The following is a 56,890-nucleotide window of genomic DNA, read 5'->3' as shown; positions in this document are numbered from 1 at the left end:
GCGGACGCCGGTGAGCTGCTCACCGGCGTCCGCGCAGCTTAAAAGCGGAGAGGGCAAAAACCTGAAAATTATCTCAAATCTGCCGGGGCAGCGGGCTCTCGCTAGCTAGGTCACATACACTTAAAAGTAGAGTGCGCTCACACGCGCCGCTCGGTTAAAGCATCACGTGATCTTCTGTATCCCCTCGTACAGATAAGCAGAAGAAACTGATCCACCATACTCAAGGAAGTGGCATGACCAACCTTTCACCCAACGTCACCAACCTGCCCCTGGCTGAGGTAGACCCCGAGGTCGCTGAAGCTATTCAGCACGAGCAGGAACGCCAGCAGAACACCCTCGAAATGATCGCTTCAGAGAACTTCGCCCCCCGCGCTGTACTTGAAGCTCAGGGCTCTGTTCTGACCAACAAGTACGCCGAAGGCTACCCCGGCCGCCGCTACTACGGCGGCTGTGAATTTGTTGACGTGGTGGAGCAGCTTGCTATCGACCGCGCCAAGGCCCTCTTCGGTGCTGACCACGCCAACGTGCAGCCCCACTCTGGCGCCCAGGCCAACAACGCCGTCATGCACGCCCTGCTGACTCCCGGTGACAAGATTATGGGCCTGTCCCTGGCCCACGGTGGTCACCTGACCCACGGTATGAAGCTCAACGTCTCGGGCAAGCTCTACGAGGTTGTTGCCTACGGCGTGGACGAAGAAACCGGCCGCGTGAACATGGACGAGGTCCGCGAACTGGCCCTGGCTGAGAAGCCCAAGGTCATTATTGCCGGCTGGTCGGCCTATACCCGTCAGCTGGATTTCGCAGCCTTCCGCGCTATCGCCGACGAAATCGGTGCCTACCTCTGGGTCGATATGGCCCACTTCGCCGGCCTGGTAGCAGCTGGCCTGCACCCCAACCCCGTCCCCCACGCCCACGTGGTGTCCTCCACCGTCCACAAGACCCTGGCAGGCCCCCGCTCCGGCTTCATCATGTGTGTTGAAGACCTGAAGAAGAAGATCGACTCGGCGGTCTTCCCCGGCCAGCAGGGCGGCCCCCTCATGCACGCTATCGCCGGTAAGGCCACCGCCTTCAAGATTGCTGCTTCCGACATGTTCAAGGACCGCCAGGCCCGCACCCTCGAAGGCGCCAAGATTCTGGCTGACCGTCTGAACCAGGCCGACATGGCAGAGGCCGGCGTTAAGGTCATCTCCGGTGGCACCGACGTTCACCTGGTCCTGGTCGACCTGCGCGACGCCGAAATCAACGGCCGCGAGGCAGAAGACCTGCTGCACGAAGCCGGTATCACCGTCAACCGTAACGCAGTGCCCAACGACCCCCGTCCGCCCATGGTTACCTCCGGCCTGCGCATCGGCACCCCCGCACTGGCAACCCGCGGCTTCGATGCTGAAGCCTTCACCGAGGTCGCCGATATCATCGCCGAAACCCTCAAGCCCGGCGTCGACGTCGCAGCCCAGCGTGAGCGCGTCACCGCCCTGTGCGAGAAGTTCCCCCTCTACTCCGGTATCGAGGAGTGGTAAACATGCCGCAGATTCTTGACGGCACCGCTACCGCCGCCCAGATTAAGAGCGAGCTCGCCGAGCGCGTAGCTACCCTGAAAGAAAAGGGCGTTACCCCCGGCCTGGCGACCGTGCTGGTGGGCGATGACCCCGCCTCCCGCTCCTACGTGGGCGGTAAGCACCGCGACTGCGCCGAGGTTGGCATTGCCTCCATCAAGGTGGAGCTGCCCGAGACCATCAGCCAGGAAGAGCTAGAAGCTGAGCTCGAAAAGCTGAACAACGACCCGGCCTGCACCGGCTACATCGTTCAGCTGCCCCTGCCCAAGCACATCGATACCAATCGAGTTCTTGAGAAGATTGCCCCCGAGAAGGACGCCGACGGCCTGCACCCCATGAACCTGGGTCGCCTCGTCCTCAACGTGGGTGAACCCCTGCACTCGCCCCTGCCTTGCACCCCTAACGGTGTGATTGAGCTGGTGGAACGCCACGGTATTTCGTGGAAGGGTAAGAAGGTCGCTGTGTTGGGCCGCGGTATTACCGTAGGCCGCCCCCTGGGCCTGCTGCTGACCCGCAAGGACGTCAACTCCACCGCCACCCTGGTGCACACCGGCACCGAGGACATCAGCGCAGCCCTGCGCGATGCCGATATCATCGTGGCCGCTGTGGGCGTTGCCCACGCCGTGAAGGCTGATCAGGTCAAGGACGGCGCTATCCTGCTCGATGTTGGTGTCTCCCGTATCGAGGACCCCGAGACCGGTAAGAAGAAGCTGACCGGCGATATCTCACCTGAGGCCGCCGCTAAGGCTAGCTGGTACTCACCCAACCCCGGTGGCGTGGGCCCCATGACCCGCGCTATGCTGCTGGTCAACGTGGTAGAAACCGCAGAACGCCAGGCTGCCTAAGTCTAAGTGTCCACGAGAATCGCCCAGTGCATACCCACAGCGTATGCACTCGGCGATTCTCGTATGCACTCACGGAAAAAGAACTACCTCTTGACCTCTAGCTCGAAGTCGTAGCGGTCGCCCCGGTAAAGGGTTTGGGTGCTTTCCACGGGCAGGCCGCGCACGGTGTAGCCCACTTTTTCAACGCGTAAGGCGGCTGCTCCGAGGGGAACCCCCAGCTGGGCTGCTTCTGCCTGGGTCAGGTTGGTCGCTACCACCCGCACGGTTGCGGTTTCCACCTGGAAGCCGGACGCCCGCATCTGGGCATCGAGCGAGGCAGACAGCTCGGGCTCCACATGGGAAAAGGCCTGGGGCAGGAAATGGGCGGTTTCAAGAGCGATAGGGGAGCCGTCTGCCTGCCGTAGCCGCTGAATCTGGATCACCTTGGCACCGGCGTCCAGATTCAAATCGCGCTGAACCGCCAGCGGCGCCTCGATGAGGTGGCAGGTGAGGGTGAGGGAGTGGGGGCGGTGGCCGCGCGCGGCCATGTCGTCTGTGAAAGAGCGCAAGGACGGCGCCCGCATCGGGTGCTTGCGCGGGGCAACGTAGGTGCCTGACCCCTGCACATGGTAGATAAGACCGGCGTCAGCTAGTTCCCGTAGGGCCCGGCGGACGGTGTCGCGTGAGACGGAGAAGATATCCTGCAGCTGCCGTTCTGTGGGCAGGGGCATGTTCTCATCGGCCGGGCAGATATAGCGCTCTTCGATGAGCCTGGCGACCTGCTGGTACTTCGTTTCACGTGATGAGGGCATCATGTACCCCACTTTACGCTTAAGTTGGGCCTGCGATTCAGCGCGGCCTGGCTTCCTTTGACATAATAGAGGTCATGCAGTCGAACGGTTCAGAAAAAACAGCGCAAGAGCAAAACACTAAGGTCGTCCTGATGGGGGCGGGCATCGGCATGGCAATTCTCGTTGCCCTGCTGGCCTGGGCTATCGTCCAGTCAGCCCGCGAAGAGTCGGTGCTGGGTTGGATTCTGGCCGGTATTATCGCAGCCTGGCTGGGTATCGCAGCCTACCTCCTGGTGAACGTCAACCGTACCCTGGTCGCCCAGCGCAAGGCCTACGAGGAGCACGCCGTGAAGCGCGCTGAGTACGAGTCTGATGTGCACACCGAGAAGCTCGCTCACTCTTTCCAGATTTGCCTGGTGCAGTCAAAGGTGATTGCCGAGCAGCTTGAGGTCAACGACGAAAACTCCCGCGACATGATTGATCGCGCTATCGACACCATTAACTTCACCGCTAAGAACGGTATGGAACTGGCCCGTGAAGGGGCCTAAACACAGCGAAGGACGCCCCGTGAGCAAGTCACAGCAGACCACCCCCGAAGAAAACATCAAGGCTAAGATTCCCAACGCGGCAACCGGTGCGCCGCGTGCTTTCTCGGGCGCCCAGCCGTCCGCGGATTCCATGCACCTGGGTAACTACATCGGTGCGGTCAATAACTGGGTTGACCTGCAGAAAGACCACGAGTGCCTCTACTTCATTCCCGATATGCACTCGATTACCGTGCCCCAGGACCCTGCGGTTCTGCTGGAGCGCACCCGCAAGACCGCGGCCCAGTACATTGCAGCCGGTATCGACCCCGAGAAGACCCCGCTCTTCGTGCAATCGCATGTTCCCGAGCATGCCCAGCTAGCCTGGGTACTCAACTGCATTACCGGCTACGGTGAAGCTGCCCGCATGACCCAGTTCAAGGACAAGGCCGCCAAGCAGGGCACCGATAACGCCTCGGTGGGGCTTTTCACCTACCCCGTCCTCATGGCCGCTGATATCCTGCTCTACCAGGCCGATGTGGTGCCGGTAGGTGAAGACCAGCGCCAGCACCTGGAGCTGACCCGCAACCTGGCCCAGCGCTTCAACTCCCGCTTTGGCGACACCTTTGTGGTGCCTGAGCCGGTCATTCTCAAAGAGACTGCCAAGATTTACGATCTGCAGACTCCGGACTCCAAGATGAGCAAGTCAGCGACCACCGATAAGGGCATTATCTGGCTGCTGGACGACCCCAAGAAGACTGCCAAGAAGATTAAGGGCGCAGTCACCGACGCCGGTAGCGAGATCACCTATGACCGTGAGAATAAGCCCGGTGTCTCCAACCTGCTCTCCATCTACTCGGCGGTGACAGGTAAGGCTATTGACGACATCGTCGCCGACTACGAGGGCAAGATGTACGGCCACCTCAAGGTAGACCTAGCTGAGATCGTGGTTGAGGAGCTGACCCCCATTCGGGAACGCGCCCTGGAACTCATGGATGACCCCGCTGAGCTGGACCGCCTGCTGGCTATCGGTGCCGGTAAGGCCCGTGAGATTGCCTCTGTGACCGTGAAGAACGTGTATGACGCGGTAGGCTTCCTGCCCGCCCTCTAAGAGTTAGACGCCCTCACCTGGTGGCTTCTTCACCGACCATAGACCCCGACCGCAGGTACCTCAGCATTGTTGCCGAGGTACCTGCGGTGGTGTCTGCGCGCCTGGTCAGCTGGCGGGCGAGCCAGGGCCTCGTAGGCCCCGTCGCAGAAAGCTGCCACATTACGATTTTGATTAGTGAGGACGCCGGCGGCGCCCCCCTGCGCTCCATTGAGCAGGTGGTGGCCGGCATCGGCCCCGTGCAGGTGGATCTGGGCCCGGCCGCAACCTTTGAGCCGGTTACCCCCGTAACCTATCTCCCCGTTGTCGCCGGGGCAGATAGGCTCACCCTGATTCATGTAGCCTGCCAGAAGGCGGTAGGGGAGTCGGTGTCACCTTTTCCCTACGAGCCGCACCTCACCCTAGCCAACCATGCTCCGGCCCCTGCCCTGGCAGCGTCCTTACGCGATTTTGCGACCCTACCACCCGCTCTTGCCCATTTCACCGTGAACCAGCTGACGGTCTACCGATTCAGCGCAGGCAGCTGGCAGCAGCTAGGAACAGTAAATCTATAGCAAAAGGCCCTGCTTCTTCGTGTCGTTGAACTAGCCTCCGATCCCACCACTGCGTCGAAGCATTTGCCCATGGGGAGGGAAGGGGTACCAAGTGCATACACCTCCCTTATGGTAGCGACAGTAAAAGAAAACGAACCCGGACGAGACCACCTCAGATTGTTCAACAATTGTTGCAGGTATGGCAGCGAACATACAAATGCATGAACTATCGTCTACCCCAGAACTGTACGAAAGTATATGTGGCAAGCTCTAACGCCTCACTAGAGTTTTTAGTGAAGGCGCAAGAGAAAGAAAAGCGAGGTGCGCAATGAACGGTCTCAAACTCCACGGGATTAGCCGCAGCTTCGGTGACCACAAGGTGCTGCAGGATGTAGATTTCGGCGTCCGTCGCGGTGAAATTGTTGGTTTCATCGGTGGTAACGGTGCAGGTAAAACCACCACCATGCGACTCATTCTAGGAATGCTTAACCCCACCGGCGGGCATATCACCTGGGACGGGAAGCCCATCTCAACCGAGAACCGCAGGTCAATCGGTTATATGCCGGAAGAGCGGGGCCTGTACCCCCAGATGAGTGTCAAAGATCAGATTGTTCACTTTGCTCTACTCGAAGGGAAAACCCTGGGGCAGGCGAAGGAAAAAGCTGACGAACTTATCGCTACACTGGGCCTATCGGGTCGAGAGAAAACCCTCGTCCAAGATTTGTCGCTAGGTAACCAGCAGCGAGTTCAGCTAGCTGTTTCCCTGGTTGGTAACCCAGAACTACTGGTACTTGATGAACCCTTCTCGGGGCTTGACCCCCTAGCTGTAGATACAATGGCTGGTCTTATCCAACAACAGGCAGCCCAGGGCGTGGGCATCCTGTTTTCATCGCATCAGTTGGAGCTTGTTGAGCGCCTATGCGACCGTGTCTGCGTACTTGATCGAGGCAGAGTGATGGCAGATGGTGCTGTCTCTGAGCTGCAAGATACTGATCAGACCCGGTGGGAACTAAAGTTTGATCGTCCGGCCGGAGAATTCGTTGCCGAACTATCGTTGGTCGCTTCCTTCCATATCGAATTCAAGATGAGCAACCAATCATCAGTTTTCATCACAGTTGATGGACGGGATGCAACCGTTCCCCAGGGCGTACTAGAAACTGCCACACGATTTGGAGGGCTGCGCAGTATTGAGCCTGTGCAACAGTCCTTGGGTGCACTCCTATCGCAGGATTATATTTCGTCGGGCCGCGGTATCACCCCTGCCCGTGAGGCAGAGCTTGAATCGGCAGGTCAGACACGATGAAAGCTAAAGGCATGACCCAGCAGACTACCCAGCATGAAGTAGGTGAAAAATCAGTGAGCACTGCTTACCGTGAAATGTTAATCGTCATTCGACGTGAGGTTCTTACCCGCACCAAGAATAAGACCATCCTGCTAGCCACCGGGCTGCTTGCCCTGACTGTGGGTATTGGAGCAGGTGTTGGCGGTTGGTTCTTGCGGGAGAAAATGGGGGATGCTAGCTTCCAGCTGGATACCCGCCTGCTCTTTGCTACAGCGATGGTGAGTGCTTTGCTCAGCTCTCTTGTGTACTCATCCCAGAGCCTGACCTCTGGTGTTGTTGAAGAGAAGTCATCGAGGGTTGTCGAAATCCTCCTCACCAAAATCGGTGTTGTACCTCTGTTGGCAGGAAAGATGATTGGTATCGGCGCGATAACGCTGGTTCAGCTACTTCTTATTGGCGGCACTGGTCTGCTGGGTTTCACCCTCGTGGACGGGTGGTCACTGCTGGAGCTTGAAGTAGGCGCAGCCCTCTTGTGGTTCCTTGTATGGTTCTTGCTGGGCTACATCATCTTCGCAACCATGAACACGATTCTGGCGTCAACGGTCTCCCGGCAGGAGGACCTGAGTGCCGCAGTGATGCCGCTGTCGGTTTTGCAGATGGTTCTGCTGGTGGTCACCCTGTACCTGACACCCACCTATCTTGAAGAGGCTTGGCTTAGGGGGCTGTCATTCGTCCCGCTTTTCTCTTCCTACCTGATGCCTATTCGCTTTGGTCTGGACGGCGTGCAGACCTGGGAAATGGTGACCGCTGCCAGTATCGCTGGGGTAACTATTCCGCTGCTGTTCTGGGTGGCAACCCGTGTATACAGCAACAACGCTTTACGAACCGGCTCTAAGGTTTCGCTGCAACAATCATTTGCCTCAGACAACGGGGCTTAAAGCCGGGCTTTTGTCCGATTCATCTTCTGGGATTACTTGCCCATCACCATTGAAAGGAAAAATAACATGACTGCTTACAAGAACGAGACTACCTACCCCACTACCTCAAAGGGTGCCTCAGCGGTTGGCCGCTGGACTCGTAGCCTGGCGCTGGCCTTGGTTGGCGGCGGCGTAGGCTATGCGGTAGTAACCCTCTTTTTCTAAGTCGATAGAACTTTACTTGTAGTGGAGAAAATAGCGAAAGCGGAGAGATATTAGAAGTTCTAGAGAACGTAGCAAGGGCAGTTATTAGTATCCCTGAAACTTATAGTAGGACCGAATTTGAGCAGGTTAAACAGTTTGCTCTCAGTAATCTCAGCCGACCGCGTCTGGCACCCGATAATTTAGCAAGGTTTTTGACGCAGTACAGCGTGACGGGTTGGGGCGTTGATGCTTTACTAGATACACACCGCATCGACAGCCTTAGCCTGGAAAATCTTGCTCCAGCTTTCGCTGAGTTGGCCTACCCGATTGGAGCTGTTCTAGGGATTGACCTTGTTAAAAATAGTAAGTTTATGGATTTACCAGGTTCTTAGGTTAATGAGGTTGTGCTCAATAGCCTTAACCAGAATCTGAACTCTGTCGCGAACCTGCATTTTTTCCATAATTTTCACAAAACGCGCTTTAATCGTTGATTCAGAAACAAAAAGTTCTGCAGCCATCTCTTTATTATTCAAACCGCGTGCGAGAAGCTCAATAACCTCTATCTCTTTAGCGGTAAGAACAGACATGAGTTCCTCATCGGGGGAAATCTCAGTAGGAACCGACTGTTCAAGCCCCTGTACCACATAACGGGTTACCTCAGGGGATAGCACGGAGTCACCGGCGTGAACGGTATGAATTGCGCTGGTGACCTCTTCAGGGAGGGAATCCTTCACCAGATAACCTGAAGCACCGGCTCGTAAGAGATCAACAACATAGCGATCAGTGGCAAAGGTGCTCAGCCCCAATATTTTTATGTCAGGAAAAGAATGGTGAATATACTGGGTTGCCTCAACACCGTCCATCAGAGGCATCTGCATATCCATCAAAATCACATCTGGTTGCAAAGCCCTTGCCTGTGAAATCGCCAACTTGCCATTTGAGGCTTCCCCCACTACTTCCAGGCTTTCATCAGAGGAAAGATAATCCTTCAAAATATTACGAATGAGGGATTCATCATCTACAATGAGAACTTTAACCATGAATGTACCTTCGCTACGTGCAACAAGCTAAAGCGTCAACTAAACCCTGGACATAGTTTTAGGCAGGGGGAGGCTCACCTGGATTCTCCACACGCCGCCATCATCTTGATAAGACAATGTTCCGCCCAAGTCATGAAACCTAGTCTTCATTGATTCTAACCCAGTCAAAGATGAAGCGACGGGTTCGTTATGAGAGATAACGTTCTCTGAGGATAGCATGACGTTACGCTGCCCCACCGTAAGGTCAATTTTTACAGGCCCATCAGAGGAGCCATGCTTGAGAATGTTTGTTCCAATCTCGCGAGCCGTACGTCTTAGTGCTTGGCGTGATGCCAAAGGAAGAAGGCTTACATCCCCAATAACGGTCAAGGTAACAGGAAAGCCTGCACTGTCTAGAGCATCAGATATTTTATGTAAATCGTGGGTGAGGGCCAGCGCAGAGGTGGTTTCCCCTGAAAGACGGGTGCTGCCCAGCAGTAGATTCTCTTCTGTCTGAGGAGCACTGGGCAGCTCGCCTTCAGGCGAGTCATTTTTCTCAGCTCTAAGGACAGTCACCAGCTTGCGAAGATCTTCGAGCGCTTGACTAGCAGAATCCCCAATTCCAGTCAGAATAGCGGCTGTGCTTTCTGGGTTCTTTGCGAACTGTGCGCGTCGTGCCTGCATAGCGATAATAGTGACTTCATGCGCAACAATATCGTGTAACTCGTAGGCAAGACGAGTGCGCTCATCATTCCGTGCCTGGAGCTGGGCTTCCTGAATAGAGATAATCTTTTGCTGGTCTTTTTCCCGCTGAAGCCGGAACCTTCTGAGTACTAGCCCTGTGATGTATGAAAAAACTGCTAATGACGTTGTTATGAACTGAGTATCCAATGTATTTGAACCCCAACCCGGATACACAACAAAAACACACAGGACAATACCGAATGCCACGACCTGACGTTTTGTAGCCAGGTAAGCGCAATACACAGGCACCAGAATTGACGCAGATGAGAACCCAGCCCAGACGAAACTGGAATCGTTATAAAGCACCGTGATGTTGGCAAGAGAAAAATACCAGCCATAAATTCCGGGCATGAGCCCAAAGCCCATCATAAAAACGGGTAGATAGGCAATCGCAACAGCCCATACACGATTCTGGGTATGTGTATTTTCGTAGACCCCCAAAGATAAATCGACCGCAATAAAGATACATACCAGGCAGATAAACAGTGCTCTCATGAACGGTCCAAGGGGAAACCACTTCTTGCTGGAAGCACTATGGGGGCTTGTCGTCATAGGTTTATGCTACCAAACCCTTTGTGATGCCCCGAAGCATATGAGTGTTAGTCACATATCCCTGTTCTGCAAAGCCAGCCGAAGAAGGTAGGGGATGCGCTAGCTGCTGAAGTAGATGAGATATGAGCATCAATATCCCACGGCAAAGAAGCAGCCCGCGCAGGTGAAAAACTGAGGGTGAGAGCAACGGCGATGGAGATAATTGCCAGTGCTTTGCTGATGTTCTTCATGGCTCGGAGTCCTTAGTGTTGTGAGTTGAGTTAGACTGTTGTCCTGCTATCTATTGTGGAGTATTAGGCTCACGTAAGGGTATATACAAAAGTTCAGAAGTGGATTACCTATTGTTGTACTTAAGTTCAAGGTCTAGAGATTTTGTCTTCTGAACTAGCCTCCGAAAATTGGGCTGAGTTAAATTCTAGACAACCAGGACCCCAAAGGCTTACTCCGATACCTCACCGGAGTCCAGGCCCTTCAGCCGCTCCTGAAAACGATTATTGTTACACCCAAAAAACATACTCATCAACAGCCGTGAAGAACTCCTCAACACTCGCAAAACGCCCCCCGTAATACATCTCAGCCTTCAAATGCCCAAAAAGTTCTCCATCACAGCATTGTCATAGCAATTACCCTTGCGTGACATGGACTGAACACCACCGACCGACTTAATCAGTTTCCGCCAGCTAGAATGCTGATACTGGAAACCCGATCAGTACGAACCACCAACCCCATACCAGGTTCATGCCACATCAAAGCCTCCTTCAACGAAGCAGATGTGAACTTTGTCGACGGCGAAGTCGATAACTCGTGCGCCAGAATACTACAATCATGCAAATCCATAAGGGGTGCCAATAAACCTTGGTACCGCAGACTCAAAACTCAGTGGCATCACTGACCCACACAGCATTAGGCTCCTTGGGAGTGAAGTTACGGTTCAAAAGATTTTCAGCGATACAACTAACCTGCCCCTGATAAGAGCTGTACTTTTTACCTGCCCTGACCTTGTACTTCAGCCCTATCTGGTCCATGAGATTGTAGACGAGCTTGTGATTGACTTTCCACCCTAGGTGGCATAGTTCGGCAAGGACACGGCGGTAACTATACCGCCGTTTCGTTTTCTTAAAGATAGCTATAATGGCTTTCTTCAGCTGAGTATGCACATCAGGATGATTTAGCCGTAACTGGTGGTAGAAGTATGTTGATCAGGCCAAACCTGCTGCTTGAAGTAAATTACTCAGGTGGTGTTCTGACTTGAGGACGGCGATGATTTTGGCCTTTAGCCTTGCCGTTGGTTCCTCAAGTCCCGCAATTTTTTAGGCAGATGTTTTCTGCCTCTAGTTGCTCAATCCTACGGCGTAGCTTCTCTTCCTCTGTGAGCGTCTTTGGTTTGTTTACTCCCTTGGGGCGTCCTTACGCTATTTTGCGACCCTACCACCCGCTCTTGCCCATTTCACCGTGAACCGGCTGACGGTCTACCGATTCAGCGCAGGCAGCTGGCAGCAGCTGGGGACAGTGCGCCTTTAAACAATAGAAGCTTATTCATAAAGGTCGGTGGAGCAGGCTCGCAGCGAAGCTGCTGGCTCGATGAAGTGAGCGGGTGCGAGCGCGCGAGCACGCAAGAGCGAACGGAATCCGCCGTTAGGCGGGGCGTGAGGGTCAGGCTTGCGCCTATTCCGCCCGCAGATTTATTTCCTCGCGCGCTCGGAATCTGCTGGGCTCCATCCAGCGCGAGCCTGCGGAACCGCTTATGAATAAGCTTTATCGATAAAACGCTAGTGGTCAGAGTCCACTTCGGTGGTGGTGACCAGTTCAGCGGTGCGGGAGATACCGTTAATCTCGTTGGGTACCTCGGGCAGGTCGATGCTGGCAAATACCTCGGCGGTGCCGTCCGCAATCTTCGCCAGAGAAACAACGTGCAGCTTCTTGGTGGCGGGGTCGGTGACGTAGGCGGTTTCACCGTCTACCCAGATGGCGGGGCGGGGGTCCTGCCAAACCTCGGACTCGGTCCAGGAATCCATGATGTCAACGGAGCCCAGCTCGGTGCCGTCCTCAGCCCAGAAGCGCAACTTACCGTCGGTTGTCAGCAGCAGGTGGGAGCCTTCGGGGCCGCGGGCCAGTGAACGGAAGGTGTAGGAGACGCCTTCGGGTAGGGCAATCTTAGCGCGTTCCTTGGTGATGGTGTTGATCAGGGCGAACTGTTCGGGGCGTTCGAGCTCGGCGTCCTGGTCGGTTTTGTAGTCGGCAAGCACGATAGCTGAATCAGCTGAGCCGGCCTGGTTGCCGGAACGGGAGTAGGGGTCTTCGGGGTTGGTGACCTTGGTGAAAGTGCCGTTTGCGTAGATGAGGGCGCCGTCCTGGCAGCCGACGGTGAAGGTGTCGTTAGCGGCGATCGCTTCGCCGTGGATGCCGGGGCAGTCGAGGTTTTCGGTGACAACCGAGCCGTCTGCGTTGATGACGGCTGCGCCGGTGCGGGCGTCCTCGGTGCCTACCGAAACCAGGTACTGGTTGTTCTCGAGGGGGATGGCCAGGCCGTGGTGGGCATCGGGCAGGGTAATGGTTTCAGTGCTGACGCTGGTGGCGGTGTACTGGTCAGCACCTGTCAGGTCGGCGGGGGAGTAGACCTCGATGGTGCCGGTGTTGTCGGCGAACATGGCTGAGCGGCCGTAGTCGGTGATGACGTGGCCGGTGCCGTCCGCTGCGAAGGACAGGGAGGTGAGGGTGGGGGTGGTGGTGTAGTAGTGGTCGTGGTCGCCGTGGGCCTGGGTCCAGGCGCCCATGTCGAGCATGGTATAGGAGGAGCCGTCGGCTACGACCAGGTGGCGGTTGTCGCCTGCGGGCTGCAGGCGTAGGAAGCCTTCTTTTTCAATGGTTTCGATGACTTCAAAGGTCTTGCCGTCCACAATCATGATTCCGCCGTCGTAGGTTAGGGCGATGCGGGCTGAGGGGGTGGAGGCTTCGGTGATGGCCGCGCGTTCTGCGGTTGCGGTGGCGCTGGCCTGGTCGCTGCTTGAGGTGGCGGAGGGGGCGGACGCTGCCCCGCAGCCTGCCAGGGTTAGGGCGAGGGTAGCGCTGATGAGGGTGAAAAGAGGACGAGAGGTGTTGTGCATGCCCACCAGTCTAAACTAAATGAGAATCATTTGCATAATGTGGGTGTCAAAAAGGCCCGCACCGAGAAAACGGTGCGGGCCTTTGTGTAACTCTGATGGGCTAGAGCAGGTTGTCCTGGCCCAGTTCTTTCAGGGTATTGACGGTGTTCTTCACGCTCTGGGCGTCGTCGCGCACGGTGACAAGCAGGGCATCTGCGGTGTCAACGATAACAACATCTTCGATACCGATGACCGAAATCTTACGGCCGGTGTTGTTGACGACGATACCGGTGGATTCTTCGCTGATGACGCTGGACTTGTCGCCCAGTACGAAGAGGTCGTCACCGCTCTTTTCGATGTTGAGGCGGGCTACGGCGTCAAAGTCACCTACGTCGTCCCAGCTGAAACGACCGGGAACCATGGCTACGTCACCGGCTGCCGCGGCAGGCTCAGCTACTGCATAGTCGATGGCGGTCTTGGGTAGGGTCTCCCAGAGACGGTTCATGCAGGCTTCACGTGCGGGGGTGTCCCAGGCGCGGGCGATTTCCATGATGCCGGCGTAGAGCTCGGGCTCATTAGCTTCGAGATGCTGCAGCATGAGGGCAGCAGGGGCCACGAACATGCCGGCGTTCCAGGTGTAGTCGCCGCTGGCTACGTACTCGGTTGCGGTGGCCTCGTTGGGCTTTTCGACGAACTGCTCAACGGCAAGGACGCTGGGGGCGTCTTCCAGCCCCAGATTCTGGGTGGCCTTAATGTAGCCGAAGGCGGTGGAAGGTTCGGTGGGCTCGATGCCGATGGTGACGATCTTGCCGGAGGCCGCAGCGTGTACGGCCTCGCGTACTACAGCCTGGAATTCTTCGACCGGGCTGATGATGTGGTCAGCGGCGAAGGAGCCAATGATGGCCTCGGGGTCACGCTCGTGCAGAATAGCGCAGGCAAGGCCAATGGCTGCTGCGGAGTCGCGAGGTGAGGGTTCGAGTACCAGATCGGACCCGCGCAGCTCTGAGAGCTGCTGGGTGACGGCATTGGCGTGGGCCTGGCCGGTGACGACAAGGACGCCATCAGCCGCGAGGTCAACCAAGCGATCGTAGGTAGCACGGAGGAGGGAAGAACCTGTCCCGGTCAGGTCAAGCAGAAATTTAGGTTCTACGGCGCGAGAGAGGGGCCATAGGCGGGACCCTACGCCGCCGGCCGGAATGAGGGGGTAGAACCGTTCAAGTGGTGTTCTCATTGTTTCTACAGTGTACCCAGAATTGAAGTCATAATGATGAAATCTTTTCCTTAAACTGTACGGCGCCGGTCGCTTTTGACGGAAAACCTCACGGCGGCTTCCGCATAATAACGCCGATAGCTGGCTTAAGGGCATTAAAACCTTGCCTATTTCCCGGAAATACGGGGGTAAGAGATGGTGACACGGTGTAAGTAAGCGGCCCTAAAACCTGCTAATCTTGCTGTTGAGTAGAACACACAATACGTATGTTGCGTGGGCGCACAGATGGGCTCAACCTATCGGTGTGTCGTCTCGCATCACACAGGAGGTTATTCAGTGCCGAATACATCCAAGGGCACGCTGTACCGCGGCCGTGAAGGTATGTGGTCGTGGGTTGCCCACCGCATTACCGGTATCGCCATTTTCTTCTTCTTGCTGGTTCACGTGCTTGATACCGCCGTTGTCCGCGTCTCTCCTGAGGCCTACAACGCCGTCATGCACATCTACAAGAACCCCATCATGGGTCTGGGTGAAGCTGTTCTGGTAGCAGCTATTGTCTACCACGCTTTTAACGGTATCCGCATTATCCTGGTGGACTTCTGGAAGAACGGCGCCAAGAACCAGAAGGCTATGCTCTGGGGCGTCCTGGTGCTCTGGGCCGTCGTCATGGTTCCCTTCCTCGTCCGTCATCTCATGCTCGTCTTTGGGGGTCACTAAGACATGGCAACTCCTCTGAAAACCAAGATTTCGGTTCCCCGTAGCCGCGACAACACCGTATCGGGTGTCAAATACAACCGCGCCTCGTCCAAGCGCAACAACTTCGAGATGTTCGCCTGGCTTTACATGCGTGTCTCCGGTGTTCTGCTGGTCATCCTGATTTTCGGTCACCTCTTCGTCAACCTCATGATGGGCGAAGGCGTACACCGCATCGACTTCGGTTTCGTCGGCGGTAAGCTGGCTAACCCCTTCTGGCAGGTCTGGGATCTTCTGCTCCTGTGGCTGGCTATGCTGCACGGCGCTAACGGCATCCGCGTCATCATCGACGATTACGCAGAAAAGGACGGCGTGCGCTTCGCCCTGAAGGTAGCCCTCTTCCTTGCCACCGCTTTCGTGATTCTTCTGGGCACCCTGGTCATCTTCACCTTTGAGCCCTGCCCCGCCGGTGCAGCCGCAGACCTTCTGCCGTCCTTCTGCACCGCCCCGTAAGCTATTGGCGCTCTAGATTTTAGAAAGAAGCATTCACACAATGCAGGTACATAAGTACGACGTCGTTATCATCGGCGCAGGCGGCGCAGGTATGCGAGCCGCTATCGAAGCTGGCCAGCGCGTCCGCACCGCTGTGCTCACCAAGCTCTACCCCACCCGCTCCCACACCGGTGCTGCCCAGGGCGGCATGTGTGCGGCTCTGGCTAACGTTGAAGAGGACAACTGGGAGTGGCATACCTTTGACACCATCAAGGGCGGTGACTACCTGGTAGACCAGGACTCAGCTGAGGTCATGGCTAAGGAAGCCATCGATGCCGTTCTCGATCTCGAGAAGATGGGTCTTCCCTTTAACCGCACCCCCGAGGGTCGTATTGACCAGCGCCGCTTCGGTGGTCACACCCGCGACCACGGTAAGGCTCCTGTGCGTCGCGCCTGCTACGCAGCAGACCGCACCGGTCACATGATTCTGCAGACCCTCTACCAGAACTGCGTCAAGCACAACGTAGAGTTCTACAACGAGTACTACGTTCTTGATCTGGTTATGGTTGAGGACGAGGACGGCGTCCGCCGCCCCGCAGGCGTTGTCTCCTACGACCTGGCCACCGGCGACGTCCACGTCTTCCAGGCCAAGAGCGTCATTTTCGCCTCCGGTGGCTGTGGCAAGATTTTCAAGACCACCTCCAACGCCCACACCCTGACCGGCGACGGTATGGCTATTGCTCTGCGCAACGGTATTCCGCTGGAAGACATGGAGTTCGTGCAGTTCCACCCCACCGGTCTTGCTGGCCTGGGTATCTTGGTCTCTGAAGCCGCCCGCGGTGAAGGCGGTATTCTGCGTAACTCCGACGGCGAACGCTTCATGGAGCGTTACGCCCCCACCATCAAGGACCTGGCACCTCGCGATATCGTGGCCCGTTCCATGGCGAACGAGGTACGTGAGGGTCGAGGCTGCGGCCCCAACAAGGACTACGTCCTGCTGGACCTGACTCACCTTGAGCCCTCCCATATCGACGAGAAGCTCCCGGACATCACAGAGTTCGCTCGTACCTACCTGGGCGTTGAACCCTACACCGAGCCCGTCCCGGTCTTCCCCACCGCTCACTACGCCATGGGCGGTATTCCCACCAACATCAAGGCAGAGGTGCACTCAAACTCCGAGGACATCATCCCCGGTCTCTACGCTGCCGGTGAGGTCGCCTGCGTATCGGTCCACGGTTCTAACCGCCTGGGCACCAACTCCCTGCTTGACATCAACGTCTTTGGTAAGCGCGCTGGTATCTACGCAGCAGAATACGCAGCATCAGCTGACTTCCTCCCCGTCCCCGACGACGCAGCCGATGCCACCCTGGAACTGCTCAACCAGATCCGCAACGGCGAAGGTACCGAAAAGGTCGGCCAGCTGCGTAAGGAACTGCAGGATGTCATGGACGCCGACATGCAGGTTTTCCGCACCGAGGCAACCATCCACAACGCCGTCAACAAGATCGTTGAGCTTGAAGAGCGCTACAAGAACATCCAGATTCAGGACAAGGGCAAGCGCTTCAACCTCGACCTGCTTGAAGCAGTTGAACTGGGCTTCCTGCTGGAACTGGCCAAGGTCATGTCCGTTGCTGCCCTGCACCGCAAGGAATCCCGCGGCGGTCACTTCCGCGAGGACTACCCCGACCGCGACGACGCCAACTTCATGAAGCACTCAATGGTCTACCTCGATGAGAACGCCGAGATGGAAGGCATTAAGGGCCTGCGTTTTGACACCAAGCCCGTGACCTTCACCCGCTACGAACCGATGGAGCGTAAGTACTAAAATGGCTGATTTTGAAGCACGTGAACCCGAATCCAAGGTTGAGCTGAAGTCTGAGTCAGGCGAAGCGGGCGCTATTCCCACCTTCGACGTGACTGTGCAGGTTCGCCGTTACAACCCCGAAGAGTCAGCAGAAGCCCACTGGGACGAATTCAAGCTGACTATGTACGGCACCGACCGTGTGCTCGATGCCCTGCACAAGATTAAGTGGGAGATCGACGGCTCGCTGTCCTTCCGCCGCTCCTGTGCTCACGGTATCTGCGGCTCCGACGCTATGCGCATCAACGGCCGTAACCGTCTGGCCTGCAAGACCCTGCTCAAGGACCTTGACCTGTCCAAGCCGATTACCGTTGAGCCCATCAAGGGTCTGCCCTGCGAGAAGGACCTCATCGTAGATATGGAACCCTTCTTCCAGGCCTACCGTGAGATTATGCCCTTCCTGGTCAACGATACCCACGAGCCGGAGCGCGAGCGTTACCAGTCCCAGGAGGATCGCGCCCGCTTTGACGACACCACCAAATGCATCCTCTGCGCTGCGTGTACCTCGTCCTGCCCCGTCTTCTGGACCGACGGCCAGTACTTCGGCCCCGCAGCTATCGTTAACGCCCACCGCTTCATCTTCGACTCTCGCGATGATGCTGGCGATATGCGTCTTGAGATTCTCAACGACAAGGAAGGCGTCTGGCGTTGCCGCACCACCTTCAACTGCACCGAGGCCTGCCCTCGCGGTATTGAAATTACCAAGGCGATTGCCGAGGTCAAGCAGGCTATCCTGGCCCGCTCCCTCTAAAGGCCGGCAGAAAGTCGCGCTCCACATCCCCTGTGGAGCGCGACTTTTTGTATGAGGGGCTACTCTATATACATGTCGTCCTATTCTTTTGCTGCAAGCTCCTTGGATCTGAGCTCACCCTTGTTTGCCCAGCGTCTGCGTACCCTGGTGCCGGAACTGATTGCTTTTCGCCGCGAGGTGCATCAGAACCCTGAGCTGTCCTACCTTGAGAACAAGACGACCGAGCGTATTTTCCGTACCCTCACCGAAGCGGGGCTGGCGCCCAAGCATTTGAAGGGTACCGGCTGCTACGTGGATGTGGGTTCTGGCCCGATGGCCGCTGCCCTGCGCGCCGATATCGATGCCCTGCCTATTCAGGAGGAAACCGACCTGCCCTACGCCTCGCAGGTCGATGGCGTCATGCACGCCTGCGGTCACGATATTCACCAGACCGTCATGCTGGGGGTGGCTATTGCCCTGCACCGCCTTCACCAGGAGCATCCCCTGGGCGGCACCGTGCGCATTATTTTCCAGCCCGCTGAGGAGCAGCTGCCCGGCGGGGCCGTGGACGTCATTGCCCAGGGCATCCTCGAGGGCGTGCCCCGGGCCTTCGCCCTACACTGTGAACCCAAGGTCGACGTGGGCAAAATTGGCACCCGCATCGGCGCCATTACTAGCGCCTCCGATACCATCAAAATCACTCTCAAGGGCCGCGGCGGCCACACCTCCCGCCCGCACCTGACCGAGGACGTCATTTACGCCCTCTCCCAAATCGCGATCAACGTGCCTGCTGTGCTCTCGCGCAAGACGGACGTCCGCTCCGGCGTGCTGGTTGCCTGGGGACAGATTGAGGCGGGGGTGGCTCCCAACGCTATCCCGTCCACCGCTTTCTTAGCGGGTACCATGCGCTGCCTGGATGCGGACGTCTGGAAGCAGGCTGGTGCCATGCTCGATGAGGTGGTCGATCAGATTGCTGCCCCCTACAACGTAGAGGTTGAGCTTGAGCACTACCGGGGGGTGCCGCCGTCCGTCAATACCGAAGATGAGGTTGCCATGATTGAGGCGGCCTCCCGCGCGGAACTGGGGGAGGACTCCGTGGTGCTGGTGGAGCAGTCCATGGGTGGGGAAGACTTCGCCTGGATGCTTCAGGAGGTTCCCGGCGCCCTGATTCGTCTGGGCACCCGCGTGCCCGGTGGAGTGACCTACGATCTGCACCGGGGGGACTACGCGCCGGACGAACGCGCGATTGAGTACGGAGTGCAGGTTATGGCCGCGACCGCGCTGCGGGCTATCCGCTCGGAGCTGTCTCGCAGCTAACCTCCGGGAAGTTACCGGCTGGTAACTTTTTTCAGAAAATTTTTTGAGAGGGCAGGACGCCCGCCCCGCTCCCGGGGGCGGCCTCCTGCCCTCTGTGATTAGCTCAAATACATATTCTGTGTGATTAAACAGCAGGAGCCTGTTGCGCGGTTCACGCTTTTTGAAGTAAATAGGGGGTGAATGGGAAGCTGAATCACACTAAGATGTGTTGTGTTACGCAAAATTTTCTCTGAAAGCACCACTCACACACAGTTGGCGTAGACTATGCGCCGCCCGCTTTCAGGGCCGTACGAAAAGGACCTTCATGGCTTTCTCACGTAAGCACGTTGCATCCACCGGTTCCATCCTGGGTATCTCAGCCCTGCTGCTGTCAGCATGTGGCGCTGCCCCCGAAGAATCATCCTCAGCCTCCGGCGAGAGCAGCGACTACCTGGGCTGCATCGTTTCTGATTTCGGTGGCTTCCAGGACAAGTCCTTCAACCAGAACTCCTACAAGGGCCTGAAGGATGCTGTTGACGAATACGGCATCGAGTACAAGGAAGCTGAATCCACCACCGAAACCGAGTACGGCCCCAACCTCGACCAGATGGTTCAGTCAGGCTGCAACCTGACCGTTACCGTTGGCTTCGGTCTGGCAGATGCTACCAAGGAAGTAGCAGAAGCTAACCCCGATATGCACTTCACCATCGTTGACGATAACTCCATCGAGCTCGACAACGTGCGCCCCATCGTCTTCGACACCGCCCAGGCTGCCTTCCAGGCAGGCTACCTGGCCGCTGCCCAGACCAAGACCGGTAAGGTTGCAACCTACGGCGGCATGGAATTCCCCACCGTTACCATCTTCATGGACGGCTTTGCCCAGGGCGTTGCCTACTACAACGAGCAGAAGGGCGCCAATGTTGAGGTACTCGGCTGGAACACTGAGGCCCAGTCAGGCACCTTCACCGGTGACTTCGAAGACGCCACCAAGGGCAAGACCAACACCCAGAACTTCCTGGACCAGGGCGCAGACATCATTCTGCCCGTAGCTGGCCCCGTAGGTTCCGGCACCCTCGAAGCTGTCAAGGAATACAACGCCACCAGCCCCGAGAACCCCGCTTCTGTCATCTGGGTTGACGCTGACGGTGTTGAAACCAACCCCGAATTCCAGGACATCATCCTGACCTCCATCATGAAGAAGATGGACGCTGCTATCACCGAAACCATCAAGTCAGACATGGACGGTAACTTCACCTCCGACGCCTACATCGGCACTCTGGAGAACGACGGCGTTGGCCTGGCTCCCTTCCACAACTTCGAATCAGCAGTCTCAGACGAGACCAAGGCTGAGCTCGACAAGATCAAGGAAGACATCATCTCAGGTACCATCAAGGTCGAAACCGCAGGTACCCCCACCGCCTAAGCAGGTAGGTTAGCCTCGGGCTACTCACAACGGCTCACACCCTCAGCAACGAGAGGTGTGAGCCGTTTGTCTGGCCAGCGGTCCTGCTCTTGCAGACAGCCTTTAGGGTAGGAGCCTAAACCGCTAAACTAGGCACAAACACTCCTTCACTCTGCAGCCTGCACCAGGCCGTAGTGTGCGTCCGGTTCTCACACAGAAAGCCACCCCATGAAACTCGAACTGCGCAAGGTCACTAAACGCTTCGGTGACTTTACCGCGAACGATAGCATCGACCTTGTGGTCCGCCCCGGCACAGTACACTGCTTGCTGGGTGAAAACGGCGCGGGTAAGTCCACCCTCATGAACGTCATCTTCGGTCTCTATCAGCCCACCGAAGGCCAGCTGTTCATCGACGATCAGCCGGTTGAGTTCTCAGGCCCCTCAGACGCCATGGCAGCAGGTATCGGCATGGTGCACCAGCACTTTATGCTGGTCCCCGTCTTCACCGTTGCCGAGAACGTGGCCCTGGGCTCCGAATCCCTCAAGGGTGGAACCCTCGATCTTGAGACCACCCGCCGTAAAATCCGTGAGATTTCAGACCGCTACGGCTTTGCTGTCGATCCCGACGCCATCGTTGAAGACCTGCCCGTTGGCGTGCAGCAGCGCGTTGAAATTATCAAGGCCCTGGTGCGCGACGCAGAGATTCTGATTCTTGACGAGCCCACCGCCGTGCTCACCCCGGCAGAAACCGACCAGCTACTGGGCATCATGGACCAGCTCCGCAAGGACGGCAAGTCCCTGCTCTTCATCTCCCACAAGCTCCGCGAAGTCCGCGAAATTTCGGACGACATCACCGTCATCCGCCGCGGCAAGGTCGTGGGCCACGCTGACCCCTCCATGTCGACCACCGAACTGGCCTCCCTCATGGTCGGTAAGGCCGTGCAGCTGACCGTCGATAAGTCTGAGGCCCAGACCAACGACCAGACCTTCGCCGTCGAAAACCTCACCCTGGTTGCAGAGAACGGCGTGCCCCTGCTCAAGGACGTCACCTTCACCGTGCACGGCGGCGAAATTCTCGCCGTTGCCGGTGTGCAGGGCAACGGCCAGACCGAATTGGCAGAATCCATCATCGGTCTGCACCCCAAGGCCACCGGCTCCATGAAGCTCAACGGCACCGAGCTGCTGGGTATGACCACCAAGCAGGTCCTGCGCACCGGCGTCGGCTTCGTGCCCGAAGACCGTAGCAAGGACGGCCTCGTCGGCTCCTTCTCTATTTCAGAGAACCTGATCCTCGACCTTTTCGACACCAAAGATTTCTCATCGGCAGGCACCCTCAACCGTGCCAAGATTTCTGAAAACGCCGACCGGGCAGGTGCTGAGTTCGACATCCGCATGGGCTCCAAGGAGCACACCGCCTCCACCCTTTCCGGCGGTAACCAGCAGAAAATCGTCGTAGCCCGCGAACTCTCCCGCCCGCTAGAACTCTTTGTCGCATCCCAGCCCACCCGCGGCGTCGACGTCGGCTCCATCGAGTTCATCCACAAGCGCATCGTTGAAGAACGCGACAAGGGCGTGCCCGTCATCATCGTCTCCACCGAACTCGACGAGGTTTACGGTCTAGCCGACCGCATCGCCGTCTTCTTCCACGGCGAACTCATGGGCATCGTCCCGCCCAGCACACCCCGCTCCGTGCTCGGTCAGATGATGGCAGGAGCCACCTACGAAGAAGCCCTCGCAGCAGCCGCAGAACACGAAGAAGAAGCCCCCAGCGCTTCCCACGCCAAGCACATGGCCACCACCCCCGAGACCCCCTGGGCAGAAGGAGAAGAGAATGAGCGAGCATAAGCCCGCAACCCCGCAGGTAGACCCTGCCCTTGCTGCCGATACAGCAGTTAAAACCCCGCCCCAGGACGTCCCCTCCCAGCTGGTGGCAACCGAGAAGCCCTCAACCTTCGCCCGCATCGCAGGCGGCAACGTCGGCCTCTCCATCGGCGCAGCCCTGGCAGCCTTCATCGTCGGTGGCCTGCTGATTGCAGCAACCGACCCCGCCACCCAGAAAGCGGCCTCCTACTTCTTCGCCCGCCCCATGGACACCATCAGCGCGGGCTGGACTGCTGCCTACGAGTCCTACCTGGCCCTGCTGCAAGGCGCTATCTACAACCCCAACGGTAAGAGCTTTGTCCAGCAGATTCGCCCCATCACCGAAACCCTGACCGTAGCCACCCCGCTCATCTTCGCGGGCCTGGCCGTAGCCCTCTCCTTCCGAGCAGGTCTCTTCAACATCGGTGCCCAGGGCCAGATTATCCTCGGTGCTATCGTCTCCGGCTGGGTGGGCCTCAATGCCGGCCTTCCCGCCGTCATCACCATCCCCCTGGTAGTCCTCGGCGGCATCCTCGGCGGCGCAATCTGGGGCGGTATCATCGGCGTCCTCAAGGCCAAGACCGGTGCCCACGAAGTCATCCTGTCCATCATGATGAACTACATCGCGGCCAACCTGCTGGTCTACCTGCTCAAGACCCCCCTGCTCCAGCGCGAAGGTAGCTCCAACCCCATCTCCGAAAAGCTACCCGAAAGCTCAGTCTTCCCCCAGATCCTAGGCCCCTCCTTCCGCCTCCACCTGGGCTTCATCCTTGCCATCCTGGCCGTCCTCTTCATCAGCTGGCTCCTGAACCGATCCACCATCGGCTTCCGCCTGCGCGCAGTCGGCGCTAACCCCAACGCCGCTCGCACCGCAGGTATCTCGGTTGCCTCCGGCTACATCATCGTCATGGCCATCTCCGGCGCCCTGGCAGGCCTCGGCGGCACCGCCCAGGTCGCAGGTACCGAAAAGGTGCTCACCACCGGCATCGCAGGTACCCTCGGCTTCGACGCCATCACCGTAGCCCTGCTCGGACGCTCCACCCCCTGGGGTACCTTCTTCGCCGCCCTCCTCTTCGGTGCCTTCCGCGCAGGCGGCGTCTCCATGCAGGTCGCCACCGGCACCTCCATCGACATCGTCCTCGTGCTCCAGGCCCTCATCGTCCTCTTCATCGCCGCACCCCCGCTGGTCCGCGCCATGTTCCGCCTGCCCGACCCCACCGGCAAGCCCAAGAAAAAGAAGTCAGCTAAGAAGAAGGCCGTGGAGGCATAACCATGAGCGTCACCGCAACTCCCGAAACCACCGCCAGCACTTCAGAAGAAAAGCTGGTTGTCAAAAACTGGAAGAACCCCATTATCTACGGTGTACTCGCCGTCATCGGCACCCTGCTCATCGCCCTGCGCGCCCCCAAGAGCACCATCAGCATGAGCATCAGCGACGGCGTCAGCTGGTTCTCCGCCGAACCCCTGAACATTAACCCCCAGGTCTACGGTTGGGTAGCCTCCATCGTTATGCTGGCCCTCGCAGGCTACGCCCTGGTGACCACCAACGCCGGCAAGACCCTGGGCCGCTGGGTAGCCCCCCTCTTCTGGTTCTCCTTTGCCTCCGGCCTACTCATCTGGGCCATTGGCTCTACCGCCAAGCCAGAACTCTCCCTGGTCTCCCTGCTCAACGGCGCCGTGCTGCTCTCCATCCCCATGATCTTCGGCTCCATGGGCGGCCTGCTCTGCGAGCGCTCCGGCATCGTCAACATCGCCATCGAAGGCCAGCTCCTGCTGGGCGCCTTCTCAGCTGTCCTGGTAGGTTCCATCACGAAGAACGCCTGGGCAGGCCTTCTCGCAGCCATGATCGGCGGCATGCTGGTCTCAGCCCTGCTGGCCCTCTTCTCCATCAAGTACCTGGTCGACCAGGTCATCGTGGGTGTCGTGGTCAACGTCCTGGTCTCAGGTCTCACCGGCTTCCTCTTCAGTCGCGTCCTCGAACCCAACGCCTCCACCCTCAACTCAGCCCCCAAGCTGCCGGCCTTCGCCATCCCCGGCCTCTCCGAAATCCCTGTTCTGGGCCCCGTCCTCTTCAACCAGAACGTGCTGGTCTACCTCATGTACATCGTGGTAGCCGTCATCTGGTTCGCCCTCAACAAGACCCGCTGGGGCCTGCGTACCCGTGCTGTCGGTGAGCATCCTAAGGCGGCCGATACCCTGGGCGTTAACGTCAACCGCCTACGCGCCACCAACGTCCTGCTCGCAGGTGCTGTAGCCGGTATGGGCGGAGCCTTCTTCACCCTGGTCTCCGTATCCTCCTTCAACTCCGATATGACCGCCGGTCAGGGCTACATCGCCCTCGCCGCCCTCATCTTCGGCCGCTGGACTCCCATCGGAGCCCTCTCCGCCGCCCTCCTCTTCGGCTTCTCCCTCAACCTGCAGTTCGTCCTTTCCATCCTGGGTACTAGCGTGCCTACCGAACTGCTGGCCATGCTGCCCTACCTGGTTACCATCTTCGCGGTAGCTGGTCTGGTCGGGCGCTCCCGCGGCCCCGCCGCAGTGGGCAAGCCCTACATCAAGGAGTAGGCCCGGACGGACGCAGGGAGATAAGTAGCGCCATCCGGGTTATACAGCCTCGCAGGCTCGGCTGATTCCGCAAACTTTTTCTTTCCTCGCGCGCTCGGAAAAGTTTGCTCCATCCGATCCACGCGCTGGCAGGCGGCATACCCTACCGGCGCTTGAGCTTCTTCTCCCTCTAAACCGGGTGGCCGCTACCTTCATGTAGGGTAGCGGCCACTGCCGTCTTAACGTTCTTGAGGCTGGGCTAGGGTGGAGGCGGACGCCCCGGCAGCCGACTGGCTGGGGCTGGCATGAATCGCGTGCGAGCTCTGCGAGCCTGCGAGAAGGTTAGTCGGCAAAGGGGCGTCCGCCTCCGCCTCCCCATACCTGTAGAAAAACAAAGAAAGATACCAATGACTACGCAAGACATTGACTGGGACCAGCTCACCGCTGCCGCCACCGCAGCCCTGGCGAACTCCTACTCGCCCTACTCCAACTTCGCGGTGGGGGCCGCAGCCCTGACCACCGACGGGCGCCTGATTACCGGCGCGAACATCGAAAACGCCTCCTACGGGATCACCCTCTGCGCCGAATGCTCGCTGATTTCCGAGCTCTTCCGCACCGGCGGCGGCAAGCTTGCCGCATTTGCCTGCGTTGATAAGGACGGCAATGCGCTTATGCCCTGTGGTCGCTGCCGTCAGCTGCTCTACGAACACAGCACCCCCGGCATGCTCCTGCGCTCCACCAGCGGGGTGCTCACCATTGAGCAGATGCTGCCCGACGCCTTCGGCCCCGACCGCCTAGCTGCCCCCTAACGTCCCTATCTTTCCCGTTCACTGACCGCTTTGCTCAGGCCAAGCCCCGGCGCAAACTGGCATACTGGAAGAGACGCCCGAACAACACGACACAACAGGGCAGGGGAGCGAAGCTGCACCCTGCCGGGAAGGTGAGCGCTTGAGCACCGAAGCTTTCGACGCCGTAGACATTATCCGCACCAAACGCGACCACGGAACCCTCACCAACGACCAGATCGACTGGGTTATCGACGCCTATACCCGCGGCGTCGTAGCCGACGAGCAGATGAGCGCCCTGGCCATGGCCATCTTTCTCAACGGCATGAACCGCGAAGAGATCGCCCGCTGGACTGACGCCATGATCCGCTCCGGCGAGCGCATGGATTTCTCATCCATCATCGGTCCCGGCAAAAAACTTGCCACCGCAGATAAGCACTCCACCGGCGGCGTTGGTGACAAAATCACCCTGCCTCTGGCCCCGCTGGTCGCCGTCTATAACGTGGCAGTACCCCAGCTCTCAGGCCGCGGCCTGGGCCACACCGGCGGCACCCTTGACAAACTCGAAGCTATCCCCGGCTGGCAGGCCAACATTTCCAACGAAAAGACCCTGGACATTCTCGGTACCGTCGGCGCTGTTATCTCAGCTGCAGGTACCGGCCTGGCCCCCGCCGACAAGAAGCTCTACGCCCTGCGCGACACCACCTCCACTGTCGAGGCAATCCCACTCATTGCATCGTCCATCATGAGCAAGAAAATCGCCGAAGGTACCGACTCCCTGGTGCTCGACGTCAAGGTCGGCTCCGGTGCCTTTATGAAGGACGCCGCGCGCGCCCGCGAGCTGGCAGAGGTCATGGTTGAGCTGGGCCAGGGCGCCGGCGTTAAAACCAGTGCCCTGCTCACCAACATGGACACCCCCCTGGGCCTGGCCGTTGGCAACGCCAATGAGGTGGCAGAATCTGTTGAGGTGCTCGCCGGCGGTGGGCCCGCCGATATTGTCGAACTAACCGTCGAGCTGGCCCGGGTCATGCTCAAAAACTCCGGCATCGATGCCGACCCCGCCGAGGCTCTTGCGGACGGCCGCGCCATGGACAAGTGGCGCGAAATGATTTCCGCCCAGGGCGGCGACCCCGATGTAGCCCTGCCCCAGGCCCGCGAAACCCACACCGTCTACGCTGACGCAAGCGGCACCCTCACCCGCCTGGACGCCCTGGCCGTGGGCGTGGCGTCCTGGCGCCTGGGCGCAGGCCGAGCCCGCAAGGAAGACGCCGTGCAGCTGGCAGCGGGTATCAACCTGCACGCCAAGCCCGGCGACACCGTCACCGCCGGCCAGCCCCTGATGACGCTGATGACCGACACCCCCGAACGCTTTGAACGAGCCCTGGAATCCCTCAAGGACGCCTGGACTATCGGAGGCGATTACACCCCCACCGACCTGATTCTGGATAGAATCAACGCTTAAAACCTCCCTTCGACCCTGCAAGAAAAGAGAAGAACCGTGGGCCTATTTAGCCGCAAAAAAACTCAGGCACCTGCCCCCGCACAGAACACCGCCCAGCCCGCCTCTAGCGACACCGCCCAGCGGGATGTTCTGGCAACCGGTATCGACGCCGAACAGGCGCATACCCCCAAGACCGCTGAGACTGCCCCTGCCCCCACCCGCCTGGGCGCAGGCGAGGGCCTCAAAGCCGTCGTCAAGCTCATGCGTGCTAAGGCAGAGGGCCAGGTGACCCTGAACCTGACCCAGAACGCCAACGACATGAAGTACACCCTCTACCAGCGCGGCCAGGAAGTTGAGTCTGGTCTGGTCACCCCCGGTAGCGAGTGGTTCCAGGCCGTGGCTGACCTTTACGTTGAGGAAGAGAAGAGCGAGCGCGGCGCCTGGAACCGCGCCCTGATTGTGGTTAACCCCGCCATTGGCAGCGATGCGGCTGTGCACGCTTCTTTCATGAACACCGCCACCAGCAAGACCCACAACCTCAACTACGCCCTGGATATGGGCGCTGCCCAGGCTCAGCAGGTTGCTGAGGCTGAGCAGGGTAAGGATGCCGCCCCCGCCCCGGTTGCCGCAGGGCAGGGGGAAACCGCCGCCCAGGCTGAGGATCGCATGAGCCGGATCTCAGCCCGTCTGGCTCAGGAGAAGGCAGCGCAAGAGAAAGCAGCACAGGAGAATACTGACCAGAGCGAAGCAGAGAAGGCTGAAAGCCCCGCTGAGGAAGCCTCAGATACCGCTGAAGAAGCGGCTGTAGAGCCTGCGCAGGAAGAGGCCCCCGCGGCAGAAGCAGGTAACGATGAAGAAGCTGCTGCGGAAGACGCTGCCGCTGAGGAGGCTCCCGAAACAGATACCGCTTACCAGCAGGGTGCCGTAACCGCCGCTGCCGCTGAGAACTACCCGGCGACTGCGAGCGTCCGCTCTGCAACTCCGGCAGAAGAAGCAGCGCCCGCCGAAGACGCCGCCCCGGCAGAAGAAACTACCGCAGCCGACGAGAATGACGCCCACCAGCTGCCCACCCACCTGGATGACAGCGAATTCGAGACCGAAGACCAGCCCCAGGCGTCCGCTGCACCGGCCCAGGCCAGCAGCCTGCCCGCGTCCGCACCGACCCTGGATGCTCCCATGACCAGCACTAGCGTGGACATCGCCCCCTCCTACGCCGAGCACAGCCAGCCCAAGCCCTCTGCCACCGAGAAGGCCAGCGGCAACCTGGTGCTCACCGAAGCTGAGGTTGTCTCCCGCTTCGCTCCGGCCTACGAGGCCCTGTTCGGGGCAGACGGTACCGCCCGCGATGTGTCTACCGTGCTCATTCGTGTGCGTACCCTGGGCTCCTACTACGACGCCCTGACCCACGTGCGCCGCAATGGCTTCTGGGAGCAGGTGCGCACCTTCGACCTGATCCCCGAAGAGACCCTGGCGATTCTGCAGCTCAAGGCCGACTCCTACAAGGAAGGCCACGGCTCACCCCTGGCCATCAATATCCGCTTCACCCCCGGCACCCCGGTCGAGGCCTCCTTCGATTACACCGATGAAGAAGCCTTCGTGCGCTACCCCGAGCACCTGCCCGCCCAGCAGTACGTTGAAGAGCTGCGCATGTTCCCCCGCACCGGCGAGAACATCCCGGCCCACATGAGTGAGGCCCTAGCCTCCTGGACCTTCTAGGCCCGCTCACCCCTCACCTGACGCACCCGCCCCGAAAGAGCCCCGGCCTTTTCGGGGCGGGCCACTACTGAAAGAACCTTTCCCGCATGACTGCACCCGCGCCCACCACAACCTGGCTCCAGAAACTCCCCAAAGTCTGCCTGCACGACCACCTCGATGGTGGCCTGCTGCCCGAGACCCTCATCGAGCTAGCTGACCAGGTGGGCCACACCCTGCCCGCAACCGACCCGCAGGAGCTGGGGGAGTGGTTCAAACAGGCAGCAGACTCTCGCTCCCTGGCCCGCTACCTAGAAACCTTCGAGCACACCGTAGCCGTCATGCAAACCGCAGAGAACCTGCGCCGGGTTGCCCGCGAGCACGTTCTGACCCTGGCCGCCGACGGCGTTATCTACGGCGAGGTGCGCTGGGCCCCCGAGCTGCACCTGCGCGGTGGGCTGACCATGGCCCAGGCTGTTGAAGCGGTCGCCGACGGGCTCATGGACGGCATGGAGCAGGTAGGTCGGGCCGGCGGACGCATCCTGGTCAACCAGATTCTGTGCGCCATGCGCCACCAAAACAACTCCCTGGAGGTCGTCAAAACCGCCCTGGCCTACCGGGCCCTGGGCGTGGTGGGCTTCGACCTGGCCGGGCCCGAGGACGGCCACCCCACCTCATCTCACGCAGAAGCCCTGAACCTTGCCGCCGAGCACTTCCTGCCCGTCACCCTCCACGCCGGTGAAGCCTTCGGTCTGGCCTCTATCCGCGAAGCCCTGGTCACCGGCCGGGCCCTGCGACTGGGCCACGGCGTCCGTATCACCGAAGACATTACCGCCCGCACCCTGGCAGAGATCGACCCCGATGGCACCCTCATGCCCGGGGCTGACCCCGCCCAGACCATCCTGCAACTGGGGGAGGTGGCCGAAGCAGTCAAAAACCGCCGTATCGTGCTCGAAACCTGCCCCTGCTCCAACCTGCAAACCGATGCCGCTGAAAAGGCCAGCAACGTGGGGCGAAAGAAAGACTTTGAACCGGCGCTCCGCCACGACGAGCACCCGGCAGCCCTGCTCCTGCAGGCAGGGTTCGCCGTGACCATCAACCCCGATAACCGCCTGATGAGCGCCACCAGCATGACCCGGGAATTCGCCGAACTCGCCACCCACCAGGGCTTTGGCCTGCCTGAATTCTTTGAAGTCACCTACAACGCCATCAACGGAGCCTTCTGCTCCTTCGACGAAAAACAGGCCCTGCTCACCAGCATCCAGAGCGCCTACGGGCAGCTGGCCCTCGAAGAGCCCGGCCAGGCAGGCACCGGCCAGGAAGAGCAGCGCGGCGCATGACCCGGCCCAGACAAGAGCACCCCGCACCCGTACCAGAACCCGGTGATCTCGGGGGCAGCTTCGAGCACCTGATGGGGCTCATGCAGACCCTCCGCAGCCCCGACGGCTGCGCCTGGACGTCCGCCCAAACCCACGCGTCCATCATGCACTACCTCATCGAAGAAACCTACGAGGTAGCCGAAGCCGTTGAAGCCCCCGGCGGAGTCAACCTGCCCCTGCTGCGCGAAGAACTCGGGGATGTGCTGCTCAACGTCATCTTCCACGCCACCATGGCCGCCGAAACCCCCGCCGCGCAGGGCGGCTTCACCATGCAGGACGTTATCGACGGGATCGCCGCCAAACTGGTGCGCCGCAACCCCCACGTCTTCGCGTCCACCGACCAGGGCCGCGAAAAGCTCAGCGCCGCCGACATCTACGACACCTGGGACCAGCTCAAAAAAGCCGAAAAACCCGAACGCACCGGCCCCTTCGACGGGCTTCCACCGGCCCTGCCCGCGCTCGCCCTCGCCGCCAAGGTCGTGGAGAGAGCCGAGGCCGCCGGGCTTAACCTCACCGGTGCGGACGCCGGTGGGCAGCCCCCTGCCTTCGCCAACGAGCAGGAGCTGGGTGCCTACCTCTATGAGCTGGTAGTTTCTGCCCGCGTTGCCGGGCTTGACGCGGAACGGGCCCTGCGGATGTATGTGCAAGGGTTGATACGCGACTGAGGCGGTGGGGTGGCGGTGCTCTGGCAGCCCGCTGGCTGGATGTAGCGAGCGGGTGCGTCAGTACATAAGAGCGAGTGGAATCCGCCGTTAGGCGGGGCGTGAATCATGACGAGCCGCCAGGCGAGGAATGAGAGGGTCGGCGGGCAGAAGAGCACCGCCACCCCACCAGCACCGCCATAAGGTAGTTGTGACCCGTTGGTCAGAATCCCACAAAACCTCAGAAGTGCTGAAGAAAACCGTTGGAAATGTTGAATTCCTGTGTGCTTATGTGGGTTTTTTGGTAGACTGGGGGCATAAACGCGCGCGGGCTCCACGGCCCGATCAGCAACCGGCTGTAGCGCTATATAGCCATTTTCATTTCTCATCCTTCAAGGAGCATTTTCATGGCTTTGATTACCGCAGTTCACGCTCGTCAGATTCTTGACTCACGCGGCAACCCCACCGTTGAGGTTGAGGTTCTGCTCGAAGACGGCGCTTTTGGCCGTGCAGCAGTTCCCTCAGGCGCATCCACTGGTGAGTGGGAGGCCGTGGAGCGCCGCGACGGCGACAAGGCTGTTTACCTGGGCAAGGGCGTCCTCGGCGCTGTCTCTGCAGTGATTGAAGAAATCGCTGAAGAGGTTATCGGCATCGACGCCACCGACCAGCGCGCTGTTGACGCAGCCATGATCGCCCTGGACGGCACCAACAACAAGGGCAAGCTCGGCGCAAACGCTATCCTCGGCGTTTCCATGGCCGTTGCTAAGGCAGCAGCTGAGTCTTCAGACCTGCCCCTCTACAAGTACCTGGGTGGCCCCAACGCTCACGTTCTGCCCGTTCCCATGATGAACATCCTCAACGGTGGCTCACACGCTGACTCCAACGTTGACATCCAGGAATTCATGATCGCCCCCATCGGCTTCGACACCTTCTCCGCTGCCCTGCAGGCTGGCGTTGAGGTGTACCACGCTCTCAAGAGCGTTCTGCACGACCGTGGCCTGTCCACCGGTCTGGGCGATGAGGGTGGCTTCGCTCCCAACCTCGACTCCAACGCTGCAGCTCTTGACCTGATCATCGAGGCCATCGAGAAGGCCGGCTACAAGCCCGGTGAAGAGATTGCCCTGGCTCTGGACGTTGCTTCTTCCGAGTTCTACAACGACGGTGCCTACGACTTCGAAGGCCAGAAGAAGTCAGCAGCTGAAATGTCTGCTTACTACGCTGACCTGGTTGCTAAGTACCCCCTCGTTTCCATCGAGGACCCCCTGGACGAGAACGACTGGGACGGCTACAAGACCCTCACCGCCGAAATTGGCGACAAGGTTCAGATCGTTGGCGACGACCTCTTCGTGACCAACCCCGAGCGTCTGGCTCAGGGCATCGAGGGTGGAGCTGCTAACGCCCTGCTCGTAAAGGTAAACCAGATTGGTTCACTGACCGAGACCTTCGACGCTATGAGCATGGCTCAGCGCAACGAGTACCGCTGCATGGTTTCACACCGTTCCGGTGAGACCGAAGACGTCACCATCGCTGACCTGGCTGTTGCTACCAACGCCGGCCAGATCAAGACCGGTGCTCCCGCCCGCTCCGAGCGCGTTGCTAAGTACAACCAGCTGCTGCGCATCGAGGAAGAGCTCGGCGATCAGGCTGTTTACGCAGGCAAGGGTGCTTTCCCCCGCTTCGCAAAGTAGTCTGCCCACTCTCTAAGGTAAGAGAGTAAGGACGCCCGTGCCCCGGCCAGGTTGCCCCTGGTCGGGGCACTGCCCTTTAAGGGCGAAGGCAGGACCGTTCAGCGGGTGCCCAGTTCAGGCGGTAAAATAGGAAGCTCACGGACGAGAGGGCAGGAAGAGCACATTATGGCACGCACACCGGGTAAGAAACCCAACCCCATCGCAGCCTTTTTCGGCTTCGGCCTGGGCAAGCCAGCGTCCGCCCCCTCCCGGGAAAAGCAGGCTAAATCCCGCCGCGCCCGGGCAGCTAAGCCCCTGCGTGCTGAGACCGCAGAAACCCCCGCACAGGAGCTGGCCACCCCGGTAGCCGCCCACTCCTTTAGCGGGCACTTCATCACTTTCGCCATCGTGCTGGTGATCATCGCCCTGTCGGTCTACAACCCCCTGACCTCCTTTATCCGTCAGAACAACGAAATCAACGACGCCAAAGCCAGCATCGCTGCCCTGCAAGCCGAGCAGGACTCACTAAACGCCCAGGTCAGCTGGTGGCAGGACGACAACTACGTCAAACAACAGGCTAAAAGCCGTCTCTTCTACGTACAGCCGGGGGAGACCCCCTACCTGGTCGTGGGTCTGGACTCCACCAGCGAACTAGCGGATGACACCAGCGCATCGGCTAAAACCGCCCCCGAAGACTCCTGGACCACCAAACTCTGGGGCTCCCTGCAACTAGCTGCTGAAGACACCTCCGTCAGCAGCCCCGCCCCCGGCACCTCAAGCAGCCCCAGCGCCAGCCCCTCAGCTAGCTCTAGCGCTACCGCCACCAACCGCTAGCGCCGGTAGACTAGAGAAACCAGCACCATCTTCTAAGGACACCATGACCACACCCGCGAGCACCGACCACCAGCCCCACGGCTTCGGCGTCACTGCCGAAACCCTCACCCCCACCGAGCTTGACCTGAAAGTGCTCTCAGCCCAGCTAGGTCGCACCGTGCGCGATGTCGTGGAAATCCCGGCCCGCTGCGTCTGCGGCAATCCCCTGGTAGCCGCCACCGCCCCGCGCCTGGCCAACGGCTCACCCTTCCCCACCACCTTCTACCTGGCCCACCCCGTCATCACCGCCGCAGCCTCCCGCCTCGAAGCGGAGGGCGCCATGTACGAGATGACCGATGAAGTCACCGATGACGAGAGTAAGGCAGCCGCCTACCGGGGCGCCCACGAGAACTACCTGGCAGAGCGCGAACGTATTCGCGTCAAGGCCGGTCTAGAAGAAGTACCCGAAATTGAGGGCGTTTCAGCCGGTGGCATGCCCACTCGCGTCAAGTGCCTGCACGCCGTGCTCGGCCACACCCTGGCCGTAGGCCGCGGCATCAACCCCTACGGCGACGCAACCCTCGACCTTATCGCTGAGTGGTGGACCCCCGAAACCTGCCACTGCGACCCCGCCTGGCGCAACTAGCCGCCCACCGGCGTCCGCCCCCATACATCACCTATACCTGCCCTACGAGTCACCGGGAGTAACCATGCGCGTTGGCGCTATCGACTGCGGAACCAACTCAATTCGCCTGCTCATCGCCGAGGCCGAAGCCACCGAACACGGCTTTGTGCTCACCGACCTTGAGCGTCACATGAAGATCGTGCGCCTGGGCAAGGGCGTGGACGCCACCGGCTGGCTAGCCAAAGAATCCCTGGAACGCACCTTCGCCGCGGCCCGCGAATACGCCGACCTGCTGCGCGAGTACGGGGTAGAGCAGGTGCGCTTTGCCGCCACCAGTGCCACCCGGGACGCGGGCAACCGCCAAATCTTTATCGACGGAATCCGCGAGATTCTTGGGGTAGAACCCGAGGTCATTACCGGCCGTGAAGAGGCCGAGCTTTCCTTTGCCGGGGCTGTCTCGTCCGTGGGCAATACCGAGGAGATGACTCTGGTAATTGACCTGGGGGGTGGCTCCACCGAGTTCGTGCTGGGAAACAAGGACGGCCTGGTCGCAGCTCGCTCGGTTGATATCGGCTGCGTGCGCATGACCGAACGCCATATCAGCTCTGACCCCGCTAACGTCACCCAGGTTGCCCGCGTCATTGCAGATACCGACCGGGCCATCGCAACCGCCAGCGCCTCTGTCGATTTGTCTGCTGCCCGCCGCGTCGTGGGTGTGGCCGGAACCGTCACTACCGTAGCTGCCCACGCGATGGGTCTTGACTCCTACGACCCCGAAAAGATTGACCGGGCCGAGATCGCGATCAAGGACATCTCCCGCACCGCAGCCGACATGGTAGCGATGACTAGCGCCGACCGCGCCACCCTACCCTACATGCACGAGGGCCGCGTAGACGTCATTCCGGCAGGCTCCGTCGTCTGGGCCCGCATCGTTGAACGCATCAGCACCCTGACCGGGGGAGCGGTTACCAGCGCCATTGCCTCAGAAAAAGATATTCTCGACGGCCTGGCCCTCTCGGTAGCCGAACGCGCCAGCCGCTAGGAGCCGCCCATGGCCTTTCGGCGACTCTCCACCGGCACCGCCCTGCTCACCAGCGGACTTGCCCTCACAACGGCCCTGGCCCTAGGCGTCCTACCGGCTCGTGCCACCACCGCTAGCCCCTCTGCCAGTGCTAGTCCCACAGCCAGTGCTTCAGCTACGGCGACGTCTAAGGCTAGTGCCAGCCCCAGTGCCCTGGCCTCGGTGCCCACCATCGCTACCCCCAAGGGCGACTCTATCCGTGCCCGTCAGTACTGGCTGACCCAGTACGGCTTTACCGACCTGTGGAAGCAGACCACGGGTAAGGGGGTGACGGTGGCTGTGATCGATACCGGTGTGGACGGCACCCACCAGGACCTGGCCGGTAACGTAGAAAGCGGCTATGACGCCTCGACCGGAACGACCAAGAATAAGGGCTGGAAGGGCCTGGGTATTGAACCCGAGCACGGTACCCTGGTTGCCTCGGTCATCGCAGGGCACGGCCACGATGACGGAACCACCCCAGCTAACTCCGGTGAACCCGGGGACTCAGCCGGCATGATCGGCGTAGCCCCAGACGCCACAATCCTGCCCATTGCCCTAGAACTCGGTACCACCGGTTCCACTACCCGCTCGGTCGATGAGCAGATTCCCGACGCCGTGCGCTACGCCGTCGACCAGGGAGCAGATATCATCAATCTGTCTGTTGGATCCGATAAAACCAGCTGGCCCCAGTCCTGGGACTCAGCCTTTGCTTACGCCGAAGAAAAAGGCGTCATTATCATCGCTTCTGCCGGCAACCGCGGTGCCGGCCTCACCCAAGTGGGCGCCCCCGCTACCATGCCCGGGGTGCTGACCGTCGGCGGTGTAGATAAGAACAAGCAGGATTCCTGGTCCTCATCCTCCCAAGGCATCTCTATAGCGGTATCTGCTCCCAGTGAGTCCATGATCGGCGCTATCCCCAACAACAAGTACGCCACCTGGTCAGGCACCTCAGCGGCCGCTCCCATCGTCGCCGGTCTTGCTGCCCTCATCATGGAGGAATACCCCGACCTGACCGGCAACCAGGTGATCCAGCGCATCATCGCTTCCAGCGACGATGCAGGGGTGGACGGACGCGACGCCCTCTACGGCTACGGCATCATCAACCCCAAGGCTGCCCTCGCCGAATCGACTCCAGATGACACCGATACCAACCCGTTGGGCTCCATGAGCGACTGGATTAACGTCCACCGCAAAACCACCGCTTCAGCTGCCCCCAGCATCAGTGAAACCCCCGTCCACCAGGCCGGTGAAACCATCACCGAGGCAGCCGCCCCCGCACCCGTCCGCCCCGTTGAAGACTCCGGCATCCTGCCCTTCATCGTGCTGGCATCCTTCACCCTGTGGGTTGGCATCATCACCTTCGGCTCCATCCACCAGCTCACCAACATCATCAAACGCAGCCGTCGCCGCTAGCCCGCGCCCACCTCATCTAGTCTTCATCAAATCTTCACCCCGCTCTGAAAGGCTAGACACCGGCAGGGCAAGAAACGCTCACAGCAAATACACCGCCCAAAACTATGCTTAAACCCCGCAAAAGTGGCAATATAAGCATGGAGACTTTTTGCCGGAACACCGGCACTACACCAACAGGAAGTTAACTCGCATGGCATTCAACAAGATTGCACAGGACCGCCCCCGCGTCCTTATCGTCGGCGGCGGCTACGTCGGCTTCACCGTCGCAAAGAAGATCCAGAAGGTCATCAAGGAGTCCGGCGGCGTCGTCACCGTTGTCGACCCCAACCCCTACATGACCTACCAGCCCTTCCTCCCCGAAGTTGCAGCAGGCTCCATGGAAGGCCGTAACGCCACCGTACCCCTGCGCCAGCACCTGCGCGACTCAGAAATCATCGGCGGCCGCGTCGTAGCCATCAACCACGCTACCAAGACCGCGACCATCGAACCCATCAACGCCGGTGAAACCTTCGAACTGACCTACGACGAAATCGTCCTGGGCGCAGGCGCTGTTACCCGTGCCTTCCCCATCCCCGGCCTGGCCGAGGTTGCCATCGGCATGAAGACCGTTGAAGAAGCAGTCTCTGTTCGCAACTGGGTTCTCGAGCGCATCGAAATCGCCTCCCTGACCACCGACGAGGACGAGCGCCGTCGCGCCCTCACCTTCGTCATCGTCGGCGGCGGTTTCGCGGGTGTTGAAACCATTTCCGAACTTGAAGACATGGCCCGTGAAGCTGTTAACCGCAACGACCGCCTGCGCATCTCAGACCTGCGCTTCGTCATGGTTGAAGCAGCCCCCCGCATCATGCCCGAGGTCCCCGCAGACCGCGCCGAAAAGGTTGTCGCTGAACTGCGCGCCCGCGGCATCGAGGTCCTGCTTAACACCTCACTCTCCGACGCTACCGACGGTCACCTGCAGCTCATCAACATGGGCGACAAGTCACCCGCCGGTGAACTCGATACCGACACCCTAATCTGGACTGCCGGCGTAGCAGCGTCCCCCATGCTCAAGGACACCGACTTCCCCATCGACGAGCGCGGCCGCGTGCGTGTGCAGGCTGACCTGCGCGTTGCTGGCGATGAGGGCATCATCGAGGACGCCTGGGCAGCAGGCGACAACGCAGCTGTACCCGACCTCTCCGGTGGCGGCGTCGGCGGCTTCTGCGTACCTAACGCCCAGCACGCCTCCCGCCAGGCTCTCAAACTGGCAGAAAACCTGCTGGCCAAGCGCCGCGGCGAAGCTCTGACCGACTACTACCACGAGACCATCGGCGTTGTCGCCGGCCTGGGTCTGTGGAAGGGTGTAGCTAACTTCAAGGGCAAGACTATTGGCGGCCCCCTGGCCTGGCTCATGCACCGTGGCTACCACGGTACCGCTATCCCCACCACCGAGCGTACCGCCCGTGTTATGGCCACCTGGGCCCTGAACCAGATCTTCGGCCGTGACACCTCATCGATCCGTCACCAGCGTTCACCCCGCCGTGCCTTCCAGCAGGCTACCGGCACCGCACCCGAGAAGACCAAGGCAAAGCTCTAGGAACTTTTCTGGTATAAATGTATAAGCGATAGCGCTCGCTGGGGTTCACCCGGCGGGCGCCCGCTCAAGGCCCTATAGCCCAATTGGCAGAGGCAGAGGACTTAAAATCCTTGTGTTCCGGGTTCGAGTCCCGGTGGGGCTACACAAAAGAGAGTACGCCATAATGCGCGAAGCGCAGGCGTACTCTCTTTTTTGTAGCCTGGCGTTAAGCGTGCGGGTAACACTTGCATTGCATATCGTTAAACGATAATATCGATAAACAATAGTATTGAAAAACAATATGTGGTTGGTGTTGAGGTTGACAGGAGCAATCGCCGTCCGACCTGGAAGGAAGCAAGCATGTCTACTGGTCTCCCCAGAAAGAAAAGTTTTTGGTCGATGGATGTAACTGCACTAGCTCTGCTCTGCAGCCTGTTTCTCGTCACCTACATCCTGAATGTATTTATCGATCAGAAGTTTCATACCTTCCTCAGCCCGGCCATCGAAGGCGGAATCAGCTTTGACCTGGCAGCCGGAGGTCCCTTTGCATATCTTATGGCAGGCTTTGTGCTTAAATCGGTGAGCCTGTTTGTTGCTATCTGGGGTATGTGGTTCATATTGAATCGCATTAAGAGGGGGCAGTTATACTCCCAAAAGACGTCACAAGGTGCTGCTCTTGTAGCTTATGCAGTGCTTGGCTGGCTAGCTGGCAGCGGAGTTGAAGATATGGGTAATAACTTCCTGGCACACCGCCTTGGCTTGGACGAGCAGTGGAGTGGCGGCTTGCTCACCAATACTTCAGTCATGGTTCTTGTCTTCCTGTTGCTTGCAATGCTCTACGTGCTGCAACGGTCGATTCGTCAGGCTGTTGAGCTTCAGAAAGAGATCGATGACCTTGTCTGATTCGATTGAAAGTAGCGGTAAGTATATCCATTGCAATCTGGGTGTTTTGCTGGAGCAACGTTCTATGACGCTGCTTGAGCTATCAGACCGGGTTGGGGTGACAGTTGCTAATCTTTCTAAACTCAAAAACAATCGTGCGAAAGCTATACGGTTTAGTACGCTCCTTGCTATTTGTGATGTTCTAGAATGCTCGCCGGGCGACCTTTTGAGTATTGAATAGGGAAATAACCGCGACTGTCACTCAGCCCCCTCCGGGGGAGGAGGATGTGGATCATAAGTAAGACATTGTTTTGTTCACCCTATTCGTTTTCTCTTGACCCCGAGATAATCTATAGGGTCAAGAGAGAACGAGTAGGGTGAAGTTCTGGGTTCGGGAAAAGGACGCTGCGGCAGTAGTAGCTGCGGCTCCTAGGGTTTTCGATAGAGTAGAAGCTATGAAGACACCTCATCTCTACGCTGTTGACCTCGATGGAACCCTGCTCACCGACCACAAGACCTATAAGCACGAGCAGCTGGATCACGTCCTGACCCTGCTAGCTGAGCAGGGATCCTCCCTGGCGGTAGCAACGGGTAATCAGATGCCGAAAATTGAGCAGTACCTGGCCGGTCACGAGCACCACGAGAACCTCTACTACATTGCAGAGAACGGTGCCGTTATCCATAACCAGGGCACTGATTTAGCCCTGTGGGGTTTTACCCCCGAATTGGTTCAACAGTGTCTGGCAGCCCTGGAAGGCTTCCCGGCCCTGGGTATTATTTTGTCCTGCCGCCATCACTCCTTTGTGCCCAGCGACAGCCTGGCAACCATCGCAGGGCGAGTATATGAACAGGTGACTAAGGTGGGAATCGATTTACCCGGGTGGGACCCGCAGGATCCCATTACGGCCATCCGTCCTTTCTACCCCAATGTGGAAGCCATCGATGACCCGAGCACTATCACCGAAACCGTGGTGAAGATTGCCCTGAACGCTGACCCCGGTGAAGGTATCTATGAGACCATTGAGAAACTTCATGCCGCCCTGCCGGCAGGGGTTGCGGCAACTTCCAGCGGGTTTGGTGCTATCGACCTGATTATCGAGGGCAACCACAAGGGGCACGGCCTGGCCTGGTTGGCTGACCACCTGGGGCTGAGCGCCGAACAGACCACGGCCTTTGGCGACTCTGGCAACGACCTTGAAATGTTCCGCTACGCCGGGCGCGCTATCGCCATGGAGCACTCCGACCCGGCCCTCGCCCCGGTCACAGACCTAACCATTGGCTCCAACAACGACGGAGCCGTCCTCGACTTCCTCGAAGCCGAACTCACCACCTAACCCCAGCCGCTCACGCCCTGAGAAAAACGGGCAGAAATACCGGCCAAGATTCGGTAGGGTAGAAGACAAGACATTTACCACGACTACTTATTACCACTAGGAGACAACAGCCGTGGCAGGTAACCCCCTGATTAACAACATGACTAAGCCCGCTGGCGATCCCCGCTTCGGGCAGTTCGGTGCTGGCGGCACCACTACCGCCAACCCCTATGGCCAGCAGGCTCAGAGCCCCTACGGCACCTACCAGCAGGGTAGCTACACCCAACAGGCTCCCTATGGCTACGAGAACCAGCAGGTGTCGGCTGGCCAGCTCAACGACATGTACAACGCCGGTACCGCTGGTCCGGTTGATACCAACCGCATCACTATCAACGACATCATCATGAAGACCGGCCTGAACCTGGGTCTGGTTGTCGTGGGTGCTGTCCTTGCCTGGTACATGCCCGTCCTCATGTTCGTCGGTTTCATTGGCGGCCTGGTGCTGGGCTTCGTCAACGCCCTGAAGAAGAAGGTCTCACCTGCCCTAGTGATGACCTACTCGGTCATGGAAGGTCTGCTGGTTGGCGGTATCTCTCGGAAGTTCGAGGCTTCCTACCCCGGTATCGTGGTTCAGGCTGTTCTGGCAACCGTCATCGTATTTGCAACCATCCTGGCGCTCTACAGCTCCGGTAAGGTGCGGGCAACTCCCAAACTGACCCGCTTCTTTATGATTGCAACGATTTCCTACGCCGTCTTCTGCCTAGTCAACCTCGTTGCCTCCTTCTTCTTCGACTTCAACGCCCGCGGTGTTGAGGTAATGGGTATTCCCCTGGGTCTCATCATCGGTCTCTTCGCCGTGCTGCTGGCTACCTACTCCCTGCTGCTGGACTTCACCCACGCTTCTGACGCCATCAAGATGGGCGCCCCCGAGCGGGAATCCTGGCGCATTGCCTTCGGCCTGATCGTGTCACTGGTCTGGCTCTACATCGAGATCCTGCGCGTTCTCTACTACGTACGCTCTATGGCAGATGACTAAAATTTAGGCTCTCTCCTAGCCTGCTAGGAAAGAAGCGCAGCCCGGGGTAGAAGCACCTCTGCTTCTGCCCCGGGCTTTTCTGTGTCGTGCCCCAGCAGCGGGGGAGGGGCTGGAGATTCCGGCAGGACGCACCCGCCCGGCTTCATGGGGCGAGTTTGGTCACGCTTGTGCCCGGGATACGGGCAGGCAAGGGACAGATAGTAAGGAAACGTGGGAAGATAGAAAGTATGAGTGTCATTATTCCTGAACCCCCTGCTCGGCAGAGTGAATCTGACCGTCAGGTGCCTTTTGCCTTGCAGACGGCAGCAGCCTGGTCTTGGCGACTGATGATTGTAGGTATCGTTGCTGCAGCCCTCTACTGGATGCTGGCCAAGATCTCCCTCATCGTCATTTCAATCATGATTGCGGCCCTGCTGGCCGGTCTCATGTCGCCGGTTGTTTACTTCCTCCGTCGCAACCGAATCCACGCCGGTATCGCTACCGCAATCACTGAACTGGGCCTTATCGCCGGTGTCATTGGTCTGCTAGCACTGGTAGGCCAGCAGCTGACCGCTGGTTTCTCCTCCCTGTCTGACCAGGTTGTCGAAGGTTGGAACCAGATTGTTGCCATGCTCAACAACCTGCCTATCGACCTGGGGGCAGACAAGATTGACCAGTACATCAGCCAGCTGGTCACCACCTTGCAGGACAACACCTCCAGCATCCTCAACGGGGTAGCCAGCGTAGGTTCTACCGCAGCTGATATCGGTACCGGCATGGTAATTGTTCTCTTCACCCTCATCTTCTTCCTCATGGAAGGTGAACGGATTTGGCTCTTTATCGTCAAGCTCTTCCCCCGCAATGCCCGTCGTGCTGTCAACGGTGCTGGCCGTCGCGGCTGGACCTCACTGGTTTCCTATGTGCGTGTGCAGGTCTTCGTGGCTGCCGTTGATGCTATCGGTATTGGCCTCTCAGCCTTCTTCCTGGGCGTCCCCCTGGCGCTGCCCCTGGGCGTCCTGGTCTTCCTGGGCTCCTTCATTCCCGTCGTCGGTGCGCTGCTGACCGGTGTTATCGCCGTCCTGCTAGCCCTGGTCGCTAACGGCCTGGTCAACGCCCTTATCATGCTGGCCATGGTGCTGATTGTGCAGCAGATTGAATCCAACATTCTTCAGCCCCTGGTGATGGGTAAGGCAGTTGCTCTGCACCCCCTGGCTGTCGTTATCGTTGTGGTCGCAGGCTCTATGCTCTACGGCATCGTCGGTGCCCTCTTCGCCGTGCCCGTCCTGGCCGTGGTCAACACTGTGATCCGCTACCTGTCTGGCCACGAATGGGAGCACGACCCCCATATTCGCGAGGAGGAGTTCCTCTACCCCCACGAGATTAAACGCCGCGAGAAAAAGGCAATCGCAGAGAAGGTCAAGGAACGTCTCAACCGCATTAAGGAAGCCGAAAAGGCCGATGAAGATGCTCTAGAGGCCATTAACAACGGCGCCCAGAAATAAGAGACAAGACGAGGTAACGATGCAAGAAGCACCCGCCCCGGTAGAGCTCCCCGTGAGCCTAAGTCAAATTGAAGACGCAGCCCGCCTACTCGACGGCGTCATTGAGCGCACCCCCGTGGCCCACTCACGCGCCCTGAGCGAGCAGATTGGCTCCGAGGTCTTCCTCAAATGTGAGAACCTGCAGCGCTCAGGCTCCTTCAAGGTACGCGGCGCCTACGTGCGCATGGCTAAGCTCACCGAGGCTGAAAAGGCCGTGGGCGTGGTGGCAGCATCGGCAGGTAACCACGCCCAGGGCGTGGCGCTGGCAGCCTCCCGCCTGGGCATCGCCGCCCGCATCTACATGCCCCAGGGTGCGGCCCTGCCCAAGATTGCAGCGACCCGCAGCCACGGGGCCGAGGTCGTGCTACACGGCGTGAACGTGGACGAAGCCCTGGCAGAAGCCAAACGCTACGCCGAAGAAACCGGTGCTGTCTTTGTGCACCCCTTCGACAACGAAGACATCATCGCAGGCCAGGGCACCCTGGGCCTAGAAATCCTGGAACAGGTTCCGGACGTCGACACCATCTTGGTGGGTGTCGGCGGCGGCGGCCTGCTGGCTGGGCTCTCCATCGCGGTGCGCTCGCTGGAAGAAAAGCTGGGTAAGAAAATCCGCATCATCGGCCTCCAGGCTGAGCACGCGGCAGCCTACCCGCCCTCTCTCGCGGCAGACGCCCTGGTGCCCCTGAAAAAGGTCTCCACCATCGCCGACGGCATCGCGGTGGGCCGCCCCGGCCAGCTCCCCTTCACCATCATCAAGAACCTGGTGGACGACGTGCACACCGTCTCTGAAGACGAAATTGCCCGCGCCCTCATCTTCCTGATGGAACGCAACAAGCTGGTCGTTGAACCGGCAGGCTCGGTCTCTGTAGCGGCACTGATGAGCGGCTCTCTCAAAGAAAAGTACGGCGACCTAGGCACCACGGTCTGCCTGCTCTCGGGAGGCAACATCGACCCCATGCTCATGCTCAAGGTGATTCAGCGAGGCCTGTCGGCTGCGGGTCGCTACATGACCATCAAGCTCATGCTCAACGACCGCCCCGGCGAGCTCACCACCATCTCCCGCATTATCTCGGAGCACGACGCCAACGTCACCGGTGTGGACCACACCCGCCTGGGTGGCGCCCTCTCCATGGGCGATGTCTCCATCACCATCGACATGGAAACCAAGGGTGTAGAGCACTGCCAGGAAGTCATCGCGGCCCTAGAAGCTGAGGGCTACAAGCCGATTGTGGTTTACTAAAAGATTTCTGAGACGCAGAATATTTGCCTTTGCCTGCGACCCTCTCACCGGTTCGCTGCGCTCACAAGTGATTCACGCCAGCCCCGAAAGCCAGCAGGCTGACGGCAAATATCCTGCGCCTGAATCTTTGCCCCTCAACGCAAACTGAAGCCCGGGCGTCCGCCCCTGTAGAAAGGGGAAGGACGCCCGGGCTTCGGTTTATCTACCGGCGGGCAGGTTTAGCCCTGGAAAGGCTTAGCAGAGACAATCTTGACGGGGATCTGCTTGCCGTTGGGGGCCTCGTAAGAAAGCTCGTCGCCTACCTTGTGGCCGTTGATAGCGGCGCCCATGGGGGACTTCTCCGAGAAGACCTGCAGGTCGGAGCCACCGACCAGGGTGTCGGCTACTTCGCGGGAACCGAGCAGGAAGGTCATGGTCTTGCCGGCGATATCGGCTTCAACGACCATACCGGGCTCAACTACGCCGTCATCGGCTGCGGGCTTGTCTGATACCTGGGCGGTTTCGAGCAGGTGCTGCAGCTGCTTGATACGGCCCTCGTTCTTGCCCTGCTCTTCGCGGGCTGCGTGGTAGCCGCCATTTTCCTTGAGGTCTCCCTCGTCGCGGGCCGCTGAGATACGGTCGATGATTTCCTGGCGGTAGGGGCCGGAGAGGTGCTCAAGCTCAGCCTTGAGCTTGTCGTAGGCTTCCTGAGTGAGCCAAGCGCCTTCGTTTTCTGCCATGTGTTTACTCCTTGTCAGCAAGGCCCCGAAACCATTGTGGCTGGGGACCCTGTATGCGGACGGGGCTAGTGAGGGCCCCGCGTAAAAGGTCAGTCGTGAGCCTAGTCTACCCATAGGCGGGGTAAGCTCCCTAACTTTACCCCTAGAGAGAAAGGGAGTTAGTCAACCTTCCAGCAGCTATCGACGGTGGCTGTGGTTGCTTCGCCCAGTACCCTGAACTGAACGGTCTGCACCGAAATGCCGTTGCCGTTTTCATCGGCGTAGGGGCCAATCGCGACTTCTTTCCAGCCGACGGGGGCACCCGAGGTATTGAGGGCCTTGACCGCACAGACCGCGGTATCTTCGGCCCGTTTGCTGACCTCAAAGGTTACTGAGACTTCGTCGGCACTGGTCAGGGTAAAGCCAACGTCGCGGCCGGTGGGCTCGTCGCTGGAGTCAGCCTGCACCCAGAACACAAAAGCGCCCCCCACAAGTACCGCTACCAGGGCCAGCGCATACCAGAACCACTGGGGCAGGGCTCGGTGCTGGCGGACGGTGCCGTAACGGGCAGATAGGTCAGGGGCGGTCATCAAGCCCACACCTTTCATACGGGGTAACAGAGAAGGAGGGCGGCTCCGCTAAGACGGGTAGAATTGACCAGTGTCTTTGAATGCGGGCCTTCCTCATTTACGATACCCCAAACATTACTCGAGCCACCTTCGCACAAATGGAGTTTTGCATGAGCAGCACTGAATCACCTGCACCCGGTTTTGACCCGTCCCTGCTGGCCCCCCTGAAAGAGGACTACACCGGCCTGCGCATTCTGGCCGTTCATGCCCACCCCGACGACGAATCCTCCAAGGGTGCCGCCACCATGGCTGCCTATGTAGCCCGAGGTGCCCGCGTGATGGTGGCGTCCATGACCGGTGGCGAACGGGGAGACATCCTCAACGAAGCGGTCAAGAGCAACCCGGCTGCCCACCGCGATTTGGCGGGCGTCCGCCGTCTTGAGATGAAGCGGGCCGCCGCCGTGCTGGGTATTGAGCACCGCTGGATCGGTTTTGTTGATTCGGGCCTGCCCGAGGGCGACCCCCTGCCCCCGCTGCCCTACGGCTCTTTTGCCAGCCTACCCCTGGAGCAGGCGTCCGCCCCGCTGGTGCGCCTGGTACGGGACTTTAAGCCCCACGTCATCCTCACCTACGACGAAATCGGCGGCTACCCCCACCCCGACCACATTATGACCCACCGGGTCTCCATGGAAGCCTTCGAGAGGGCGGGGGACGCGGACGCCTACCCCGGTACCGGTGAGCCCTGGCAGGTTTCCAAAATCTACTACGACCGGGCCTTCAACTACGACCGCATGCTGGCCTTCCACCACTATCTCGAAGAAGCAGGCCTGGAGTCACCCTTCGCGCAGTGGATCGCTATGTCAATGGAAGAAGACATTGAGGGGCACCGCCCGCCGGTCTCCCGCCACCAGACCACCACCCGGATCTCATCGGCAGACTTCTTTGAGAAACGAGATGAGGCCCTGCACGCCCACCAGTCCCAGGTCGCCCCGGACTCAGCCTTCTTTGCCGTCTCTCCCGAGATGCAGCGTAAAATCTGGCCCTTCGAAGACTACGTGCTGGCCCACAGCCGAGTGAAGAGCGAGGTACCGGAAACCTGCTTCTCAACCGGTATCGACTACCGCTCCTAAAGACAGGAAAGGCCCAGCCCCACCGCGTAGAATAGGGGTGACCGCCTAAAGGCGGCCCCTGCGCCCCAGACCCAGACCAGAGGAAACCTTGACAGTGTCAGCCCTGATCCCTCCAACACTTACGATTCTTGCAGCCGAAGCGACCCCCACCGTCATTACCACGGTCAACCCCGACGGGTCCTTCCGCGGCTCACCCGGTATCGTGGGCTTCATCGTCACCTTCTGCCTGGCCCTGGCTATCGTACTGCTGGGGCTCGACTTGACCCGGCGCGCTCGCCGTCTGCGCTACCGTAGCGAATACGCTATTGCCCGTGAGGCTGAGGAGCGGGCGGCTGCTGAGGCTGCGGCCCAGGGGAAAACCGAGGAGCCCGTACACGCCACCGTGCGCGATGAGGCTGTGGTAGCTCAGGATCATCTGCGCCGCCCCCACTAGGTTCTTGAGGGAAGAGAAAATAAGGACGCCGCACCCCGGCCGGGTGCGGCGTCCTTGAGGTATAGGGGCTGTTTGCTCGGTCTAGAGGAAGATGCAGAACATCACGGCGATGTAGTGCTGGATAAAGCCGAGCACGGTAAAGACGTGGAAGAGCTCGTGGAAGCCGAAGATCTGCGGGGCCATGGCGGGGCGTTTGGTGCCGTAGAAGATGGCTCCGATGATGTAGCTGGCTCCGCCGGTGGCGATGAGAACGGTAGCGACGGGGGAGACCTGCCAGAAGTCGCCCAGGTAGAAGACCGCCATCAGGCCCATGACAACGTAGATGGGGGTGTAGAGCCAGCGGGGGGCTCCGGTCCAGAAGACCCTGAAGAGGGTGACGGAGAGGGCACAGCCCCAGATGCTCCAGAGCAGGATGGCCTGCTGGGTGCCCTCAAGGAGGGTCAGAGCTACCGGGGTATAGGTGCCCGCGATGAGCAGGGTGATATTGGCGTGGTCGAGCCGCTTGAGGAGCATGCGAACCCTGGCTGACCAGAAACCGCGGTGGTAGATACCCGAGATACCAAAGAGCAGGACGCCGGTGAGGGCAAAAATAGCGCAGCCGACGCCGACGATTCCGCCGCCGGAGAGAGCAATGAGCACGATGCCGGCGATAAAGGCTACGGGCGCAAAGCCTGCATGAATCCAGCCACGGAGTAGGGGTTTGCCGTTCTCATTGTAGAAATCGATGATTTCGCGTTGCACATCGGTCAGTCGGTCAAGCATGCCCTGGTGGGGTGCGGCTGATGAACCGGAGGTCTGGGAGCGGTGAACACGTGAAGCCATATATTTAGTATGGCAGGTCAAAATAAGCGCGGTCTAGGGGGTAGCTAGAAGCTGAAATAACAGGCAGGGAGCCGGGGCACGGTGTCCGCCCACCTGCGCAGAGGAGGGCAGGGGCCTGCCCGAGCCCGCCTTGCAGGTAGAATGAGCAGGGTAAAGACAACCTGCCACCCCACAACCAGGAGCAGCACATGAAGCTACCGCAGCCACTGTACACGGTGTATGAGCGGTCCCTGATTTCTGCGATTCCAGCGGAGAAACTGCCCCAGCACATCGGTGTGCTGGTCGATGGTAACCGCCGCTGGGCTGCCCTTTTGGGGGAGAGCACCAAGCACGGCCACGAGGCCGGTGCTGCCCGCATCATCGAGTTTCTCGGCTGGTGCACGGAATTAAAGATTCCGATGGTGACCCTCTATATGCTGTCTACCGAGAACCTGAAGCGCAGTAGCGATGAGCTGAATGACCTGGTTGAGGTAATTGAGGGGTTCGTGGGGCGTCTGACCGCCAGCGGCCTGGCTCGGGTTCGCCCGGTGGGTCAGCTGGAATCCCTGCCAGCGAGTTTGCGGTCTGCCTTTGAGGTGGCTGTTGAAGAAACGGCGGCGGTCAGCGGGCTGCAGGTGAATATCGCTGTTGGGTATGGCGGGCGCCAGGAGATTACGGACGCTGTGCGCGGCCTCCTGCGTGAGGCGGCAGCTTCCGGCCGGAGCCTTGAAGAACTCGCTTCAAGTCTGACCAGCGACGATATTTCCCGCCATCTCTACACCAGCGGTATGCCCGATCCGGACCTGCTGATCCGGACCTCGGGAGAACAGCGCCTTTCTGGTTTTATGACCTGGCAGTCGGCCTACTCCGAGTTTTATTTCTGCGAGGCCCTGTGGCCTGACTTCCGCCGGGTTGATTTCTTGCGGGCCCTGCGCGATTACGCCCAGCGTCAGCGCCGGTTCGGTTCCTAAGGCTGGCCGGGGCGGCTATGCTCGAACAGATATATAGCCTAGCGGCAGAAGGGCTGGGCGGACGCTGGCAGGCGGCCTTGGCTGCCCTGCTTTTGGCCTGGGTGCTGGTGTGCTACCTGGTGGCAGCGGCCCGGCTGTGGGTTATTGATGTGCGCGAACACCGCCTGCCCGACCGTATCGTGCTACCCCTCTATGCCCTGGTGGGCCTACCTCTTTTCGGGGCCATCGTGCTGGTGGCACCCGGTCCTTTTACCCAGGCGCGGCAGACTGCCTACGGGGCAGCGGTGATGTTTGGCTTGTATGCGCTCATGCGCCTGGCATCCCGCGGGGCGCTAGGCCTGGGGGACGTAAAACTGGCCGGAGTTCTAGGTCTTCTGCTCGCCTATTTCTCGCCCCTGAACCTGCTCTGGGGCAACCTGCTCATTTTTCTGACCGGCGGCCTATATTCCCTCGTACTCATACTGGCTCGTCGGGCTACAGGCCGCACCCACATAGCTTTTGGGCCCTTCATGCTTCTTGGCACCACTGTTGCCCTGCTCTTTCCCGCAACCTAGCTGACCTTGAGTGCCTGCTGCCTTGGGGCGTCCGCACCGGGTGCCTGCCCACGAAAGGAAAATATGCCTACCCCACAATTTATTACCGATCTGCGAGCCAAGATTGGCTCCGACATGCTCTGGCTTTCGGGCGCTACTGCCGTAATCCAGCGGGATAACGGCGACATTTTGCTGGTGCGCCGCAGCGATACCGGGGCGTGGACGCCGGTGACCGGCATCGTCGACCCCGGCGAGAACCCCGCCCTGACCTGCCTGCGCGAAGCTGAAGAAGAAGCGGGCGTCATCATCGAGGTGGTGGGTTTTGCCCAGCTGAAAGCCGACCCGCCCATGACCTTCGACAACGGGGACCGCTGCCAGTTTCTGGATCACACCTTCTACTGCCGCTATGTCTCGGGGCAGGCCCGGGTCAACGACGAGGAATCGAGCCAGGTGCGCTGGGTGCCGGTGGACCAGCTGCCTGACTACTGCAGTGAGCGCATGCTCGATAGAATCGACGCCGCCCTGCACTGGCAGAACGGCGCCCGATTCGATCTAGAAGCCAGATAATTAGGCCTCGGCTGAGAGCTTACGCAGGAGCTCCACCAGCACAGTGCGTTCAACCGGTGTGAGCTTCTCAGCCCACCGAGCTTCTACCGCATTCTGCTGGCTAAATATACTTTCGATAAAGCTGGTGCCTCGGTCCGTGAGTTCTAAGAGGGTGCCACGCCCGTCATCGGGGTCTTTGGCCTTAGTGATCAATCCTTTTGTTTCTAGGGGCTTACTGATATTAGAGACAGCAGCCCTGGTCATGCCGGTGATATTAGCCAGGGAGCTAGCGGACGTCGCCCCCGAGTTCCAGAGGGCAAAAAGCACCCGGTAGGCAGCCCAGGAGCTACCGGCAGGGCGGTGCACTTTCGACTCAAAATCGTGGGTGATGGCCACAGACGCGCGGTTCAGCGACATGGCAAGCAGGGTAGCGTCAACATTGACGGGTTCCTCTAAACCACCGAGGTTCTCGGTGACCTGGTCGATGAAAGACCAGTAAGTGTGGTTACGGGGTGATGGTTCCATTCCTTAAGCCTACTCACTGGGCGGCTGTGAGAGAAAAATAAGCCGCCTATTACAGGCTAAAGCATGCGAGCAGCACCTTTCACCGGTCTAGTCTTGACCGACATGGCGCCGGGGGCTAGTCTCTAAGAAAATCATGAGATAGCCGGTGCAGCGACGCTGCTGCAGAAGGAAGAAACATGCAGACCCACAACAAGGACGTTGTCATTATCGGTGCTGCCCGCACCCCCCAGGGCAAGATTATGGGGGCCCTTTCATCGTTGAGCGCCGTTGAACTGGGCACCCGGGCTCTGGCTCAGGCGCTCAAGGCCAGCACTCTAGCCCCTGAACAGGTTGAAGCTGTGATTTTTGGCCAGGTGGTTCAGGCCGGTGCGGGGCAGAACCCCGCCAAACAGACCGCAAGTGCTGCCGGTATCCCCGTGGCTACCCCTGCGGTGACGGTCAATAGCGTTTGCCTCTCGGGTCTACGCGCGGTGATAGATGCCGCCCGGCTGATTCGCTCGGGCGAGGTTCAGGTCGCTGTGGCGGGCGGCCAGGAGTCCATGTCTCGTGCCCCGTTCTTACTGCCGGATTTCCGTGCGGGCAGGGTCTTCGGTGCTACCAGCGTGCTCGATGCCGTTGAGCGTGATGCCCTCACCGATGCCCAGAGCGGGGAGTCGATGGGCGTGCTGACCGAGGGGTCTAACGCCCGTTTTGAGGTGACCCGCCAGGAGCAGGACGCCATCGCGGCCGCTTCCCACCAGCGGGCCCACGCCGCGGCGTCCGCCGGGCTTTTTGATGCCGAAATTGCCCCGGTGCAGGTGAAAGGACGCAAGGGGCAAGTCACAGAGGTCAGGGCGGATGAAGGAGTGCGCGAGGGAACCACGGTCGAGGTACTCGCTCAACTGCCGCCTGCTTTTGAGCAGGGCGGCACGATTACCGCGGGGAATGCTTCCCCGCTCTCTGACGGGGCAGCGGCCCTGGTGCTCTCAAGCCGCGAATTTGCTGAAGCGAACGGAATCAAGCCGCTGGCCACCGTCCTCGCCTGGGCTAATACCGCTGGCCCCGAGAACGTGCTGCACTATCAGCCCTCCCGCGCTATCGCCGCCGCTCTTGACAAGGCTGGGCTAACCGCGGCCGACCTAGACCATGTGGAAATCAACGAGGCTTTTGCTGCGGTTTCTGCGGTCTCTGCCCGTGAACTCGGTCTTGACCTGCAGAAGGTCAACCCCCATGGTGGTGCTATCGCTCTGGGGCATCCGGTGGGAGCGTCCGGTGCCCGCCTGGTGGTTCATGCCGCCCATACGCTTGCTGGCGGAGGGCATGGGGAGCACGCGGCTGTTGCCCTCTGCGGCGGGGGAGGGCAGGGCGACGCGCTCATTCTGAGGGCAGTCTAGGGGGAGAAAGGGCAGGCTCCTGGGTCTCTTTAATCTTTTTCTCCAAAGAATCATGCTCTTCTCGGGCATCCTGGAGAGCCTGCTCTAGAACTGCACGCCTAAAGTCCTTCCCCATATCTCCTGTTTGCAGATATTTTCTGTATTTTTTGTAGATGTAAGACGCGGTGCGGTGATTTGCTACAATAAGAATAGGTGGAATGATAAGAGCGGTGATAATAAAAATATTTGGATTGTCTCCCCTGATTACCATTTCGGTAAATGCTAGATGTATAAAAATATTTATTGTAAATAATATTGCACCGAAGAGTGTGGTTGGCCTGTAGTATGCTTTTTGTTCCCTTTTCTCCAGTATGTCTTCCCTGGTTTCTCTGGTTGCCTTTTCGTATAAATCTCCCAGGTAGAATATTTGAAGGGAAAAAATAAATATTACAATAATGATGTTTTCTGCGGATAAATTTCTTATGGTTTCAATCGGGTTATATTTATTGAATAGGGTCGCAATAAGTATTATAAATAATGAGGATGTTACTAGGGGAATGCTTGTGAAGAGAAGGAAGAGATGAGAAGCCCACCTGCTTTTCGCGTATCTAAGGTAGGCCCTGATTCTGTGGAATTCTTTGGCTCCTGCTAGACTTGCTACCTCTTGTGAATTGGTCTTGTTGTCACTAACTTCTTCGAGTTGACCCTCCAGATTTCTTATATTTTCTTGATTTTTAGCCTTTCGTTCGCTGAGCTTAGATGTATCAATTGGCGGGTAGGCTGAGATGAGATAGAATATATAGGCGGATGCTAGATAGAAGATGAATTCACCAAAGCTTAGTTGACCTCTATCTTCTTGGAAAAAGTAGAAGTTCATGCAAATTAAGGAGTATATGCATAAAACTGAAGATAGGTTAGACACTCTATTTTCGATGAAGCTTCTTGTTTTTTCATCTTTTTTGTTTAGCTGAATCCTATTGGCAAGGGTTGTTGCAATGTAGAGGGTGGCGAGCACGCCGGCGGCTGCTAGGAAATCAACTGGCTTGATGACAATTCCTGAGATAAACCTTGTGGTATTTAAGATATCTTCTGGAGATGCATTTTCCTGTCCTTCAATGAGTCCTTTATCTATTAATAGGTGCGGTCTAAGTGAAATCAATACAGTGCATCCGCTGAGTATTATAGATAAAAATATTTTTTGTAGGAACCTGTTTTCTATAACTTTTTGAATCATATTAAAATATTTTCTGTGAGAGTGCCCGGCACCCCAATATCGGAGTGCCGGGCACTGTCCTATGAGAACTCCCTAGATAGGGGAGCGGGGCTGGGGCTTAGAAGTTACCCAGCATCTTAGTGACGTCTAGGGCCTCGTCGAGCTGGGCCTCGGTGACCTCGCCGCGCTCAACATAACCCAGGGCGATGACGGCCTCGCGCACGGTGGTCTTGTTAGCCACCGAGTACTTGGCGATCTTGGCTGCTGCCTCGTAGCCGATCAGCTTGTTCATGGGGGTGACGGTTGAGGGGGATGCCTCAGCCAGGAATCGAGCCCGCTCCACGTTGGCTTCCAGGCCGTCAATCATCTTGTCTGCCATCACGCGGGAGGTGTTGGCCAGCAGGCGGATGGACTGGAGCAGGTTGGCAGCCATGACGGGGATACCCACGTTCAGCTCGAAGGCGCCGTTGGTGGAAGATAGGGCGATGGTGGTGTCGTTACCGATCACCTGGGCACAGACCATAATGGCTGCTTCACAGATCACGGGATTGACCTTGCCAGGCATGATGGAGGAACCGGGCTGCAGGTCGGGGATGTGCAGCTCGCCCAGGCCGGTGTTGGGGCCTGAGCCCATCCAGCGAATATCGTTGTTGATCTTCATGAAGGAGTAGGCGATATTGCGCAGCTGGCCGGAGGCCTCAATCAGGCCGTCACGGTTGGCCTGGGCCTCAAAGTGGTTGCGGGCCTCGGTCAGGGGCAGGCCGGTTTCTTCAGCCAGCAGTTCAATGACGCGGGCGGAGAAGCCGTCGGGGGTGTTGATGCCGGTGCCCACAGCGGTACCGCCCAGGGGGACCTCGGCGACGCGGGGGAGGGAAGCGTGGATGCGCTCAACCCCGTAGCGGACCTGGGCTGCGTAACCGGAGAACTCCTGGCCCAGGGTCACAGGGGTGGCATCCATCAGGTGGGTGCGGCCGGACTTGACGACGTCCTTGAACTCCACAGCCTTACGCTCCAGGGACTCAGCCAGGTATTCCAGGGCCGGAACCAGGTCCTTGAGCAGGGCCTCGGTGGCAGCTACGTGCACGGAGGTGGGGAATACGTCGTTGGAAGACTGGGAAGCGTTGACGTGATCGTTGGGGTGGACCTCGACGTCCTGGCCCTCCAGAGCCTGGTTAGCCAGGGTCGCCAGCACCTCGTTGGTGTTCATGTTGGAGGAGGTACCAGAGCCGGTCTGGAAGACGTCGATGGGGAAGTGCTCATCGTAGTCACCGGCAGCAACCTTATCTGCAGCATCGCGGATAGCGGCGGCGCGGGTGGCGTCAAGAACACCCAGCTCTTCGTTGGCGCTTGCTGCTGCCTTCTTAATGAGGGCTAGGGCGCGGATGTGGGCAGACTCCAGTGTCTGGCCAGAGATGGGGAAGTTTTCAACGGCACGCTGGGTCTGGGCACGGTAGAGGGCATCTACGGGTACGCGGACCTCACCCATGGTGTCGTGTTCAATGCGGTATTCAGTGTTTTCAGCCATACTGCCTAGTCTAATACGCCACCGTGACGGCTGTCGCATTGGAGCCAGAAGATGACGGCCTACCAGATATCGTGTGTGGTAGGCGTTCAAATGATGGAGGTTAGCTGTGGGCTACAGTAATGTTTCATGTGAATATGAAACTTTTGAGTTTATGGAGGCTTAACTTGACCTTTCGCTTCAATCTAAAAATAATCGCAGCGGCTACAGCCCTTTCCTTGTGTGCCACCACCTTAAATGGGGTTACTGCTCAGGCCGGTACTTTTGAGGGGCGCATGCTAGAAGACCGTGCTACTCAAAACGTAGATTTATCATCTTTTGGGGGTGAGGATCCTGGTGATGTTCTCGTTGAAGATTCAGGTAACACTATTAACTACGTAGTTGATGAAGAAGGGCTTAGCGCGAACGTGGTGACTCGTTTGCTGGATGATGGTTCACTTACTGTTGAAGTGCATGGCGAGTGGGATGGGCAGGAAGTTTTTGAGGTCTTTGATGTTGAAAGTTTGACCTTTACAGGCAATTCGGATGAGGACTTCGTGGTGACCCTCGAGGGGCAACATACCCATCAAGAGATAGTTTTAGATAGTGAGGCTGCAACGACGCAGGCTATTCCAGCGATTGTTGTATTGGGATTTCTTGCTAGAGTGGGGCTTCGTGTTGCTCTCAACAAATTTGGTAAATCTCAGATAAAGAAAGCAGCGAAGTCTTATATCTTAAAACAGAATGCCAATAAGTGGAGTCATATCATGGCTCCGAAGCATTGCTGGGGTAAGGTTGGAGCCCGCTCTAAGGAGCAAGTTGCAGACTTGATGGGAAGGGCTATGGCTGAGGGGAATCATATGCCGTACAAACGTGGATCAAAAAAAGCTGTTCTAGCTTATAAGGGTAGGCAGGTTGTTGTAACCTATGCTGAAAATGGTGGATATATAAGTGATGGCTGGGTTGAACAAATTAGGGGGAAGTGCTGATGAAAATTAGTGAATTGAGATCTGTGATTGATTCTCTAGAGCATGGTGAGGAAGAACTGGCTATAACATTATTTTCTCAATTTTCTGGGCCTGAGTGGCTTGGGGAGCCTTATGAATGGAAGCAGGATAATGCTTTGAGGATGAGTGATTTTATCCAGAATATTGTTAAAATTTTACCAAAAGATACACCATCAATTAAGGTTGAGTACCTTGTGGAGAATTATCTTCTTGCCCTTGTTGATTTACCCAATTCAATAGATCTCGCAGCGACTGCTCTTGTTAATTTCTGGAATTCTCACAAGAGCATGGATATTGATTCTTTGATAAATTTCTTAAAACTGTTGTCTGAGCATCCGGATGGTGAAAATGTTCCCTCTATTGCTGCTGAAGCAGAAGGTCTTGGTTTTAACCTCGAATAGAAAGGGGGTGGAGCGCATTGGGGTGGGGAAAGGTGCTTGTATCATATTCTCCATTATAGTTATTGCTGTTATATTTGTTGGACCATGGAAAGTTAATCTGAGATTTTTGGGTATTGACCGCAGTGAGGGTGGTCAACACCAGGTCACGGTTTTTATTGACGATGGCTTGTCGGAATCTGATGGTGTAGAAGTAATCACACTTAATTCGGGAGGTTCCCCCGGGGAGCATTTTGATATATTGTGGAGGAGGTACAGCGCCAATGTGGGAGAACCTGAAGACGTCTTTGTGATTGATGTGGTTGGTGAAAACAAAATTGCTAACCCTGAGGATATTGCTAGGGCTATTAATCTTGCTATTGAAAAAAAGGCAAAAATAATAAATATTAGCCTGTCGACAATAAATTCTGATGTTTATCTTGAGCAGGCGGTGGAAAGAGCTGTTGATGAAGGGATAATAATAGTTTCATCGACAGCTAGTGGTCTAGAAAAAATACCTTCATACCCCGCGTCCCTTCCTGGTGTTATTGGTGTATACCCTAAGGCCTCTAATAATAAAAACTATTGGTTTTCAAATACCTATGGTGCAGATCTTGGAGTTGTGGTTGAACCTGAAGGGGGGTCATCTCTGGCAGCGGTACTTGTGACAGCGAAAATTAATCAGTGCGTTGATAATGAATTTCGCACTGAGCGTCAGGTGATTCAAGGCTTACTTGCATGTAGGGCGGGAGTTGCTGTAAGTCAGTAGAAATACAGGAATCTGTGAGGGGGATGTGTTTAAGTTGAGCTTAATGAGTAGGTGAGGCTTATTCAAAAGTCCCACCCGCAGCCAAAAACACCAACCCCCGCACCACCGCAAACACCCGCCCATACAACCCCAACGGCCGCCTAAACCCCGTATGAAGAATCCGCCAAGTCTTGATGTG

Annotated in this window: 55 protein-coding genes, 1 tRNA gene and 1 pseudogene; 44 read left to right on the top strand and 13 right to left on the bottom strand. The window is 58.6% G+C overall.

Going from position 1 to position 56,890, the window contains the following annotated elements; translation table 11 throughout:
* Positions 1-233: 233 nt before the first annotated feature.
* Together glyA and L6762_RS10880 are read left to right on the top strand one after the other, a co-directional pair.
* Positions 234-1,517: a serine hydroxymethyltransferase gene (gene glyA / locus L6762_RS10885; protein WP_185173467.1), complete on the top strand. Its 1,284-nt coding sequence runs from the start codon at positions 234-236 to the stop codon at positions 1,515-1,517.
* Between the two features lie 2 nt (positions 1,518-1,519).
* Positions 1,520-2,398: a bifunctional methylenetetrahydrofolate dehydrogenase/methenyltetrahydrofolate cyclohydrolase gene (locus L6762_RS10880; RefSeq protein ID WP_237187254.1), complete on the top strand. Its 879-nt coding sequence runs from the start codon at positions 1,520-1,522 to the stop codon at positions 2,396-2,398.
* An 83-nt stretch (positions 2,399-2,481) separates the two neighbouring features.
* Here L6762_RS10880 and L6762_RS10875 read toward each other — a convergent pair whose 3' ends face one another.
* Positions 2,482-3,192, bottom strand: coding sequence for a GntR family transcriptional regulator (locus tag L6762_RS10875; protein ID WP_237187253.1), 711 nt, complete (start codon positions 3,190-3,192; stop codon positions 2,482-2,484).
* A gap of 71 nt (positions 3,193-3,263) precedes the next feature.
* On the opposite strand from L6762_RS10875, the gene L6762_RS10870 reads away from it, so the two are divergent.
* The 6 genes from L6762_RS10870 to L6762_RS10845 all read left to right on the top strand — a co-directional run bounded on the left by L6762_RS10870 (position 3,264) and on the right by L6762_RS10845 (position 7,757).
* Positions 3,264-3,716: a hypothetical protein gene (locus L6762_RS10870; protein WP_237187252.1), complete on the top strand. Its 453-nt coding sequence runs from the start codon at positions 3,264-3,266 to the stop codon at positions 3,714-3,716.
* A 19-nt stretch (positions 3,717-3,735) separates the two neighbouring features.
* Positions 3,736-4,803 carry a tryptophan--tRNA ligase gene (gene trpS / locus L6762_RS10865; protein ID WP_423817124.1) on the top strand — a complete coding sequence of 356 codons (1,068 nt, stop codon included), beginning with the start codon at positions 3,736-3,738 and terminating at the stop codon, positions 4,801-4,803.
* A gap of 20 nt (positions 4,804-4,823) precedes the next feature.
* Positions 4,824-5,354, top strand: coding sequence for a 2'-5' RNA ligase family protein (locus L6762_RS10860; protein WP_237187251.1), 531 nt, complete (start codon positions 4,824-4,826; stop codon positions 5,352-5,354).
* A gap of 307 nt (positions 5,355-5,661) precedes the next feature.
* A complete protein-coding gene (locus tag L6762_RS10855; RefSeq protein WP_237187250.1) occupies positions 5,662-6,636 on the top strand; it encodes an ABC transporter ATP-binding protein in 975 nt (324 codons plus the stop codon).
* Positions 6,633-7,553 carry an ABC transporter permease gene (locus tag L6762_RS10850; protein ID WP_237187249.1) on the top strand — a complete coding sequence of 307 codons (921 nt, stop codon included), beginning with the start codon at positions 6,633-6,635 and terminating at the stop codon, positions 7,551-7,553. Before L6762_RS10855 ends, L6762_RS10850 begins: the two co-directional genes overlap by 4 nt.
* A gap of 66 nt (positions 7,554-7,619) precedes the next feature.
* Entirely contained in the window at positions 7,620-7,757 is a 138-nt protein-coding gene (locus L6762_RS10845) for a hypothetical protein (RefSeq protein WP_237187248.1), read from the top strand.
* Between the two features lie 356 nt (positions 7,758-8,113).
* Here the strand turns inward: L6762_RS10845 and L6762_RS10840 are convergent, their stop codons facing one another.
* From L6762_RS10840 to L6762_RS10815, 6 genes and pseudogenes are all read right to left on the bottom strand, one after another.
* Positions 8,114-8,776, bottom strand: coding sequence for a response regulator (locus L6762_RS10840; protein ID WP_237187247.1), 663 nt, complete (start codon positions 8,774-8,776; stop codon positions 8,114-8,116).
* A 39-nt stretch (positions 8,777-8,815) separates the two neighbouring features.
* Positions 8,816-10,051, bottom strand: coding sequence for a sensor histidine kinase (locus L6762_RS10835; RefSeq protein WP_237187246.1), 1,236 nt, complete (start codon positions 10,049-10,051; stop codon positions 8,816-8,818).
* 47 nt (positions 10,052-10,098) lie between these two features.
* Positions 10,099-10,281: a hypothetical protein gene (locus tag L6762_RS10830; protein ID WP_237187245.1), complete on the bottom strand. Its 183-nt coding sequence runs from the start codon at positions 10,279-10,281 to the stop codon at positions 10,099-10,101.
* Between the two features lie 178 nt (positions 10,282-10,459).
* Positions 10,460-11,458 (bottom strand): annotated as a pseudogene (locus L6762_RS10825) (IS3 family transposase); the annotation flags it as partial.
* A gap of 362 nt (positions 11,459-11,820) precedes the next feature.
* The gene (locus L6762_RS10820) at positions 11,821-13,155 is read right to left on the bottom strand and encodes a hypothetical protein (RefSeq protein ID WP_237187244.1); all 1,335 of its coding nucleotides are present in this window, start codon (positions 13,153-13,155) and stop codon (positions 11,821-11,823) included.
* 100 nt (positions 13,156-13,255) lie between these two features.
* Entirely contained in the window at positions 13,256-14,365 is a 1,110-nt protein-coding gene (locus L6762_RS10815; RefSeq protein WP_237187243.1) for a mannose-1-phosphate guanylyltransferase, read from the bottom strand.
* Between the two features lie 315 nt (positions 14,366-14,680).
* On the opposite strand from L6762_RS10815, the gene sdhC reads away from it, so the two are divergent.
* The 27 genes from sdhC to ilvA all read left to right on the top strand — a co-directional run bounded on the left by sdhC (position 14,681) and on the right by ilvA (position 44,287).
* A complete protein-coding gene (gene sdhC / locus L6762_RS10810; RefSeq protein WP_237187242.1) occupies positions 14,681-15,061 on the top strand; it encodes a succinate dehydrogenase, cytochrome b556 subunit in 381 nt (126 codons plus the stop codon).
* 3 nt (positions 15,062-15,064) lie between these two features.
* Positions 15,065-15,550: a succinate dehydrogenase hydrophobic membrane anchor subunit gene (locus L6762_RS10805; RefSeq protein ID WP_237187241.1), complete on the top strand. Its 486-nt coding sequence runs from the start codon at positions 15,065-15,067 to the stop codon at positions 15,548-15,550.
* A gap of 40 nt (positions 15,551-15,590) precedes the next feature.
* The gene (gene sdhA / locus L6762_RS10800) at positions 15,591-17,354 is read left to right on the top strand and encodes a succinate dehydrogenase flavoprotein subunit (RefSeq protein WP_135011169.1); all 1,764 of its coding nucleotides are present in this window, start codon (positions 15,591-15,593) and stop codon (positions 17,352-17,354) included.
* A 1-nt stretch (position 17,355) separates the two neighbouring features.
* Entirely contained in the window at positions 17,356-18,141 is a 786-nt protein-coding gene (locus L6762_RS10795) for a succinate dehydrogenase iron-sulfur subunit (protein ID WP_135011168.1), read from the top strand.
* A gap of 72 nt (positions 18,142-18,213) precedes the next feature.
* Positions 18,214-19,437: an amidohydrolase gene (locus L6762_RS10790; protein WP_237187240.1), complete on the top strand. Its 1,224-nt coding sequence runs from the start codon at positions 18,214-18,216 to the stop codon at positions 19,435-19,437.
* Between the two features lie 304 nt (positions 19,438-19,741).
* The gene (locus tag L6762_RS10785; RefSeq protein WP_237187239.1) at positions 19,742-20,839 is read left to right on the top strand and encodes a BMP family lipoprotein; all 1,098 of its coding nucleotides are present in this window, start codon (positions 19,742-19,744) and stop codon (positions 20,837-20,839) included.
* Between the two features lie 207 nt (positions 20,840-21,046).
* Complete coding sequence (locus tag L6762_RS10780; RefSeq protein ID WP_237187238.1) at positions 21,047-22,663, top strand: ABC transporter ATP-binding protein; 1,617 nt, start codon at positions 21,047-21,049, stop codon at positions 22,661-22,663.
* Positions 22,650-23,948, top strand: a complete 1,299-nt coding sequence (locus tag L6762_RS10775; RefSeq protein WP_237187237.1) for an ABC transporter permease — start codon at positions 22,650-22,652, stop codon at positions 23,946-23,948. Before L6762_RS10780 ends, L6762_RS10775 begins: the two co-directional genes overlap by 14 nt.
* 2 nt (positions 23,949-23,950) lie before the next feature.
* Positions 23,951-25,243, top strand: a complete 1,293-nt coding sequence (locus tag L6762_RS10770; RefSeq protein ID WP_237187236.1) for an ABC transporter permease — start codon at positions 23,951-23,953, stop codon at positions 25,241-25,243.
* A 386-nt stretch (positions 25,244-25,629) separates the two neighbouring features.
* On the top strand, positions 25,630-26,031 hold the full coding sequence (locus L6762_RS10765; protein WP_237187235.1) for a cytidine deaminase: 402 nt from the start codon (positions 25,630-25,632) through the stop codon (positions 26,029-26,031).
* Between the two features lie 139 nt (positions 26,032-26,170).
* Positions 26,171-27,469, top strand: a complete 1,299-nt coding sequence (locus L6762_RS10760; RefSeq protein WP_237187234.1) for a thymidine phosphorylase — start codon at positions 26,171-26,173, stop codon at positions 27,467-27,469.
* Positions 27,470-27,505: 36 nt separating this feature from the next.
* Entirely contained in the window at positions 27,506-29,164 is a 1,659-nt protein-coding gene (locus L6762_RS10755; protein ID WP_237187233.1) for a hypothetical protein, read from the top strand.
* Positions 29,165-29,250: 86 nt separating this feature from the next.
* On the top strand, positions 29,251-30,480 hold the full coding sequence (locus L6762_RS10750) for an adenosine deaminase (protein ID WP_237187232.1): 1,230 nt from the start codon (positions 29,251-29,253) through the stop codon (positions 30,478-30,480).
* Entirely contained in the window at positions 30,477-31,184 is a 708-nt protein-coding gene (locus tag L6762_RS10745; protein ID WP_237187231.1) for a MazG nucleotide pyrophosphohydrolase domain-containing protein, read from the top strand. The genes L6762_RS10750 and L6762_RS10745 overlap by 4 nt, the downstream gene beginning before the upstream one ends.
* 383 nt (positions 31,185-31,567) lie before the next feature.
* Complete coding sequence (gene eno / locus L6762_RS10740) at positions 31,568-32,848, top strand: phosphopyruvate hydratase (RefSeq protein ID WP_135013140.1); 1,281 nt, start codon at positions 31,568-31,570, stop codon at positions 32,846-32,848.
* A 165-nt stretch (positions 32,849-33,013) separates the two neighbouring features.
* Positions 33,014-33,661, top strand: coding sequence for an FtsB family cell division protein (locus tag L6762_RS10735; RefSeq protein ID WP_237187230.1), 648 nt, complete (start codon positions 33,014-33,016; stop codon positions 33,659-33,661).
* Between the two features lie 43 nt (positions 33,662-33,704).
* Complete coding sequence (locus L6762_RS10730) at positions 33,705-34,286, top strand: DUF501 domain-containing protein (RefSeq protein WP_237187229.1); 582 nt, start codon at positions 33,705-33,707, stop codon at positions 34,284-34,286.
* A 64-nt stretch (positions 34,287-34,350) separates the two neighbouring features.
* The gene (locus L6762_RS10725; protein WP_237187228.1) at positions 34,351-35,307 is read left to right on the top strand and encodes a Ppx/GppA phosphatase family protein; all 957 of its coding nucleotides are present in this window, start codon (positions 34,351-34,353) and stop codon (positions 35,305-35,307) included.
* A 9-nt stretch (positions 35,308-35,316) separates the two neighbouring features.
* Positions 35,317-36,741: a S8 family peptidase gene (locus tag L6762_RS10720; protein WP_237187227.1), complete on the top strand. Its 1,425-nt coding sequence runs from the start codon at positions 35,317-35,319 to the stop codon at positions 36,739-36,741.
* Positions 36,742-36,931: 190 nt separating this feature from the next.
* Positions 36,932-38,317, top strand: coding sequence for an NAD(P)/FAD-dependent oxidoreductase (locus L6762_RS10715; protein ID WP_237187226.1), 1,386 nt, complete (start codon positions 36,932-36,934; stop codon positions 38,315-38,317).
* Between the two features lie 68 nt (positions 38,318-38,385).
* Positions 38,386-38,459 (top strand) — tRNA-Leu (locus tag L6762_RS10710).
* Positions 38,460-38,656: 197 nt separating this feature from the next.
* Positions 38,657-39,199 (top strand): DUF2975 domain-containing protein, encoded by a 543-nt coding sequence (locus L6762_RS10705; RefSeq protein ID WP_237187225.1) that lies wholly within the window; start codon positions 38,657-38,659, stop codon positions 39,197-39,199.
* Positions 39,186-39,419: a helix-turn-helix domain-containing protein gene (locus L6762_RS10700; RefSeq protein WP_237187224.1), complete on the top strand. Its 234-nt coding sequence runs from the start codon at positions 39,186-39,188 to the stop codon at positions 39,417-39,419. Before L6762_RS10705 ends, L6762_RS10700 begins: the two co-directional genes overlap by 14 nt.
* A gap of 214 nt (positions 39,420-39,633) precedes the next feature.
* Entirely contained in the window at positions 39,634-40,512 is an 879-nt protein-coding gene (locus tag L6762_RS10695) for an HAD hydrolase family protein (RefSeq protein WP_237187223.1), read from the top strand.
* Between the two features lie 112 nt (positions 40,513-40,624).
* Positions 40,625-41,527 carry a Bax inhibitor-1/YccA family protein gene (locus L6762_RS10690; protein WP_237187222.1) on the top strand — a complete coding sequence of 301 codons (903 nt, stop codon included), beginning with the start codon at positions 40,625-40,627 and terminating at the stop codon, positions 41,525-41,527.
* A 227-nt stretch (positions 41,528-41,754) separates the two neighbouring features.
* Positions 41,755-43,008, top strand: coding sequence for an AI-2E family transporter (locus L6762_RS10685; protein WP_237187221.1), 1,254 nt, complete (start codon positions 41,755-41,757; stop codon positions 43,006-43,008).
* Positions 43,009-43,027: 19 nt separating this feature from the next.
* The gene (gene ilvA, locus L6762_RS10680; protein WP_237187220.1) at positions 43,028-44,287 is read left to right on the top strand and encodes a threonine ammonia-lyase; all 1,260 of its coding nucleotides are present in this window, start codon (positions 43,028-43,030) and stop codon (positions 44,285-44,287) included.
* A gap of 218 nt (positions 44,288-44,505) precedes the next feature.
* Here the strand turns inward: ilvA and greA are convergent, their stop codons facing one another.
* Complete coding sequence (gene greA / locus L6762_RS10675; protein WP_237187219.1) at positions 44,506-45,006, bottom strand: transcription elongation factor GreA; 501 nt, start codon at positions 45,004-45,006, stop codon at positions 44,506-44,508.
* 158 nt (positions 45,007-45,164) lie between these two features.
* A complete protein-coding gene (locus L6762_RS10670; protein ID WP_237187218.1) occupies positions 45,165-45,575 on the bottom strand; it encodes a DUF4307 domain-containing protein in 411 nt (136 codons plus the stop codon).
* Positions 45,576-45,724: 149 nt separating this feature from the next.
* Between L6762_RS10670 and mca the strand changes: the two genes are divergently transcribed.
* Positions 45,725-46,684: a mycothiol conjugate amidase Mca gene (gene mca, locus L6762_RS10665; protein ID WP_237187217.1), complete on the top strand. Its 960-nt coding sequence runs from the start codon at positions 45,725-45,727 to the stop codon at positions 46,682-46,684.
* A gap of 94 nt (positions 46,685-46,778) precedes the next feature.
* Complete coding sequence (locus tag L6762_RS10660) at positions 46,779-47,117, top strand: hypothetical protein (protein ID WP_237187216.1); 339 nt, start codon at positions 46,779-46,781, stop codon at positions 47,115-47,117.
* A gap of 81 nt (positions 47,118-47,198) precedes the next feature.
* Here the strand turns inward: L6762_RS10660 and trhA are convergent, their stop codons facing one another.
* Entirely contained in the window at positions 47,199-47,939 is a 741-nt protein-coding gene (gene trhA, locus L6762_RS10655; RefSeq protein ID WP_237187215.1) for a PAQR family membrane homeostasis protein TrhA, read from the bottom strand.
* Positions 47,940-48,127: 188 nt separating this feature from the next.
* On the opposite strand from trhA, the gene L6762_RS10650 reads away from it, so the two are divergent.
* The 3 genes from L6762_RS10650 (at position 48,128) to L6762_RS10640 (ending at position 49,989) form a co-directional block, all read left to right on the top strand.
* Positions 48,128-48,889, top strand: coding sequence for an isoprenyl transferase (locus L6762_RS10650; RefSeq protein ID WP_185173433.1), 762 nt, complete (start codon positions 48,128-48,130; stop codon positions 48,887-48,889).
* Positions 48,890-48,906: 17 nt separating this feature from the next.
* Positions 48,907-49,443 (top strand): prepilin peptidase, encoded by a 537-nt coding sequence (locus tag L6762_RS10645; RefSeq protein WP_237187214.1) that lies wholly within the window; start codon positions 48,907-48,909, stop codon positions 49,441-49,443.
* Positions 49,444-49,506: 63 nt separating this feature from the next.
* The gene (locus L6762_RS10640; RefSeq protein WP_237187213.1) at positions 49,507-49,989 is read left to right on the top strand and encodes an NUDIX hydrolase; all 483 of its coding nucleotides are present in this window, start codon (positions 49,507-49,509) and stop codon (positions 49,987-49,989) included.
* Here the strand turns inward: L6762_RS10640 and L6762_RS10635 are convergent, their stop codons facing one another.
* A complete protein-coding gene (locus tag L6762_RS10635) occupies positions 49,990-50,493 on the bottom strand; it encodes a MarR family winged helix-turn-helix transcriptional regulator (protein ID WP_237187212.1) in 504 nt (167 codons plus the stop codon). It lies immediately after the preceding gene.
* A gap of 176 nt (positions 50,494-50,669) precedes the next feature.
* Here L6762_RS10635 and L6762_RS10630 point away from each other — a divergent pair, with 176 nt between their 5' ends.
* Positions 50,670-51,866 (top strand): acetyl-CoA C-acyltransferase, encoded by a 1,197-nt coding sequence (locus L6762_RS10630; protein ID WP_237187211.1) that lies wholly within the window; start codon positions 50,670-50,672, stop codon positions 51,864-51,866.
* Here the strand turns inward: L6762_RS10630 and L6762_RS10625 are convergent.
* Entirely contained in the window at positions 51,847-53,079 is a 1,233-nt protein-coding gene (locus tag L6762_RS10625; protein ID WP_237187210.1) for a hypothetical protein, read from the bottom strand. The genes L6762_RS10630 and L6762_RS10625 overlap by 20 nt on opposite strands.
* A 97-nt stretch (positions 53,080-53,176) precedes the next feature.
* Positions 53,177-54,583, bottom strand: a complete 1,407-nt coding sequence (locus L6762_RS10620; protein WP_237187209.1) for a class II fumarate hydratase — start codon at positions 54,581-54,583, stop codon at positions 53,177-53,179.
* A 134-nt stretch (positions 54,584-54,717) separates the two neighbouring features.
* Here L6762_RS10620 and L6762_RS10615 point away from each other — a divergent pair, with 134 nt between their 5' ends.
* Genes L6762_RS10615 through L6762_RS10605 form a run of 3 tightly spaced genes read left to right on the top strand, consistent with a single transcriptional unit; the run spans position 54,718 to position 56,712 of the window.
* Positions 54,718-55,548 carry an SAR2788 family putative toxin gene (locus L6762_RS10615; RefSeq protein WP_237187269.1) on the top strand — a complete coding sequence of 277 codons (831 nt, stop codon included), beginning with the start codon at positions 54,718-54,720 and terminating at the stop codon, positions 55,546-55,548.
* A gap of 23 nt (positions 55,549-55,571) precedes the next feature.
* Complete coding sequence (locus L6762_RS10610) at positions 55,572-55,967, top strand: hypothetical protein (RefSeq protein ID WP_237187208.1); 396 nt, start codon at positions 55,572-55,574, stop codon at positions 55,965-55,967.
* A 7-nt stretch (positions 55,968-55,974) separates the two neighbouring features.
* Positions 55,975-56,712, top strand: coding sequence for a S8 family serine peptidase (locus tag L6762_RS10605; protein WP_237187207.1), 738 nt, complete (start codon positions 55,975-55,977; stop codon positions 56,710-56,712).
* The last annotated feature ends 178 nt before the right edge of the window (positions 56,713-56,890 follow it).

Origin of the sequence: Rothia nasimurium (assembly GCF_928381705.1) — a bacterium.
Lineage (GTDB): Bacteria > Actinomycetota > Actinomycetes > Actinomycetales > Micrococcaceae > Rothia > Rothia nasimurium_G.
The sequence above is the reverse complement of the archived record's forward strand: the minus strand, read 5'-3'. Positions and strand labels throughout refer to the sequence as shown.

Excerpts from the sequence above, each read along its gene's own strand:
- L6762_RS10775 (WP_237187237.1), top strand. The coding sequence starts at position 22,650 with ATGAGCGAGCATAAGCCCGCAACCCCGCAGGTAGACCCTGCCCTTGCT.
- L6762_RS10695 (WP_237187223.1), top strand. The coding sequence starts at position 39,634 with ATGAAGACACCTCATCTCTACGCTGTTGACCTCGATGGAACCCTGCTC.
- L6762_RS10700 (WP_237187224.1), top strand. The coding sequence starts at position 39,186 with ATGACCTTGTCTGATTCGATTGAAAGTAGCGGTAAGTATATCCATTGC.
- L6762_RS10765 (WP_237187235.1), top strand. The coding sequence starts at position 25,630 with ATGACTACGCAAGACATTGACTGGGACCAGCTCACCGCTGCCGCCACC.
- L6762_RS10650 (WP_185173433.1), top strand. The coding sequence starts at position 48,128 with ATGAAGCTACCGCAGCCACTGTACACGGTGTATGAGCGGTCCCTGATT.
- L6762_RS10880 (WP_237187254.1), top strand. The coding sequence starts at position 1,520 with ATGCCGCAGATTCTTGACGGCACCGCTACCGCCGCCCAGATTAAGAGC.
- trhA (WP_237187215.1), bottom strand. The coding sequence starts at position 47,939 with ATGGCTTCACGTGTTCACCGCTCCCAGACCTCCGGTTCATCAGCCGCA.
- L6762_RS10685 (WP_237187221.1), top strand. The coding sequence starts at position 41,755 with ATGAGTGTCATTATTCCTGAACCCCCTGCTCGGCAGAGTGAATCTGAC.
- L6762_RS10645 (WP_237187214.1), top strand. The coding sequence starts at position 48,907 with ATGCTCGAACAGATATATAGCCTAGCGGCAGAAGGGCTGGGCGGACGC.
- L6762_RS10830 (WP_237187245.1), bottom strand. The coding sequence starts at position 10,281 with ATGAAGAACATCAGCAAAGCACTGGCAATTATCTCCATCGCCGTTGCT.
- L6762_RS10615 (WP_237187269.1), top strand. The coding sequence starts at position 54,718 with ATGAAACTTTTGAGTTTATGGAGGCTTAACTTGACCTTTCGCTTCAAT.
- L6762_RS10785 (WP_237187239.1), top strand. The coding sequence starts at position 19,742 with ATGGCTTTCTCACGTAAGCACGTTGCATCCACCGGTTCCATCCTGGGT.
- L6762_RS10850 (WP_237187249.1), top strand. The coding sequence starts at position 6,633 with ATGAAAGCTAAAGGCATGACCCAGCAGACTACCCAGCATGAAGTAGGT.
- L6762_RS10735 (WP_237187230.1), top strand. The coding sequence starts at position 33,014 with ATGGCACGCACACCGGGTAAGAAACCCAACCCCATCGCAGCCTTTTTC.
- L6762_RS10635 (WP_237187212.1), bottom strand. The coding sequence starts at position 50,493 with ATGGAACCATCACCCCGTAACCACACTTACTGGTCTTTCATCGACCAG.
- L6762_RS10870 (WP_237187252.1), top strand. The coding sequence starts at position 3,264 with ATGCAGTCGAACGGTTCAGAAAAAACAGCGCAAGAGCAAAACACTAAG.
- L6762_RS10715 (WP_237187226.1), top strand. The coding sequence starts at position 36,932 with ATGGCATTCAACAAGATTGCACAGGACCGCCCCCGCGTCCTTATCGTC.
- L6762_RS10875 (WP_237187253.1), bottom strand. The coding sequence starts at position 3,192 with ATGATGCCCTCATCACGTGAAACGAAGTACCAGCAGGTCGCCAGGCTC.
- L6762_RS10705 (WP_237187225.1), top strand. The coding sequence starts at position 38,657 with ATGTCTACTGGTCTCCCCAGAAAGAAAAGTTTTTGGTCGATGGATGTA.
- L6762_RS10670 (WP_237187218.1), bottom strand. The coding sequence starts at position 45,575 with ATGACCGCCCCTGACCTATCTGCCCGTTACGGCACCGTCCGCCAGCAC.
- L6762_RS10630 (WP_237187211.1), top strand. The coding sequence starts at position 50,670 with ATGCAGACCCACAACAAGGACGTTGTCATTATCGGTGCTGCCCGCACC.
- ilvA (WP_237187220.1), top strand. The coding sequence starts at position 43,028 with ATGCAAGAAGCACCCGCCCCGGTAGAGCTCCCCGTGAGCCTAAGTCAA.
- sdhA (WP_135011169.1), top strand. The coding sequence starts at position 15,591 with ATGCAGGTACATAAGTACGACGTCGTTATCATCGGCGCAGGCGGCGCA.
- L6762_RS10855 (WP_237187250.1), top strand. The coding sequence starts at position 5,662 with ATGAACGGTCTCAAACTCCACGGGATTAGCCGCAGCTTCGGTGACCAC.
- L6762_RS10815 (WP_237187243.1), bottom strand. The coding sequence starts at position 14,365 with ATGAGAACACCACTTGAACGGTTCTACCCCCTCATTCCGGCCGGCGGC.
- L6762_RS10640 (WP_237187213.1), top strand. The coding sequence starts at position 49,507 with ATGCCTACCCCACAATTTATTACCGATCTGCGAGCCAAGATTGGCTCC.
- L6762_RS10770 (WP_237187236.1), top strand. The coding sequence starts at position 23,951 with ATGAGCGTCACCGCAACTCCCGAAACCACCGCCAGCACTTCAGAAGAA.
- L6762_RS10845 (WP_237187248.1), top strand. The coding sequence starts at position 7,620 with ATGACTGCTTACAAGAACGAGACTACCTACCCCACTACCTCAAAGGGT.
- glyA (WP_185173467.1), top strand. The coding sequence starts at position 234 with ATGACCAACCTTTCACCCAACGTCACCAACCTGCCCCTGGCTGAGGTA.
- L6762_RS10805 (WP_237187241.1), top strand. The coding sequence starts at position 15,065 with ATGGCAACTCCTCTGAAAACCAAGATTTCGGTTCCCCGTAGCCGCGAC.
- L6762_RS10750 (WP_237187232.1), top strand. The coding sequence starts at position 29,251 with ATGACTGCACCCGCGCCCACCACAACCTGGCTCCAGAAACTCCCCAAA.
- L6762_RS10625 (WP_237187210.1), bottom strand. The coding sequence starts at position 53,079 with ATGATTCAAAAAGTTATAGAAAACAGGTTCCTACAAAAAATATTTTTA.
- greA (WP_237187219.1), bottom strand. The coding sequence starts at position 45,006 with ATGGCAGAAAACGAAGGCGCTTGGCTCACTCAGGAAGCCTACGACAAG.
- L6762_RS10725 (WP_237187228.1), top strand. The coding sequence starts at position 34,351 with ATGCGCGTTGGCGCTATCGACTGCGGAACCAACTCAATTCGCCTGCTC.
- L6762_RS10795 (WP_135011168.1), top strand. The coding sequence starts at position 17,356 with ATGGCTGATTTTGAAGCACGTGAACCCGAATCCAAGGTTGAGCTGAAG.
- L6762_RS10620 (WP_237187209.1), bottom strand. The coding sequence starts at position 54,583 with ATGGCTGAAAACACTGAATACCGCATTGAACACGACACCATGGGTGAG.
- L6762_RS10790 (WP_237187240.1), top strand. The coding sequence starts at position 18,214 with ATGTCGTCCTATTCTTTTGCTGCAAGCTCCTTGGATCTGAGCTCACCC.
- L6762_RS10730 (WP_237187229.1), top strand. The coding sequence starts at position 33,705 with ATGACCACACCCGCGAGCACCGACCACCAGCCCCACGGCTTCGGCGTC.
- L6762_RS10720 (WP_237187227.1), top strand. The coding sequence starts at position 35,317 with ATGGCCTTTCGGCGACTCTCCACCGGCACCGCCCTGCTCACCAGCGGA.
- L6762_RS10745 (WP_237187231.1), top strand. The coding sequence starts at position 30,477 with ATGACCCGGCCCAGACAAGAGCACCCCGCACCCGTACCAGAACCCGGT.
- L6762_RS10820 (WP_237187244.1), bottom strand. The coding sequence starts at position 13,155 with ATGCACAACACCTCTCGTCCTCTTTTCACCCTCATCAGCGCTACCCTC.
- L6762_RS10840 (WP_237187247.1), bottom strand. The coding sequence starts at position 8,776 with ATGGTTAAAGTTCTCATTGTAGATGATGAATCCCTCATTCGTAATATT.
- L6762_RS10780 (WP_237187238.1), top strand. The coding sequence starts at position 21,047 with ATGAAACTCGAACTGCGCAAGGTCACTAAACGCTTCGGTGACTTTACC.
- eno (WP_135013140.1), top strand. The coding sequence starts at position 31,568 with ATGGCTTTGATTACCGCAGTTCACGCTCGTCAGATTCTTGACTCACGC.
- mca (WP_237187217.1), top strand. The coding sequence starts at position 45,725 with ATGAGCAGCACTGAATCACCTGCACCCGGTTTTGACCCGTCCCTGCTG.
- L6762_RS10835 (WP_237187246.1), bottom strand. The coding sequence starts at position 10,051 with ATGACGACAAGCCCCCATAGTGCTTCCAGCAAGAAGTGGTTTCCCCTT.